Source organism: Paenibacillus sp. sgz302191 (assembly GCF_057749925.1).
In genome coordinates this window covers 56,875-114,031 of the sequence record NZ_JBYLHY010000027.1, presented here as the reverse complement: position 1 = coordinate 114,031, position 57,157 = coordinate 56,875, and the positions used below count along the sequence as shown (strand labels likewise).

The 57,157-nt window shown below is 52.6% G+C and carries 61 protein-coding genes, 1 tRNA gene, 2 riboswitches and 1 other annotated feature (2 of these 65 running past the window's edge); of the genes, 58 read left to right on the top strand and 4 right to left on the bottom strand.

What is annotated here, in order from left to right:
* The 12 genes from lysA to ytfJ form a co-directional block, all read left to right on the top strand.
* Window positions 1–607, top strand: the end of a protein-coding gene (gene lysA / locus AC3G2T_RS29705) for a diaminopimelate decarboxylase (RefSeq protein ID WP_488437806.1). The gene continues 728 nt to the left of window position 1, outside the view; only the last 607 of its 1,335 coding nucleotides appear in the window; the start codon falls outside the window, past its left edge; its stop codon occupies window positions 605–607.
* A 773-nt stretch (window positions 608–1,380) separates the two neighbouring features.
* On the top strand, window positions 1,381–2,175 hold the full coding sequence (locus AC3G2T_RS29700) for a GH12 family glycosyl hydrolase domain-containing protein (RefSeq protein ID WP_474681471.1): 795 nt from the start codon (window positions 1,381–1,383) through the stop codon (window positions 2,173–2,175).
* A 311-nt stretch (window positions 2,176–2,486) separates the two neighbouring features.
* Window positions 2,487–2,571: riboswitch (cyclic di-GMP riboswitch) on the bottom strand.
* Window positions 2,572–2,864: 293 nt separating this feature from the next.
* Window positions 2,865–3,296, top strand: a complete 432-nt coding sequence (locus AC3G2T_RS29695) for a peptidylprolyl isomerase (protein WP_474681470.1) — start codon at window positions 2,865–2,867, stop codon at window positions 3,294–3,296.
* Between the two features lie 201 nt (window positions 3,297–3,497).
* A riboswitch (FMN riboswitch) is annotated at window positions 3,498–3,676 on the top strand.
* 226 nt (window positions 3,677–3,902) lie between these two features.
* Window positions 3,903–5,018, top strand: a complete 1,116-nt coding sequence (ribD, locus tag AC3G2T_RS29690; RefSeq protein WP_488437805.1) for a bifunctional diaminohydroxyphosphoribosylaminopyrimidine deaminase/5-amino-6-(5-phosphoribosylamino)uracil reductase RibD — start codon at window positions 3,903–3,905, stop codon at window positions 5,016–5,018.
* 2 nt (window positions 5,019–5,020) lie between these two features.
* Window positions 5,021–5,686, top strand: a complete 666-nt coding sequence (gene ribE / locus AC3G2T_RS29685; protein WP_488437804.1) for a riboflavin synthase — start codon at window positions 5,021–5,023, stop codon at window positions 5,684–5,686.
* A 91-nt stretch (window positions 5,687–5,777) separates the two neighbouring features.
* A complete protein-coding gene (locus AC3G2T_RS29680; protein WP_488437803.1) occupies window positions 5,778–7,004 on the top strand; it encodes a bifunctional 3,4-dihydroxy-2-butanone-4-phosphate synthase/GTP cyclohydrolase II in 1,227 nt (408 codons plus the stop codon).
* 45 nt (window positions 7,005–7,049) lie between these two features.
* Entirely contained in the window at window positions 7,050–7,520 is a 471-nt protein-coding gene (ribH, locus tag AC3G2T_RS29675; RefSeq protein ID WP_474681466.1) for a 6,7-dimethyl-8-ribityllumazine synthase, read from the top strand.
* The gene (locus tag AC3G2T_RS29670) at window positions 7,520–8,161 is read left to right on the top strand and encodes a site-2 protease family protein (RefSeq protein WP_488437802.1); all 642 of its coding nucleotides are present in this window, start codon (window positions 7,520–7,522) and stop codon (window positions 8,159–8,161) included. Before ribH ends, AC3G2T_RS29670 begins: the two co-directional genes overlap by 1 nt.
* 18 nt (window positions 8,162–8,179) lie before the next feature.
* A complete protein-coding gene (locus AC3G2T_RS29665) occupies window positions 8,180–8,971 on the top strand; it encodes a segregation and condensation protein A (RefSeq protein ID WP_488437801.1) in 792 nt (263 codons plus the stop codon).
* Complete coding sequence (scpB, locus tag AC3G2T_RS29660) at window positions 8,955–9,551, top strand: SMC-Scp complex subunit ScpB (protein ID WP_474681678.1); 597 nt, start codon at window positions 8,955–8,957, stop codon at window positions 9,549–9,551. Before AC3G2T_RS29665 ends, scpB begins: the two co-directional genes overlap by 17 nt.
* A gap of 177 nt (window positions 9,552–9,728) precedes the next feature.
* Window positions 9,729–10,430 carry a DUF2953 domain-containing protein gene (locus AC3G2T_RS29655; RefSeq protein WP_474681463.1) on the top strand — a complete coding sequence of 234 codons (702 nt, stop codon included), beginning with the start codon at window positions 9,729–9,731 and terminating at the stop codon, window positions 10,428–10,430.
* Between the two features lie 150 nt (window positions 10,431–10,580).
* Complete coding sequence (gene ytfJ, locus AC3G2T_RS29650; RefSeq protein ID WP_474681462.1) at window positions 10,581–11,078, top strand: GerW family sporulation protein; 498 nt, start codon at window positions 10,581–10,583, stop codon at window positions 11,076–11,078.
* A 286-nt stretch (window positions 11,079–11,364) separates the two neighbouring features.
* Here the strand turns inward: ytfJ and AC3G2T_RS29645 are convergent, their stop codons facing one another.
* Window positions 11,365–11,781, bottom strand: coding sequence for a hypothetical protein (locus AC3G2T_RS29645; protein WP_488437800.1), 417 nt, complete (start codon window positions 11,779–11,781; stop codon window positions 11,365–11,367).
* Between the two features lie 671 nt (window positions 11,782–12,452).
* On the opposite strand from AC3G2T_RS29645, the gene AC3G2T_RS29640 reads away from it, so the two are divergent.
* The 9 genes from AC3G2T_RS29640 to AC3G2T_RS29600 all read left to right on the top strand — a co-directional run bounded on the left by AC3G2T_RS29640 (window position 12,453) and on the right by AC3G2T_RS29600 (window position 21,862).
* Window positions 12,453–13,649, top strand: coding sequence for a D-alanyl-D-alanine carboxypeptidase family protein (locus tag AC3G2T_RS29640; protein WP_488437799.1), 1,197 nt, complete (start codon window positions 12,453–12,455; stop codon window positions 13,647–13,649).
* A 12-nt stretch (window positions 13,650–13,661) separates the two neighbouring features.
* Window positions 13,662–14,258, top strand: a complete 597-nt coding sequence (locus AC3G2T_RS29635; RefSeq protein WP_474681459.1) for a nucleoside recognition domain-containing protein — start codon at window positions 13,662–13,664, stop codon at window positions 14,256–14,258.
* A 21-nt stretch (window positions 14,259–14,279) separates the two neighbouring features.
* A complete protein-coding gene (locus AC3G2T_RS29630; protein ID WP_474681458.1) occupies window positions 14,280–14,813 on the top strand; it encodes a spore maturation protein in 534 nt (177 codons plus the stop codon).
* A gap of 62 nt (window positions 14,814–14,875) precedes the next feature.
* Window positions 14,876–15,622, top strand: a complete 747-nt coding sequence (locus AC3G2T_RS29625; RefSeq protein WP_474681457.1) for a pseudouridine synthase — start codon at window positions 14,876–14,878, stop codon at window positions 15,620–15,622.
* 81 nt (window positions 15,623–15,703) lie between these two features.
* The gene (locus AC3G2T_RS29620; RefSeq protein ID WP_474681456.1) at window positions 15,704–16,240 is read left to right on the top strand and encodes a redoxin domain-containing protein; all 537 of its coding nucleotides are present in this window, start codon (window positions 15,704–15,706) and stop codon (window positions 16,238–16,240) included.
* A 66-nt stretch (window positions 16,241–16,306) separates the two neighbouring features.
* A complete protein-coding gene (gene resB, locus AC3G2T_RS29615; RefSeq protein WP_488437798.1) occupies window positions 16,307–17,977 on the top strand; it encodes a cytochrome c biogenesis protein ResB in 1,671 nt (556 codons plus the stop codon).
* On the top strand, window positions 17,974–19,233 hold the full coding sequence (gene ccsA / locus AC3G2T_RS29610) for a cytochrome c biogenesis protein CcsA (RefSeq protein ID WP_474681454.1): 1,260 nt from the start codon (window positions 17,974–17,976) through the stop codon (window positions 19,231–19,233). Before resB ends, ccsA begins: the two co-directional genes overlap by 4 nt.
* A 33-nt stretch (window positions 19,234–19,266) precedes the next feature.
* Entirely contained in the window at window positions 19,267–19,980 is a 714-nt protein-coding gene (locus AC3G2T_RS29605) for a response regulator transcription factor (RefSeq protein WP_488437797.1), read from the top strand.
* 1 nt (window position 19,981) lies between these two features.
* Window positions 19,982–21,862, top strand: coding sequence for an ATP-binding protein (locus AC3G2T_RS29600; protein ID WP_488437796.1), 1,881 nt, complete (start codon window positions 19,982–19,984; stop codon window positions 21,860–21,862).
* A gap of 431 nt (window positions 21,863–22,293) precedes the next feature.
* On the opposite strand, the gene serA is transcribed toward AC3G2T_RS29600, so the two are convergent.
* Window positions 22,294–23,874: a phosphoglycerate dehydrogenase gene (serA, locus tag AC3G2T_RS29595; RefSeq protein WP_474681451.1), complete on the bottom strand. Its 1,581-nt coding sequence runs from the start codon at window positions 23,872–23,874 to the stop codon at window positions 22,294–22,296.
* 74 nt (window positions 23,875–23,948) lie between these two features.
* Window positions 23,949–24,182, bottom strand: a binding site (T-box leader).
* Between the two features lie 241 nt (window positions 24,183–24,423).
* Between serA and AC3G2T_RS29590 the strand changes: the two genes are divergently transcribed.
* A complete protein-coding gene (locus AC3G2T_RS29590; protein WP_474681450.1) occupies window positions 24,424–24,747 on the top strand; it encodes a rhodanese-like domain-containing protein in 324 nt (107 codons plus the stop codon).
* Window positions 24,748–24,780: 33 nt separating this feature from the next.
* Here the strand turns inward: AC3G2T_RS29590 and AC3G2T_RS29585 are convergent, their stop codons facing one another.
* Window positions 24,781–25,698 carry a hypothetical protein gene (locus AC3G2T_RS29585; protein WP_488437795.1) on the bottom strand — a complete coding sequence of 306 codons (918 nt, stop codon included), beginning with the start codon at window positions 25,696–25,698 and terminating at the stop codon, window positions 24,781–24,783.
* A gap of 89 nt (window positions 25,699–25,787) precedes the next feature.
* On the opposite strand from AC3G2T_RS29585, the gene AC3G2T_RS29580 reads away from it, so the two are divergent.
* Window positions 25,788–26,396, top strand: a complete 609-nt coding sequence (locus tag AC3G2T_RS29580; protein WP_474681448.1) for a CPBP family intramembrane glutamic endopeptidase — start codon at window positions 25,788–25,790, stop codon at window positions 26,394–26,396.
* 289 nt (window positions 26,397–26,685) lie between these two features.
* Window positions 26,686–28,335 carry a stalk domain-containing protein gene (locus tag AC3G2T_RS29575; RefSeq protein ID WP_488437794.1) on the top strand — a complete coding sequence of 550 codons (1,650 nt, stop codon included), beginning with the start codon at window positions 26,686–26,688 and terminating at the stop codon, window positions 28,333–28,335.
* A gap of 72 nt (window positions 28,336–28,407) precedes the next feature.
* Here the strand turns inward: AC3G2T_RS29575 and AC3G2T_RS29570 are convergent, their stop codons facing one another.
* The gene (locus AC3G2T_RS29570; protein WP_488437793.1) at window positions 28,408–29,250 is read right to left on the bottom strand and encodes a polysaccharide deacetylase family protein; all 843 of its coding nucleotides are present in this window, start codon (window positions 29,248–29,250) and stop codon (window positions 28,408–28,410) included.
* Between the two features lie 156 nt (window positions 29,251–29,406).
* On the opposite strand from AC3G2T_RS29570, the gene AC3G2T_RS29565 reads away from it, so the two are divergent.
* From AC3G2T_RS29565 to AC3G2T_RS29400, 34 genes are all read left to right on the top strand, one after another.
* Window positions 29,407–29,742, top strand: a complete 336-nt coding sequence (locus AC3G2T_RS29565) for a hypothetical protein (protein ID WP_474681444.1) — start codon at window positions 29,407–29,409, stop codon at window positions 29,740–29,742.
* A gap of 287 nt (window positions 29,743–30,029) precedes the next feature.
* A complete protein-coding gene (locus AC3G2T_RS29560) occupies window positions 30,030–30,635 on the top strand; it encodes a genetic competence negative regulator (protein ID WP_474681443.1) in 606 nt (201 codons plus the stop codon).
* Between the two features lie 90 nt (window positions 30,636–30,725).
* A complete protein-coding gene (locus AC3G2T_RS29555; RefSeq protein ID WP_474681442.1) occupies window positions 30,726–32,228 on the top strand; it encodes a DnaB-like helicase C-terminal domain-containing protein in 1,503 nt (500 codons plus the stop codon).
* A 21-nt stretch (window positions 32,229–32,249) separates the two neighbouring features.
* A complete protein-coding gene (locus AC3G2T_RS29550; protein WP_488437792.1) occupies window positions 32,250–33,500 on the top strand; it encodes a Glu/Leu/Phe/Val family dehydrogenase in 1,251 nt (416 codons plus the stop codon).
* A 40-nt stretch (window positions 33,501–33,540) separates the two neighbouring features.
* Window positions 33,541–34,236 carry a glutamic-type intramembrane protease PrsW gene (prsW, locus tag AC3G2T_RS29545; protein ID WP_474681440.1) on the top strand — a complete coding sequence of 232 codons (696 nt, stop codon included), beginning with the start codon at window positions 33,541–33,543 and terminating at the stop codon, window positions 34,234–34,236.
* Between the two features lie 65 nt (window positions 34,237–34,301).
* A complete protein-coding gene (locus tag AC3G2T_RS29540; RefSeq protein WP_474681439.1) occupies window positions 34,302–34,457 on the top strand; it encodes a hypothetical protein in 156 nt (51 codons plus the stop codon).
* Window positions 34,458–34,622: 165 nt separating this feature from the next.
* On the top strand, window positions 34,623–35,993 hold the full coding sequence (gene ypeB / locus AC3G2T_RS29535; RefSeq protein WP_474681438.1) for a germination protein YpeB: 1,371 nt from the start codon (window positions 34,623–34,625) through the stop codon (window positions 35,991–35,993).
* A 1,097-nt stretch (window positions 35,994–37,090) separates the two neighbouring features.
* Window positions 37,091–37,744 carry a flagellar brake protein gene (locus AC3G2T_RS29530; protein WP_474681437.1) on the top strand — a complete coding sequence of 218 codons (654 nt, stop codon included), beginning with the start codon at window positions 37,091–37,093 and terminating at the stop codon, window positions 37,742–37,744.
* A 64-nt stretch (window positions 37,745–37,808) separates the two neighbouring features.
* A complete protein-coding gene (locus AC3G2T_RS29525; protein ID WP_488437791.1) occupies window positions 37,809–38,027 on the top strand; it encodes a hypothetical protein in 219 nt (72 codons plus the stop codon).
* A gap of 101 nt (window positions 38,028–38,128) precedes the next feature.
* Window positions 38,129–38,812: a (d)CMP kinase gene (gene cmk, locus AC3G2T_RS29520; protein ID WP_488437790.1), complete on the top strand. Its 684-nt coding sequence runs from the start codon at window positions 38,129–38,131 to the stop codon at window positions 38,810–38,812.
* A gap of 1 nt (window position 38,813) precedes the next feature.
* Complete coding sequence (locus AC3G2T_RS29515; protein WP_474681434.1) at window positions 38,814–39,395, top strand: lysophospholipid acyltransferase family protein; 582 nt, start codon at window positions 38,814–38,816, stop codon at window positions 39,393–39,395.
* A 145-nt stretch (window positions 39,396–39,540) separates the two neighbouring features.
* Window positions 39,541–40,851: a 30S ribosomal protein S1 gene (gene rpsA / locus AC3G2T_RS29510; RefSeq protein ID WP_474681433.1), complete on the top strand. Its 1,311-nt coding sequence runs from the start codon at window positions 39,541–39,543 to the stop codon at window positions 40,849–40,851.
* Window positions 40,852–40,899: 48 nt separating this feature from the next.
* On the top strand, window positions 40,900–41,958 hold the full coding sequence (fni, locus tag AC3G2T_RS29505) for a type 2 isopentenyl-diphosphate Delta-isomerase (RefSeq protein ID WP_488437789.1): 1,059 nt from the start codon (window positions 40,900–40,902) through the stop codon (window positions 41,956–41,958).
* A gap of 85 nt (window positions 41,959–42,043) precedes the next feature.
* Window positions 42,044–42,658 (top strand): YphA family membrane protein, encoded by a 615-nt coding sequence (locus AC3G2T_RS29500; protein ID WP_488437788.1) that lies wholly within the window; start codon window positions 42,044–42,046, stop codon window positions 42,656–42,658.
* Window positions 42,655–43,563 (top strand): YIEGIA family protein, encoded by a 909-nt coding sequence (locus AC3G2T_RS29495; protein WP_488437787.1) that lies wholly within the window; start codon window positions 42,655–42,657, stop codon window positions 43,561–43,563. The genes AC3G2T_RS29500 and AC3G2T_RS29495 overlap by 4 nt, the downstream gene beginning before the upstream one ends.
* Window positions 43,564–43,568: 5 nt before the next feature.
* Window positions 43,569–43,754, top strand: a complete 186-nt coding sequence (locus tag AC3G2T_RS29490; protein ID WP_488437786.1) for a capping complex subunit for YIEGIA — start codon at window positions 43,569–43,571, stop codon at window positions 43,752–43,754.
* 166 nt (window positions 43,755–43,920) lie between these two features.
* A complete protein-coding gene (gene der / locus AC3G2T_RS29485; RefSeq protein ID WP_488437785.1) occupies window positions 43,921–45,246 on the top strand; it encodes a ribosome biogenesis GTPase Der in 1,326 nt (441 codons plus the stop codon).
* 12 nt (window positions 45,247–45,258) lie between these two features.
* Window positions 45,259–45,855 (top strand): glycerol-3-phosphate 1-O-acyltransferase PlsY, encoded by a 597-nt coding sequence (plsY, locus tag AC3G2T_RS29480; RefSeq protein WP_474681427.1) that lies wholly within the window; start codon window positions 45,259–45,261, stop codon window positions 45,853–45,855.
* A gap of 37 nt (window positions 45,856–45,892) precedes the next feature.
* Entirely contained in the window at window positions 45,893–46,936 is a 1,044-nt protein-coding gene (locus AC3G2T_RS29475) for an NAD(P)H-dependent glycerol-3-phosphate dehydrogenase (protein ID WP_474681426.1), read from the top strand.
* A gap of 76 nt (window positions 46,937–47,012) precedes the next feature.
* Window positions 47,013–47,297 (top strand): stage VI sporulation protein F, encoded by a 285-nt coding sequence (locus AC3G2T_RS29470; RefSeq protein ID WP_474681425.1) that lies wholly within the window; start codon window positions 47,013–47,015, stop codon window positions 47,295–47,297.
* Window positions 47,298–47,472: 175 nt separating this feature from the next.
* Window positions 47,473–47,652 (top strand): DUF2768 family protein, encoded by a 180-nt coding sequence (locus AC3G2T_RS29465; RefSeq protein WP_474681424.1) that lies wholly within the window; start codon window positions 47,473–47,475, stop codon window positions 47,650–47,652.
* Window positions 47,653–47,673: 21 nt separating this feature from the next.
* Window positions 47,674–47,967: a 2Fe-2S iron-sulfur cluster-binding protein gene (locus AC3G2T_RS29460; RefSeq protein WP_474681423.1), complete on the top strand. Its 294-nt coding sequence runs from the start codon at window positions 47,674–47,676 to the stop codon at window positions 47,965–47,967.
* A 35-nt stretch (window positions 47,968–48,002) separates the two neighbouring features.
* The gene (locus AC3G2T_RS29455) at window positions 48,003–48,587 is read left to right on the top strand and encodes a nucleotidyltransferase family protein (RefSeq protein ID WP_488437784.1); all 585 of its coding nucleotides are present in this window, start codon (window positions 48,003–48,005) and stop codon (window positions 48,585–48,587) included.
* Window positions 48,588–48,619: 32 nt separating this feature from the next.
* Complete coding sequence (locus AC3G2T_RS29450) at window positions 48,620–48,967, top strand: 2Fe-2S iron-sulfur cluster-binding protein (protein WP_474681421.1); 348 nt, start codon at window positions 48,620–48,622, stop codon at window positions 48,965–48,967.
* A 16-nt stretch (window positions 48,968–48,983) separates the two neighbouring features.
* A complete protein-coding gene (locus tag AC3G2T_RS29445) occupies window positions 48,984–49,730 on the top strand; it encodes a hypothetical protein (RefSeq protein WP_488437783.1) in 747 nt (248 codons plus the stop codon).
* 1,303 nt (window positions 49,731–51,033) lie between these two features.
* On the top strand, window positions 51,034–52,512 hold the full coding sequence (gene spoIVA / locus AC3G2T_RS29440; RefSeq protein WP_474681419.1) for a stage IV sporulation protein A: 1,479 nt from the start codon (window positions 51,034–51,036) through the stop codon (window positions 52,510–52,512).
* Window positions 52,513–52,781: 269 nt separating this feature from the next.
* Entirely contained in the window at window positions 52,782–53,054 is a 273-nt protein-coding gene (locus tag AC3G2T_RS29435; protein WP_235122749.1) for an HU family DNA-binding protein, read from the top strand.
* Between the two features lie 172 nt (window positions 53,055–53,226).
* Window positions 53,227–53,303, top strand: a tRNA-Pro gene (locus AC3G2T_RS29430).
* Between the two features lie 126 nt (window positions 53,304–53,429).
* The gene (locus tag AC3G2T_RS29425; RefSeq protein WP_474681418.1) at window positions 53,430–54,356 is read left to right on the top strand and encodes a phosphatase PAP2 family protein; all 927 of its coding nucleotides are present in this window, start codon (window positions 53,430–53,432) and stop codon (window positions 54,354–54,356) included.
* An 87-nt stretch (window positions 54,357–54,443) separates the two neighbouring features.
* On the top strand, window positions 54,444–54,668 hold the full coding sequence (mtrB, locus tag AC3G2T_RS29420) for a trp RNA-binding attenuation protein MtrB (RefSeq protein WP_474681417.1): 225 nt from the start codon (window positions 54,444–54,446) through the stop codon (window positions 54,666–54,668).
* 82 nt (window positions 54,669–54,750) lie between these two features.
* The gene (locus AC3G2T_RS29415; RefSeq protein ID WP_488437782.1) at window positions 54,751–55,287 is read left to right on the top strand and encodes a hypothetical protein; all 537 of its coding nucleotides are present in this window, start codon (window positions 54,751–54,753) and stop codon (window positions 55,285–55,287) included.
* 112 nt (window positions 55,288–55,399) lie between these two features.
* Window positions 55,400–55,798 (top strand): IS200/IS605 family transposase, encoded by a 399-nt coding sequence (gene tnpA, locus AC3G2T_RS29410; RefSeq protein WP_474681415.1) that lies wholly within the window; start codon window positions 55,400–55,402, stop codon window positions 55,796–55,798.
* Between the two features lie 4 nt (window positions 55,799–55,802).
* Window positions 55,803–56,882: an RNA-guided endonuclease InsQ/TnpB family protein gene (locus tag AC3G2T_RS29405; RefSeq protein WP_488437781.1), complete on the top strand. Its 1,080-nt coding sequence runs from the start codon at window positions 55,803–55,805 to the stop codon at window positions 56,880–56,882.
* 188 nt (window positions 56,883–57,070) lie between these two features.
* Window positions 57,071–57,157 carry the beginning of a heptaprenyl diphosphate synthase component 1 gene (locus AC3G2T_RS29400; RefSeq protein WP_488437780.1) on the top strand. Its footprint extends 777 nt past the window's final position, so the window shows 87 of its 864 coding nt (coding positions 1–87); it begins with the start codon at window positions 57,071–57,073; its stop codon lies off the right edge, out of view.

Here is a 57,157-nt window from a genome sequence, read left to right as displayed (position 1 = left end):
CAACCTTGGCGGCGGTTTTGGCATCCGCTATGTGGAAGGCGATACACCGCTTCCCGTAGCCGTCTACGTCAAAGCGATCACAGACGCGATCAAAGAGAACTTTGGCGCGAACAACTACCCGCTGCCCGAAATTTGGGCGGAGCCGGGCCGCAGCATAGTAGGCGATGCAGGTACTACGCTATATACCGTGGGATCGACGAAGGACATCCCGGGAGTCCGCAAGTACGTCGCCGTAGACGGCGGAATGACGGATAACCCGCGTCCGGCTTTATACGAGTCCGAGTATGAAGCGATGCTCGCCAACCGCGCAACCGAGCAGGCGGAAGAAGTCGTATCGATCGCCGGCAAATGCTGCGAGAGCGGCGACATGCTGATCTGGGATCTGAACCTGCCGCGAGTCAACTCGGGCGACATTCTGGCCGTGGCCTGCACGGGAGCCTACAACTACGCGATGGCAAGCAACTACAACCGGATCCGCCGTCCGGCTGTCGTTTTCGTCAAGGACGGGCAAAGCGATCTCGTCGTCAAAAGAGAAACCTACGAAAACATCGTAGAGAACGATATGATCCCGGCAAGATTGAAGCAAGTGAGCAAAGCGGTTCAATAAAACCGGGCCGGCCCAAGCAATATGCCGCGGTCGCGCTGCGCTGCAGAAAAGAAAGGGCTGTTCCCAAAGCCCAAGATTCAAGCAAAAGGACTTCAAATTCCACTGCCAAGTGGAGGGTGAAGTCCTTTCTTTAGGTGGAATTCAACAGCCCTTTTTTCAGATGAACATCGGCGGCCCGGCGGGTGGACATGAGGCGGCTTGGCAGGCCGGTCAGGGAAAAAACCTGCGAAAGTGCAGGCTTTTTCCGCAAAAAGGCCCATTTGGACGAAAAGCCTGCGATTGTGCAGGAATTTTCGGTGAAAACGACCCTGAGCCCCTGTTCGTGGCGAAAAGCCTGCACATTTGCAGGAATTTTCGTGGCCAGCGCATCTACCGGGCAAAAAACTGCACTTTTGCAGGCTTTCTCCGCGGAGCCAAGCAGTTAAGAAGCCAAGCAGTTAGGCAGCAGGGCGCTCCCACTCTGCGTGCGAGTTTCTCAACTGCCTGACTTTCGCAGATTTTCCGCGTACTGACGTGCTGACAACGGGCAAGTTTTTAGAAAGTTTCCTCCGAAAATCTCCTCCCGCTGTTCGTGAATGAATTGTTCATGAATGAATTTTGGCATGATTTTCCTTTCGATTTTGGGGGTAGTTTTAATTCATCGGGATGTGTAAGATTTCATTAAGCGCTTAATCCATCGTATCGGAGGGTGATTCGGTCTTTTGTAAACGCTTTACATTCCCGGGGAGAGCGAACGGTAAACAGCAATTTATTTTGAATGGAGGTTCATGATAATGAAAACTCGGTTAGGCAAGAAGAGACTGGCTTCCCTTTTTTTATCCGCAATTTTGTTGGCGCTTCCATTGAGCGCTTCCGCTGCTTCTTCCTCCACTGCGTACGATAAACTTTATTTCAACAATAACAAATACTACCTGTTTAACAACACCTGGGGCAGCGGCAGCGTTAGCGGTTGGTCGGAAACCGTGTACTATAACAGCGGCACCGATCTGGGATACTTATGGAATTGGCCGACTACGGCCGGCGGGGTCAAAGCGTACCCGTCCATCGTAAGCGGATGGCACTGGACGAACGGATATACAAGCGGCAGCGGATTCCCTACACAGCTGTCCGCCAACAAAAACATTAACACAGGCGTCACGTATTCGATCGCTTCCTCGACGAACGGCTCCTATAATAACGCTTACGATATTTGGCTGCACAGCACCGGGAACGCAACGTCCAGCAGCACTCCGACCGAGGAAATTATGATTTGGAACAAATGGACCTCCGACGTCGGCCCGCTCGGTTCTCTCGTATTTTCCAACGTTTCGATCGGCGGGCAAACTTACGACGTGTACAGGGGCGAAAATAAGAACAGCCAGGGCGTGCATCAATGGTGGGTGTATTCGTTCCTGAAAAAGTCCCAGACAAACAGCTTCAGCATTAACGTCAAAAACTTTACCGATTATCTCATTTCCAAAAATTACTTCACGAACAGCCGCTATGTGAGCAGCGTGGAATACGGCACCGAAATTACAAAAGGCAGCGGACAAATCAACTTTTCCAACTGGTATTGCAATGTCCAATAATCAATAGCGGAGTTCCGCCGGCGCGGCGGAAAAAAGAGCGCGGTCGCAGAACGGGATTCCCGCCCTGCGGCCGCGCCAACATTTTTTTGAGGAGTCACTTGCTTGAGGAAGTTGCCAAAGGATATGATTCTTGCGACTTGGAAGCAAAATAGCAAGGATAATTTGAATGTTCGCCAGGCAAGCAGGAGGGCTGCTTTTTCCACGAATCATACTGATCTGAGGAAATGCCTAGCTGCTCTAAGACTTTTTCGCACGGGATAGTTTGCATTTCGGACATCCTCCATTTACTTGAAAATAGAAAAAGGCCATCAAAAATAGACGGCCGGTTGCACTAGTAGCTCAAACGCCCCCAAGTGCCCAGATACAGGAACGTTTTCTTCGCTTTCCACAAATATTTACAATTGTTTACTTGGATAATAATAACAGAACAGGTGGAAACATTCTGTGTCGTATTTCACAAAAGTTCATCGTCAAAGAAAGAAATTTCACAAAGGGCAAAATCAAGGGGGTTCCAGCGGAACGTAAACGATTGAAGTGACAATTTTTCTGTGATATATGCAAAAATACCGCAAAAAATAAATCCGCGACAGCAACGATTCCGCAGCGGCAGCAAATTTTCACAGCGGGTTTGTGAATTGAAAGCTTTCATAGTAAAATAAAGTATTATTGTCTAAAGGAGTGGACCTAACATGGCCAAACAAGCAAAAATCACACTCGCCGGCGGCGGAGAAGTACTGATCGACCTGTTCGAAAAAGACGCTCCGAACACCGTCGCCAACTTTGAAAAACTCGCAAACTCCGGTTTTTATAACGGTCTTGTATTCCATCGCGTCATCCCCGGGTTCGTAGCTCAAGGCGGCTGCCCTACTGGAACGGGCACAGGAGGCCCAGGCTACCAAATCAACTGCGAAATCAACCCGAACAAACACGAGCGCGGAACGCTTGCCATGGCCCATGCCGGCAGAAACACAGGCGGCAGCCAATTCTACATCTGCTACCAACCGCAGCCTCACCTGGACGGACAGCACACCGTTTTCGGCAAAGTAACCAAAGGCATGGAGTATGTGGACGCATTCAAAGGCAGAGACCAAATGGAAAAGGTCGAAATTGTCGAAGTGTAAAAATAAAGCTGTAAAGCTTAAAAAGACCTTCCTTAAGCCGTAAAACCGGCTAGGGATGGTCTTTTTTTAATCCGATTTGTGAACAATGTTTCAGCGGAGAAAAGAAAAAAATGTTGCTTTTTCCATGCTCGAGTGATAAATTCATAACCAAAGAAAACTAATTCTCCCGTTAGTGAGATTAGTTCTTCTTTCATTGTGTGTGCATACCTTCGGGGCGGGGCGAAATTCCCCACCGGCGGTGATACGTTCGGAAGCTGCTGCTCCGGCCGTAAAGTCCGTGACCCGTTTTGAAGCTAAGCGGTACCTGACAACAGCTTCGCTACGGCTGACCCGGTGCAAATCCGGGACCGACAGTATAGTCTGGATGGGAGAAGGAAACGCGAACAACAGGTTCGCTATGCACGTTTGGCCTCTTTTCAATTGAACAAAAATTCGGCAGGTCTGTCTTCTTTCAGGCACCGTGCCGGGTTTGTTTGAATTACCCGAAAACATGGACAAACGCGTATAGATGAAGCATTTTCGTGTCAACTTCAAATCCTTGAGCCCCTATCCTGTGCCGGATCGGGGCTTTTTTGCATTCAAGTTCAAGAGATTGGTGGTGAGCGCATGCAGCTTATCAATGACGAGGCCTACATGAGGCTTGCGCTGCAAATGGCCGAAAGCGCGTCAGGCCAGACGGGGATCAATCCCGTCGTCGGGTGCGTCCTGGTCAAAGACGGACGCATTGTCGGGATGGGCGCGCATCTGAAGCGCGGCCAGGGGCACGCCGAAGTCCTCGCGCTGCAAATGGCGGGCGAGGAAGCCCGGGGCAGCACGGCCTACGTGACGCTGGAGCCGTGCAGCCACTACGGACGGACGCCGCCCTGCAGCGACCGGCTGATCGAAGCCGGCGTCGCGCGCGTCGTCGTCGCCGGTCTCGACCCGAACCCGCAGGTTGCCGGTTCGGGCATCGCCAAGCTGCGAGCAGCCGGGATCGACGTATCCGTCGGGCTGCTCGGGGAGGAAGCCTCGGCGCTTAACGAGGCTTTCAACAAGTACATCGTCACGCGCATGCCGTTCGTGACGCTCAAGACGGCGAGCACGCTCGACGGGAAGATCGCCTCGAAGACCGGCGACAGCAAGTGGATCACCGGCGAGGCGTCGCGCGCTCTGGTCCATGCCCTGCGCCACCGGCACCAGGGCATCATGGTCGGCGTCGGCACGGTCATCGCCGACGACCCGCTGCTCAGCGCGCGCGCCGACATACCGGCTATCCAGCCGGTACGGATCGTCGCCGACTCGCTGCTGCGCATCCCTCCGGACGCCCGCGTGCTGCAGGAGCAGGATCGTCAGCCGACGATCCTGCTCGCGAGCGCACAGGCGCCCGCGGAGCGGCGTGCCGCGCTGGAAGCGCGCGGCATCGAGATCGTGACCTGCGGCGGCGGCCCGCAGGTCGATTTGACGCTCGCCATGCGGCAGCTCGGCGAGCGCGAGATCGGCTCCATCCTCCTTGAGGGTGGAGGCAGGCTCAACGGCGCCATGCTGGAGCGGCGCCTCATCGACAAGCTGGTGCTGTTCTACGCGCCGAAAATAATCGGCGGCGGGGCGGAGGCACCAGCGAACTTCATCTTCGGCGGCTTCGCGAAGATGGCGGACAGCATTACGCTCGACCGCTTGCAGGTCGAGCGGTTCGGTCAAGATGTATGCTTGACCGGGTACCCGGTTTATGAAGGTGGGAACTAGGCATGTTTACCGGTATTATTGAAGAAATCGGCCGCATGCGCCGCGTCCACAGCCAAGGACAGGCGATGGTGCTGACGATCGGCGCATCGAAGGTGCTGGAAGATGTGCGGCTTGGCGACAGCATCGCGGTGAACGGCGTTTGTCTGACGGTGATCGCATTTGACGCAGACTCCTTCTCGGTTGACGTGATGCCGGAAACGTACCGCAAGTCGAACCTGCGCAAGCTGCAGACGGGCACGCCGGTCAATCTGGAGCGCGCCATGGCGGCGAACGGCCGGTTTGGCGGACATATTGTGCAGGGGCATGTCGATTCGACGGCGGTTATCGTTTCCCGCACGCCTGAAGAAAATGCGGTCGTTTACCGGTTCGAACCGGAGAACAAAGACATTTTCAAATACATCATTCCCAGCGGTTCGATTACCGTTGACGGAATCAGCCTGACTGTCGTGCAAGTGACGGAACGCGACGCCTCCGTCTCCATTATCCCGCATACGCTGGCCCAGACGGTGCTTCAAGACAAGAAGCCGGGCGATACGGTCAACATCGAATGTGACGTTTTGGGCAAATATATGGAGCGTCTGCTTCGTTTCGGACAGCAGGAATCCGGCAGCGGCGGCAAACGGGGCGCCTTAACGGAAAGTTTTTTGGCCGAACACGGTTTTATGTGACAGGGGACGCACATGCAAGCTTGCTGCGGCTTTTGGATATAGAAGAAGCTTCCCGTCCGGCAGCGGCGGATTGCTCTTAGGAGGGGTGAAGATGACAGACATACGGTTTGACAAGATTGAAGATGCGATCGAAGATTTGAAGCTTGGCAAAGTCATCATCGTGGTGGACGACGAAGACCGTGAGAATGAAGGGGATTTTATCGCGCTGGCCGATAAGGCGACGCCTGACGTAATTAATTTTATGATCAAGGAAGGACGCGGTCTTGTCTGCGTGCCGATTACCGAGGAGCGGGCCGAGGAGCTGGATTTGCCTCCCATGGTTTCCAGAAATACGGACTACCACGGCACGGCGTTTACGGTTTCGGTAGACCACGTCGAGACGAGCACGGGAATTTCCGCGCACGAGCGCGCCAGAACGGTAGAGGCGCTGATCGATCCGAATACGAGAGCCCACGAGTTCCGCAGGCCCGGTCACATTTTCCCGCTGATCGCCAAAAAAGGCGGCGTCCTGCGCAGAGCGGGGCATACGGAAGCGGCCGTCGACCTGGCCAGGATGTGCGGTTCGTATCCGGCCGCCGTCATTTGCGAGGTCATCAAAGAGGACGGAACGATGGCGCGGGTTCCCGATTTGATGGAATTTGCGGCTAAGCATGAGATCCGCCTCATTACGATTCAGGATTTGATCCGCTACCGCAACCGGGAGGAAAAGCTGGTGGAGCGGGAGGTGGAGATCAAGCTCCCGACGGATTTCGGCACATTCAAAGCGATCGCCTATACGAATCAGTTGGACAACAAAGAGCATGTGGCCCTTATCAAAGGGACGATCGACCCGTCGCAGCCTACGCTTGTGCGCGTTCATTCGGAGTGCCTGACCGGGGACGTGTTTCACTCCCACAGGTGCGATTGCGGCCCTCAGCTCGAAGCGGCGCTAAAACAGATTGAAGAAGAGGGCTCCGGTGTATTATTATATATGCGACAGGAAGGCCGGGGCATCGGACTGATCAACAAATTAAAAGCTTATGCGCTGCAGGAGCAGGGATTGGACACTGTCGAAGCGAATATTAAGCTTGGATTTGCTCCGGATCTTCGCGATTACGGCATTGGCGCGCAAATTTTGAAGGACTTGGGCATCCGCAAGCTCCGTTTGCTGACCAACAATCCGCGCAAAATCCGCGGGCTTGAAGGCTACGGCCTGGAAGTGGTGGAGCGCGTGCCGATTCAGATGGAAAGCAAAGAGCACAATGTGAACTATTTGCACACCAAAAAGCAAAAACTCGGTCATTTGCTGGAATTTCATGACTCCGGCAGCGGCATTTAACGTGCGGCTTGCAGGAATTTTACAATAAGAAAGGGCGAAACGGACATGGCAAAAATTTACGAAGGACATTTGGTCTCGCAAAATTTAAAATACGGTATCGTCGTAGGACGATTCAATGAATTCATTACTTCCCGGCTGCTTGGCGGCGCACAGGACGCTCTGAAGCGCCACGGCGTTCAGGACGACGAAGTGGAGATCGCATGGGTGCCCGGCGCATTTGAAATTCCGCTGATCGCGCAAAAAATGGCGGAAAGCGGCAAATATGATGCGGTCATTACGCTCGGAACGGTAATCCGCGGTTCGACGCCTCATTTTGACTACGTATGCAATGAAGTGGCCAAGGGCGTATCCGCCATCAATTTGAAAACAGGCGTGCCGACCGTATTTGGCGTTCTGACGACGGATTCGATCGAACAAGCCGTTGAGCGGGCCGGCACAAAAGCGGGCAATAAAGGCTGGGAAGCGGCGGTAACCGCAATCGAAATGGCGAATTTGACCAAACAATTCAGCTCCTAATGCTTTCTTATTTTCACCTGGAAACGCTGCTGCCCCGGCTGTTCGCCTTTCTCATAGCAATGACCATTCATGATGCCGCTCACGCTTGCGCGGCGATGTTGCTCGGAGACCGGACGGCCAGGGAGCAGAAACGATTGTCGCTAAACCCCTTGGTGCATATAGACGCCTTGGGGCTTGCGATGGTTGTGTTCGGGCCGTATGGCTGGTCGAAAAAAATGCCGGTTGACATGACTCGAATGAAACGGCGGCCGCGGCTTTCCCATACGCTCGTTTATTTAGCCGGACCGTGCGCCAATCTGGTGCTTGTGTTTTTCTTTTGGTGGCTGTACTTCTTTTTACCTGCCTGGTTTGACGGCAACACCGAGACAATAGCGGTGGAAACGTGGAGAGTTTATGCGCAGTACTGTGTGATTGTGAATGTCATGCTTTTTATTATTCATTTGCTGCCGCTGTACCCGCTTGACGGGTGGCACATTGTGCGGGGGCTGTTTCCCGCCGGCCGGCAGCGCTGGTTTTTGACTAACGAACGTTACGGACTGCTGCTGGTCCTTCTTTTATTGATAACGCCAATCGGCCAATGGGCGCTCGCTCATTTGTATCCCATCGCCGCGCAGCTTGTCATGAATATATTTTCACTTTAGACAAGGGGGACGATACGGATGAAAGTGACTTATAAGCTGGAAGCCTTTGAAGGCCCTCTTGATCTATTGCTGCATCTCATCGATAAGAACGAGCTGGATATTTACAATATTCCGATTAAGGAAATAACCGATCAATACTTGGATTACGTAAATGCCATGCAGGAGCTTGAACTTGAAGTAACGAGCGAATTTCTCGTCATGGCCGCAACGCTGCTGGCCATCAAAAGCAAAATGCTGCTGCCCAAACCGCCGGAAATCGAAATCGAGGATTATTACGACGAATTTGACGATGAGCTGGATCCGCGGGCGGAACTGGTGCAGAAGCTGATTGAGTACCGGAAATACAAGTCGATTGCCGATATGCTGCGCGATAAGGAAGTGGAGCGGAGCTTGGTGTATACGCGCGAACCGGAAGATTTGACCCCTTTCCTGCCTGAAGTGCAGGAGAATCCGGTAGAAGGTCTCGATGTTACCGACCTGCTGATTGCCTTTCAACGAACGCTGCGCAAATTGATCAACCGTAATGTAGTCGCAAAAATTCGCAGAGATGAAATATCTGTAAAAGACCGGATGCGCGAAGTCATCGATTTGCTTAGCCTTAAAGGCGGGAAACTGCTGTTTTCAAAGCTGTTCGATTACGATATGACCCGCGAAGAAGTGGTCGTCACTTTTTTGGCTCTGCTGGAGCTGATGAAAATGAAAAAGGTTACGTGCTTCCAGCACCGGTTGTTTGAAGATATTGTCATCCATGCGAAAGAGGAGGAGGCTGAATTTGACGCTCAATTTTCAGCAGATGAAATCAATTATTGAAGGACTGCTCTTCGCCGCAGGCGACGAAGGTCTGGACGCCAAGCAGCTCGCCGAAGTGATGGAGCTTGACTTGCACCTGGTTAAAGATATGGTTCATGATATGAAGGCTGATTTTAAACGCAAAGGCCGCGGCATTCAAATCGTTGAAGTGGCCGGTTCTTTTCAGCTGACGACGCTTGCCGAGCATGCTCCTTATTTTGAGAAGCTGGCGTATACGCCGTCGCGCTCCTCGCTTTCGCAAGCGGCGCTGGAGACGCTTTCCATCGTTGCATACAAGCAGCCGATTACGAGAGTCGAAATCGAGGAAATTCGCGGAGTCAAATGCGACCGGGCGCTGCAAACGCTGACAGCCAAAGACTTGATCGAAGAGGTCGGGCGCGCGGACGCGGTGGGGAGACCGATTTTGTACGGGACGTCCAAGCAATTTCTTGAATATTTCGGATTGAGCTCCATTCAGGAGCTGCCGGATTCGTCCAAGTTCCAGGCGAGCTTCGATTTGGAGGAAGAGACGCGCATGCTGTTCGACAAGCTGGGCGGGGAGCAGATTACTTTTGAGGATATGAAAAAGGAAGGCTTGTAAAAGTACAGGGAAATCCATCATTTTCGGCATCGTTTTGCAGGCCGGAATGGTGGTTTTTTTGCGTTATGAACGATTCGAAGGCTGTGGTGTGCATTTCATTACCAGCACAAGGCCATACTAACCAGAGGCGCCGTGATGGAAGAGACTTCGTACGGCATGTGTGGATAAGGAGGGCCGATGGCTTTGTGGTGGTTTGGAACGATATGCATCCTGTTGATTATAGCCGCGATCGCATTTTTCATAAGTTTTATCGAAGGGGAGTTTTACTTTTCGCGCGTCAGGGACAACGATCAGCTTGCCGTTGAAATCCGGGCGTTGTACGGGCTCGTCAAATTTCGATACGCCATTCCGGTCATCCAATTCAAAGGATTCGCCGCAGGGATTTTTATTAAAAGAGAAACGCTCAATCAAGCTGTAGCTTTTATGCAGGGGGAAGACAAGGCGCACATTACAAAGGATAAAGTGGTCGATTTTTTTAAGCGCGCCAATCTGGCTCTTGAAAGCACGCGGGACTTTTACGACTGGTTCAAGCAAACGATGTCGCGGGTGGCTTGCAGCAAGTTGACGTGGATAACGCGGGTAGGCATTGGCGATGCTTCCCAAACGGCTGTCACGACCGGGGCTATTTGGGGGATTAAATCTTCTTTGCTTGGTTTCGGTTTTAAATACGTCAACTTGATTGCGAAACCGGAAATTTCGGTCATTCCCCAATACAACGAGCCGCAATTCACGACGGAATTAGTGTGCAAAGGCCGCATTCGCATGTGGCATGCAGTGTGGGCGGGGGTTAGCCTGCTGGTTCGGATCGCCAAAGTAAAAGGCGGTTTCCGGACATGGTATGAAGTTTTGCGAAAACCCCGCGTCAAAACAGCCTCTTGAATGCGTGAATGGCTGATTTTCTATTTTTTAATTATGATGGAATTAATAGGAATATAGAAAGCGGCGGATTGGGATTACATATTTCCTCATGACGTTGGTTAAGCTAAAAATGCTTATTACTAAAGGCTTAAAGACAGGGAGGAACATGTAATGACTGAGCATCCGATACAAGGTCTGATGAAAGTGGCGATGGAAAATATTAAGGAAATGGTAGATGTCAATACTATAGTCGGCGATCCGGTAGAGACGCCTGACGGTAGTGTCATCATGCCGATTTCCAAAGTAGGCTTCGGCTTTGCCGCGGGCGGCAGCGAGTTCATGACCGATTCCGAAATCGAAATCGAAGGCGGCATGGGCAGAACTGAGGCGCTGAGCGCTAAAGTCGCTCTTCCTTTCGGCGGCGGCAGCGGCGGCGGCGTCTCGATCACTCCGATCGCGTTCCTCGTCGTCGGCAAAACCGGCGTGAAGATCGTACCGCTCGACAATCAGACGCATATTTTGGAGCGCCTGATCGATTCCGCCCCGCAAGTGGTGGACAAAATCCAGGCGATGCTCAAAGGAATGGGCACGCGAAGCACTTATTCCACGACCGGAACGGCGGAAGCAAAAAACGCTGCGAACGAAGATCATCAAAATTTTATCGTGTAGAGCAAGCGATATAAAAGCCGAAGAGACCGCCTGGGGCAAGCAAATTTGCTGCTTGGGACGGTCTCTTTTTTTGCTGGCGGCGCCGGGGCCGTTGCGCAGGAGGGAGGGTGAGGCATCACCGGAGCTGCTGCGTAGGATGGAAAAGCATCGCTAGAGTCGCTGCCGGGGGAAAAGCTCCGCTAGAGCCGCTGCGCAGGACGGAGAGGCATCGCTGGAACCGCTGCGCAGGATGGGAAAAGCAGCGCTAGAGCCGCTGTGCATGGTGGAGAGGCAAGCGCTAGAGGCGCTAGTATAGGGTGGGGTTGTTGAGGCCGGTGGCTGGCAAGCTGTTGCCGGCAATGTGTGCAGGCTTCAGGTCAGTGGCTTTATGCCTGGCCTGACAGGCAGCGTGATCTGCCATGCGCGGAAAGCCAGCAGTTTTGCAGGCTGCCGGGGGCAACCACGCGCCAGAATTTCGTACCGCGCGCAGCTCCCGGCGTGCGGTGCTGCGCTGCATGACGACGGCGGTCGGTCGCCGGTCGCACAATCTGCCTGGTTGCGCGTAGAAAACCTGCAAAAGTGCAGTTTTTGCTCGATGGATGCGCTGCCCACGACAAATTCCTGCAATTGTGCAGGCTTTTTGCCGCGAATATGGGCTCAGACTCATTTTCGGGGAAAATTCCTGCACAATCGCAGGCTTTTCGCCAAAACGAGGTACTTTCAAGGAAAAAGCCTGCACTTTTGCAGGTTTTTGGACTGTTAGCCAAGTAGGGGGGCTCGCAATGTTGTCAGGTTAAGCAGCTATAGCCCCCGTCGCTTGTGGGGATGTCTCTCGGGAGGCGCACCAAAACAGGTATTCGTCGTCTCCCAATTGGCGTACCAAACGAGTATTCGCTGTTTCCCCATTGGGTGCATCAATGAGGTATTCGCAATCTCCCATCGAGCACATGTAACCGGGATCACCATCTCCCCAACTGGCACACCAAGCAAGTATTCGTCACTCTCCATTGAGTCGCACCTAGTCGGTAATCGCCGTCTTCCCATTTAACGCATCTAACCGCTATCCGCCGCTTCACTAATTGGAGCACTTAACCGGTAACCGCCCTTTCCTAATAGGCGCACCTAACCGGTATCGCCATCTTCCCATTGGGCGCATCTAACCGGTATCGCCGTCTCCCGAAGGGGGCACCCGGCCGGGAGCATATCGCCTGCGCGAGGCGAATCGATGCGCCGCGGACCCGGTTTTCGCATTCTTTTCGGCAGAGCGAAACCGGCTTTTGCATATCCGTTCGCCTGCCGCATATACTTGTACAAAGTTTTGGCACGGACAACTTGCAGCCGTCCGCTTTGATTGTATGTACAAGCTACAAGCTCTTCCAGGGTAGGAGGATAAGGATGAAAACGAATTGGATGAAAACCGTGCTGTGGCCGGCGATTGTGGCGATGCTTCTGCTGCCGGTGGGCACCGCTCAGGCCGCTCCGCCGCCCCAGATCGATACGAATGCGGTCGGCGCATCCCTTATCGATGTGGAATCCGGACGGATTTTGTACAGCGAAAAGGGAGACGTTCCGATGCGCATAGCCAGCCTGACGAAAATTATGACCGCCATTGTAGCCATTGAAAACGGCAAGCTGTCCGATAAGGTCAAAGTCAGCAAAAACGCTTTCGGCAAGGAAGGTTCGTCGATCTACTTGAAGCTGGGCGAAGAAATGAGCCTGCACAATATGCTCTACGGACTGATGCTGCGGTCCGGCAACGATGCGGCCACGGCGATCGCCGAGCATATAGGGGGCAGCGTCGAAGGCTTCGTCTACATGATGAATGAAAAAGCGAGAATGCTCGGGATGGATCACTCGAATTTCACGAATCCTTCCGGTCTGGATGAGGGGGAAGGACACCGCTCCAGCGCCAACGATATGGCCAAGCTGACGGCTTATGCGCTGAAAAATCCGATTTTCCAGGAAATCGTAAGCACCAAGATGAAAAAAGTTCCGAACCCGAGCGAGAGCTGGGATTACACCTGGCTCAACAAAAACAAAATGCTGAGCATGTTCGAAGGCGCAGACGGCGTAAAAACCGGCTATACCAAGCTCGCCAAACGCTGTCTCGTAAGTTCGGCGTCCCGCGGCGGCCAGCAGCTTGCCGTCGTCACGCTTAACGATCCGAACGATTGGGCGGATCATGCAAGGCTGCTGCAGTACGGATTTCAATATTATCCGCTGCAGCAGCTGGCTTTGAAAGGCGAAGGCATCGAGGGGACGCCTTGGGTCGTCGGCAGGACGACGTCTTATCCTTTGGCGGACGGCGAAAGCGGGACGATCAGCAAAAAACTGGAGCTGGTCGATCCGGCCAGCACGGCATACCGTCTTGGTGATAGAGGCGTGCTCAAACTGTATTTGAACGAGCGGCCGATCACCGCGATCCCGCTGTACGACAAGGGAAGTCCGCGTCTGAAGGAACAGGACCAGTCGGCCTTCAGCTTCAAGCAGGGGCCCGTCTACAAAGAAACGCTCATTTCGCGCTATGAATTTATTTGCAAATTGCTGATTCAAAAGCTGTTCTCAATTTCCGAATCCGCTTCGGACGATTAGGGGGAAAGCGCCGTGGTGAACTGGATCTGGTTGTTTTTTATCGTTGTCGGATTTGTGGTCGCCGCTGTGAACGGCAATGTGGAAGCCGTCACGCAGGCTGCGTTCGACGGGGCCAAAAGCGGGGTCACCGTATGCTTCGGGCTGATCAGCATTCTCGTCTTCTGGCTCGGCATGATGCGGATCGCCGAAGACGCCGGCATTCTCGGCAAGCTGGCCGTGCTGCTGCGTCCGCTCGTCCGCTTCCTGTTTCCCGGCGTACCGAAAAATCACCCGGCGATCGGCTATATTATGTCCAATATGAGCGCGAACATTTTGGGGCTCGGCAATGCGGCGACACCGATGGGCATCAAGGCGATGCAGGAGCTGCAGAAGCTGAACCCGCATAAAGATACGGCGAGCCCGGCCATGTGCACGCTGCTCGCGCTCAACACGTCGAGCATTACGTTAATTCCGACGACTTTAATTGCCATTCGCATGAATTACAATTCGGTGAATCCCGCTGAAATCGTCGGAACGACGTTGATCGCCACGGCGATTTCCACGGCGGCCGCTATCCTTGTCGACCGCTGGTACCGCAGATCGGCTACGCCTCTGCCTCCGTCCAAATAAGCGCCGAAAGGATGATTTGCCATGTACGCCATCGTATCCGTTATTTCCGCATGGGCCATCCCCGTCATGATTGTATTTATTCCGCTGTACGCGGCGTACCGCAAAGTTCCGGTCTACGAATCGTTTGTCGATGGAGCCAAGGACGGCTTCGACACCGCGATCAAAATTATTCCGCACCTCGTGGGCATGATGGTAGCCATCTCCGTATTTCGGGCGTCCGGCGCGATGGATATGCTTATTTCCTGGACGCGGCCGTTTTTCGAAAGCATCGGCATCCCGACCGAAGTTTTGCCGCTGGCCATCCTGCGTCCGATAACGGGGGCAGGATCGCTTGCTTTTACAACGGACTTGATCGAGCAGTTCGGACCGGATTCGATGATCGGGCGGATCGCCTCGACGGTCCAGGGCAGCACCGATACGACACTGTACGTCATCACCGTCTACTTCGGCGCGATCGGTATCCGCAAAGCCGGCTACGCGCTCAAAGTCGGGCTTATTTCCGACCTGGTCGGCTTCGCCGCCTCCATTTTTATTTGCTATCTTGTGTTCGCTTGACCGCTGCGCTCTTGTGATTTGCTTCATAAATCGTTATCATTAGCTTGAGGTGAAAGCGGACAATGGAACGACTGCAAAAAGTATTGGCAGAAGCGGGTATCGCTTCCCGCAGAAAGTGTGAGGACATCATCACGGCGGGAAGAGTGCAAGTGAATGGAGAGGTGGTCACGACGCTCGGCGTGAAGGTGGACCCCAAGCAGGACGAGATTAAAGTGGACGGGCGGACGATTAACCAACAGAAAAAACTGTATCTGCTTTTAAATAAACCGAAGGGTGTCATCACAAGCGCTACCGATCCCGGCGGCCGCAAAGTCGTTACGGACTTCCTGCCCGGCATCAAAGAGCGCGTATACCCGGTCGGTCGGCTCGATTACGATACGGAAGGGCTGCTGCTGCTGACGAACGACGGGGAGTTTGCGCATTTGCTGACGCACCCGAAACATCACGTGCCGAGAACGTACCAGGCAACGGTCAAAGGAGTGCCGCACGGCTCGCTGCTGGACAAGCTGAGAAACGGCGTGCAGCTTGAAGACGGCATGACGTCTCCGGCCGAAGTCGAATATGCCGACGTCAATCCCGAGAGAAATGAGACGGTCGTCGAAATTACGATTTACGAAGGCAGAAACCGTCAGGTGCGCCGGATGTTCGATTCCATTTCGTTTCCGGTGATCAAGCTGAGACGCATCAAATTCGGCCCGCTCTTTTTAACGGGAGTGCCCCGCGGCAAGTACCGCCATTTGACGCCGAACGAGATCAAGGAACTCGTGGATGCCGCAAACCAGACACATAATATTCAAAAAGGCCAATAGGATTTGGTCTTCTTTTCGTTATAATTGAACATAGGTACGTCTGTAAAATGGCTAAAAATGTGAACAAAAGGTGATGATGGCGTGGGAGCAAATAAAAAATGGGTACAGATCGCGATATTCGCTGTCGTGCTTATTATTGGCGTGTTTACCATTATTACGAATTTGTCAGCTACGGAAAACAAGAAATACCCGCAGGAAGGAGACAAAGCGCTCGATTTCTCGCTGGTCGGGCTGGACGGCATCACGCACAAATTGTCGGACTACAAAGGGAAACCGGTGCTGATCAACTTCTGGGGCACCTTCTGCCCGCCATGTAAAGAGGAGATGCCGGCGCTGCAGAAGCAGTATGAAAAATGGAGCCAGCAGGGCGTCGTATTCCTGGAAGTTAACGTGGACAAAAACAAGGTGACGGTACAAAGCTTTATGGATCAGTACAAGCTGAGCCTGCCTGTCCTGCTCGACGCGCAGGAAGAAGTCCGCAAAATGTACGGGGTTATGGACTACCCGACTACCTTTTTCATAGGTGCGGACGGCAAAGTCGCCGTGAAAAGAATCGGTCAAATGAACGAATCGTACATTGACCAGACGATAGCCTCGATTGCCGGCAAAAAAGAATAGAGGCCGAAGCTCAGGCTGAGTTAACTAAGCAAGTTTTCCTCGCAGAAAACTTCGAGGAGGTTCATCATGTTTACCAACACCAAATGCGAGTGCGGCCATCAGAACCATATCGGCACGACGCTTTGCGAATCCTGCGGCAAGCCTCTGGAAGACGATGACGGCAGCGGCGTTCTGGAAATGCGTTACGACGGGATGGCCCGCCGCTCGCAAAAAGCAAACCCTTCCGCGCTCGACCGGGTTTGGAACTTTTTTTCCTCGGTTAAAATTGCGGTGTACATCATTATCGCCACCTTGCTCGCTTCCGCCGTCGGCACGATCTATCCGCAGGAAAACACGTTTCTCGATATGGATCCGGCGCAATATTACGCGCAAAATTACGGGACGCTAGGCACGATCTATTACAAGCTAGGGCTGTCGCACACATTCAACTCGTGGTGGTTCATCACCCTGCTGTTTATGATCGGCACCTCGCTGGTCGTGTGCAGCCTGGATCGCGTGCTCCCGCTCTACAAAGCGTTATCAAAGCAGCAAATCCGCAAACACATCAGCTTTTTGACGAGGCAAAAGGTGACCTATACGGCAGAGCTGCCGCCCGGAACCGATCCGGCCGAATGGACAAGCCAAATCGGCGCTCTGCTTCGCAAACGCAATTACCGCATACATAAGGAAGCGGACGGGTCCGCGCTGCTTGCCGAGAAGTACCGGTTCAGCCGGTGGGGGCCTTATATTAACCATATCGGTCTGATCATTTTTTTGCTCGGCGTCTTGATGAGAAGCATTCCGGGCTGGCACATGGATCAGTATATGGGAATTATGGAAGGCGAAACCAAGCGCATCCCGAACACTTCTTTTTACTTGAAAAATGAAAAGTTTACGCTTGCATTTTATGATGAAAGCGCTCTGCCGAAGAGCATTAAGGACAAGGGGCAGGTCGTGCCCAAAACGTACGAAACGCAGGCGGTGCTTTATCACTGCACGGCCGATTGCGGCAACCCGGCGAAAGAGCCTGTGCTCGTAGAAGTCCAAAGGTCGAACATTTTGGTGAACGAGCCTATGGATTATAAAGGGCTTAAGGCGTACCAGTTCGATTATAAGCAGACGCTTATGCTGATTTCCGTGAAACCGAACCTGAGTAATCCGCAGACCGGCGAAGTGTACGGGACGATCGATCTTCCGATGAACAATCCGAAGGACGAATACCAGGCCGGACCTTACAAGCTGAAGCTGAAAGGCTATTTCCCGGAATTCGGCATCGATGAAAAAGGCCAGCCGATCAGCAAATCGAACGAACCGAAAGCGCCTGCGTTCATATTCAGCATCACGGGGCCCGGTCTTGCCGAAGGGGGAGAGCCCTACATGTACTTCCCGCGGCAGGTTGATAAAGAAGCGTTCAGCCAGGATGCGATTAACGGCGCAATCAGCAAGAAGCTGAACTTGTCCGTCAAATCTATGGATGGCGTGCAATTCGCGGAATACACCTCGTATTTGAATATCCGGGTCGATAAAGCGATGCCCTACATTTGGGTCGGGGCGGCGATTTTTATGATCGGCGTCATTATGGGCTTTTACTGGCAGCATCGGCGGGTATGGCTGCGCATCGATAACGGCCGGCTTACGCTGGGCGCGCACACGAACAAAAACTGGTTCGGCTTGCGCAACGAAGTGGCTGCCGCACTCAGCAAAAACAACATTCCTGTCTTGCCTAAAACATTGGAAAGGGGAGAGAAGCAAGAGTGAATGTAAGCTCGGTCAGCAGCACGTTTTTATTCATCGCTTTTTTCGTATATATAGCGGCTTTTCTGCTTTTTGTCCTTTCGATCACCGGAAAAACGTGGAGCAACAGGAACCCGGAAGAGCATACGAAGCGGTGGGGCTTCGCCGCATTCGTCGTTTCCGTTGCCGGATTCGTCTGTCAGGCGACTTTCTTCTTTACGAGATGGTATGAGGGAGGCCATATTCCGACCTCCAACATGTACGAATTCATGACTTTTTTGGGCATGATGATCATGTTGGCCTTCCTGATCGTATATTTGATATACCGCACACCGGTGCTTGGCGTGTTTGCGCTGCCGATCGGCTTTATCATGATCGCTTATGCATCCGTATTTCCCAGCGAAGTGCAGCCGCTCATTCCGGCGCTGCAAAGCTATTGGCTGAAAATACACGTGACGACTGCGGCGGCAGGCGAAGCTTTCTTCGCGGTAGGCTTTGCCGGCGGCTTGATGTATTTGCTCCGCACGGTCAACTACAAGGGAACTTCGGCGGGTGAAAAGCGGGAGCAGCGCGGCGTTGAATTCACCTTGTTTTTTATCCTTATACTCATTGCTTTTATCGGTTCCATATTTTCTTTCAATGCAGCAGGATATAAAGCGGTGTTCACCAAAGAAGTTACGGCAACGGACGTTTCCGGCGCTTCCGTGACGAACGCCCAGAGCGAAACGTACGTGCTGCCGCCTATCGTTAAGCCGCACGGCACGGCGGTAGCCGAAATGACGCCGTTCCTCGGCATGCAGCAGCCGCTTTTCGAAGCTCCTTCATGGATGGAGGGGGCCAGTGCGGGACGGAAATTGAACACGGTCATTTGGTCGGTTTTGCTCGGATTGGTGCTTTACGGTCTGGCCCGTCTTGTGACGCGGAAGCCGCTCGGAGCGGCAATAAGTCCGATTCTTAACAGCATGGATCCCGAGGACCTCGATGAAATCAGCTACAGGGCCATCGCGATCGGGTACCCGGTGTTCACGCTCGGAGCGCTTATTTTTGCGATGATCTGGGCGCAGGAAGCATGGGGCCGATTTTGGGGCTGGGACCCGAAAGAAGTATGGGCTTTAATCACATGGCTGTTCTATGCCGTTGTTTTGCACCTGCGGCTGTCGCGCGGCTGGCAGGGCAAACGGTCGGCGTGGCTGTGCGTCATCGGTTTTTTGGTCGTGATGTTTACTTTGGTCGGAGTGAATCTGGTCATTGCCGGTCTCCACTCGTACGCCGGGGTTTAAAAGACAACTTAATTGGAAATGGATGTGAGACTGGTGGAAATAAAAGCTAGCATATTGGTTGTTGACGATGAAGAACGCATTCGCAGACTGCTGCGGATGTATTTGGAAAAGGAAGGCTACTTGATCGAGGAAGCCGAAGACGGCGAGACGGCGCTGCGCATGGCGGTCGACTCCGATTTCGACTTGATATTGCTCGACGTCATGCTGCCTGGAATCGACGGAATTGAAGTTTGCGCCAGACTGCGCCAGGTGAAATCCACACCGGTCATTATGCTGACGGCCAAAGGCGAAGAGACGAACCGCGTAAGCGGCTTTGAGGTGGGTGCCGACGATTACGTGGTCAAGCCGTTCAGTCCGCGAGAGGTCATCTACCGGGTCAAGGCGATTTTGCGCCGTTCGTCGGCGACCGCTTATTTGTCCAAAGATGCCGGTTCCAGCAATAACATCGTATTCCCGAATCTGGTCATCGAACACGATGCGCATCGCGTGTCGGCAGGCGGGCAGGAAGTCGCTCTGACGCCGAAAGAATACGAGCTGCTGCATTATTTGGCGGTATCGCCGGATAAAGTGTTTTCGCGCGAAGAGCTGCTCAAGGACGTTTGGAATTACGAATTTTTTGGCGATTTGCGCACAGTGGACACTCACGTCAAACGTCTGCGCGAAAAACTGAACAAAGTTTCCACTGATGCGGCGGCGATGATTACGACCGTATGGGGAGTAGGGTATAAGTTAGAGGTGCCTAAATAACGTGTTTATTTTCAGAAGCGTCGTAGGAAAATTATGGTTGACGATTATTGGCCTGGTTGCGGTTGTACTGCTCATACTGGGCTTTTTTCTTGTCAATTATATGCAAAATTATTTTGCGCAGGCGAACGACCAGAGAGCCAATATGGAAAAGCTGGCCGAGCAGTTTTCCAATGAAGCTTCGCGGCATTTGTATGACGAGCAGTTTTATAAGCTGAGCAATGAATTGCTCAGTTTTCAGGATGCGAGGATGCTCGTCGTTTCCAGGGAGTTGAAAGAAACCCCTATGCCGGAAGTGGAAGGAAGCAAGCTTGCCGACTTTCACACCGCGGATTTTTTCTCCGTGAGCGAGCTCGAACAAGTGCTGGCGGGCCAAGTGCTGAACAAGCAGATCGGCAAGGACGGCGGCGGGAAATTATTTTCCGGGGCCGAATATTTGGCGGTAGCCGTCCCGCTGCGCAACACGCAGTCCAGCATCGTCGGGGCCACGGTGCTGTATCAATCTTTGCAGTCGTTTGAAGCTACGCAGCAGTACATGCTGAAGCTGTTCATCTACGTGTCGATCGTAGGGTTTCTGATGACGACGTTTTTCGCCTTTTTCCTGTTTTCGCGAATTACGCGTCCCCTGCAGCAGCTGAAAAAAGCGGCCGATTTAATTACGTTGGGCGAATACGGCACGCGCGTTCCGATTATGAGCAAGGACGAGATCGGAGAGCTTGCCAAGACGTTCAACCATATGGGCACGAAGCTGCGGGAGAGCATCGAGGCGCTCAGCGAGGAAAAAGAACATTTGTCCAGTGTCTTGAGAAGTATGACCGATGCCGTCATTACGCTCGATGCGGACGGTTCGGTCATTTTGACGAATCCGAAGGGCGGGAAGATCGTTCAGGAATGGAACTTGATCGAGTGGTCCGAGGAGGACAGGAAGCGTCCGCCGAAGCAGGACACCGCGCTGGGCGATTGGGGGCTGACCAGCTTCAGCTTTCCTTCCGAAGAGCCGATACCTGTCCCGCTCATTCCGCTCTTTGAAGCCGTCGTCGCCGAGTCGTCGGAAGCGTCGTCCAAGCTTTACGTGCAAAGCGGCGTATGGTCGGTGGCGATGACGCCGCTGTATTCGCGCGACCAGGTGCGCGGCGCGGTAGCCGTGCTGCGCGACGTCACGGAGGAGGAGCGCCTCGACAAGCTGCGCAAAGACTTCGTCGCGAACGTGTCGCACGAGCTGCGCACGCCGCTGTCGATGCTGCAGGGCTACAGCGAGGCGCTGCTCGACGACATCGCGGGCACGCCCGAGGAGCGCAAAGAGCTGGCGCAGGTCATCCACGACGAGTCGCTCCGCATGGGGCGTCTCGTGCGCGACCTGCTCGATCTGGCGAGGATGGAGGCCGGCCATCTCGAGCTTTACTTCAGGGAGGTCGAAGTCGACTCCCTGGTGCGCCGCATGCACCGCAAATTCGCGGTGCTGGCCAAAGAGCGCGGCATCGCGCTGAGCGCCGAGCTGCCGGAGCAGCCCCTCATCCTCGCCAGCGCGGATGAGGACAGGCTCGAGCAGGTGCTGACGAACCTGCTCGACAATGCGTTCCGGCATACCGCCGGCGGGGCGCGTATTGCCGTGAAGGCTGAGCCGGCGGTCTATAAGGACCAGCCGGCGATCCGCATCGAAGTCAGCGATGCGGGAAAGGGCATCCCGGCCGACGACCTGCCGTACATTTTCGAGCGCTTTTACAAGGCCGACAAAGCGCGTACGCGCGGCTCCTCCGGCGGCACAGGCCTCGGACTCGCCATCGTGAAAAACATAGTCGACGCGCACCACGGCAGCGTATCCGTGCAAAGCACGTTAGGGCAGGGCACGACGTTCACCATTTTGCTGCCGTGCAACCCGAGGTAAAGAGAGCCTGTCCGACGGAGTTACTTTTGTGCATGCCGGGGAATATGACTGCATACATTGCCGCTTACGCAGCATAATTACTGTCATTTTGCATTCATATACCTTCAACGTGGTTCATCGGACAGACTCCTAAGAGCCTGTCCCGATACCGGATACGAAAGCTCTCATGCTTCGTGCCACACCTAAGCGACTATTCGACACTAAAAAGGCGTTTGCTGAAGTTCTTCCAGCAAACGCCTCTTTTTTTGTAGAATATTCAAAATTAATCTTGTTGTTCGTGAAACAATGCGGTTATTTTCAATTAGGAGTCTGTCCGACGGAGTTACTTTTGTGCATACCCACTGAATAATGACTGCATATCTTGCCGCTCACGCTCCATAATTACTGTCATTTTATATATATACCTTCTACGTGGTTCATCGGACAGACTCCTAGATCGCAAGCGCGCGGACGTTTACGATTTCGGCTTGCTTGCCGAGCTCTTCCAATACTTCGGCTGGAGCCGGCTTGTCGATGGTCAACACCATGATCGCGGAGCCGCCGATCACTTTACGGCCCACTTGCATGGTCGCAATGTTCACGTCGTTGCTGCCGAGAAGCGTACCGACGCGGCCGATAATGCCCGGCTTATCGTTGTGCGAAATGAGCAGCAGGTTGCCTTCCGCGGAAAAGTCGACCGGATACTGATCGATGCGGACGATCCGTTCCCCGAAGCCCGCCAGCAGCGTGCCTGCCAACGTTTTTTCTTCCTGCTTCGTTTTTACGGTTACGGTAACGAGGTTCGTAAAGCTGCTCGAAGCGTTCGATTGCTGGACGATGATATTGACGCCGCGCGTTTTGGCCATATGCATGGCGTTAACGATGTTGATCGATTCGAGCTGTTTTTCAAACAAGCCTTTTACGATATAACGGGTAAGCGGGCTCGTATCGACATCGGTCAAATCGCCTGCGTAGTTCACGATAATTTCGTTTACCGCGCCATGAGTAACTTGTCCGAGAATGCTGCCGATTTTTTCGCCGAGATTAAAGTACGGCTGCAGCTTGTTGAGCACGTTGGCAGGAACGGGAGGCATGTTCACCGCGTTTTTAAACGGCTCGTCGCGCAAAATGTGCAGCACTTCTTCGGATACGTCGATCGCTACATTCTCTTGAGCTTCAACAGTGGAAGCGCCGAGATGCGGCGTTACGATAATTTTAGGATTGTTCAGGAACGGATGATCCTTTTGCGGAGGTTCCACTTCGAATACGTCGAAAGCGGCTCCGGCTACGATGCCTTGATCGATCGCTTCGACCAGTGCCAATTCGTCAATGATACCGCCGCGCGCGCAGTTGATGATGCGAACGCCTTTTTTCATCAGCTCGAATTGCGGTTTGCCGATCAAGTGGCGGGTCTCGGGCGTCAATGGCGTATGAACGGTAATGAAATCGGCCTGAGCGGCAATTTCATTGACAGTGCCCAGCTTGACTCCCAGTTTCTCGGCGCGCTCTTCGGTCAGGAACGGATCGTAGCCGATGACTTCCATGCCGAATACTTTTGCACGTTTGGCTACCTCACTGCCGATGCGGCCCATGCCGAGAATACCGAGCGTTTTGCCGCGCAGCTCGACGCCGATAAATTTGCGGTCCCACTCGCCGCCGACAGTTTTTTTGTACGCTTGCGGAATGGAGCGGGCAACCGACATCATCATGGCGAAAGTCAGCTCGCAAGTAGCAATCGTGTTGCCGTCCGGAGCGTTAATGACGACGATCCCGCGTTTGGTGGCGGCTTCCAGGTCAATGTTGTCGACACCGACGCCGGCGCGGCCGATTACTTTCAGCTTGGGAGCCGCGTTCATAATTTTTTCGGTAACTTTCGTCTGGCTGCGTACAAGCAGTGCATCGTACTCGCCGATAATGGCGACGAGCTCGTCCTCGGACAGTCCCGGTTGTTTGACAACCTCAACGTCGCTTGCATCATAAAGCATCTGAATACCCATGTCGCTGATCGGATCTGATACTAACACTTTGAACATAATTGTTTCCTCCTCCAAATTTTTCGCATAAAAAAACTCCCAGCCCTTCGGTACAGACAAATATATCTGTATCCAGAAGGGACGAGAGCTAGCTTTCGTGGTACCACCCTAATTCGCTGGCCGCTTGCACGGACAGCCTCACTGGTCTTGCGACCTGGAACTGTAACGGGTTCCCATTCCGATTGCATCTACTGGGTTTTCAATGCAACAACTCTGGAGTGCTCCGCAACATGTTCACTGCCGATTCGCACCTGCCATCGGCTCTCTGAAAGCTACTACTGTTTGCTTGGCTCCGTCAACGCTTCACTGCGATATAAAATTTTCATTAGAGTAACATGCGGCTCAAGGGAGTGTCAATAGGTGTCGATTCAAATTTCACATGTACGCCATATAATGCTCGTTTGTTTCAAAAACTATCGCTTTCGATCTCATTCTATATTAAAAACAGGACAAAAAGCAAGGTATTTTGCTTGATCTTGCGTACAAATTTCGCTATTCTTCATAAAGAAACAAATATTACCGATATGCATGCTGAAAGGAAGGATACACGTGGAGATTGCAAGCATTCATCCGGCGAAGTTTCTTGAGCTGCTTGACAGCGGCAAGCTGAAGGAAAGCTTGGTCGTCGATGTGAGAGAACCTCACGAATGGGAGTATTACCATTTGGATGACGCGGTTCTTATTCCTATGCGGGATATTCCCGGGCGTCTGGGCGAGCTGCCCGGCGATCAGGACGTTTACGTCGTATGCGCGCATGGCGTGCGAAGTTATCATGTATGCGGATTTTTGGCCGAAAACGGATACGGCCGCGTCATCAACGTTGAAGGCGGTATGGCGGCCGTCGGCGAGCTTCGCGGCTTTCAATACGACTAAAAAACCGGGCCTGCTGGCCCGGTTCGGAATCGGTCAATTCGCGTCGAAAAAGAAGGGGAGCTGAGGGAGCGGCTCGTTGTTGTACCATTTGGCCTTTCCTTTTACGAAATCCCCGGAGCGCACGGCGTTCGTGCTGAGCAGCAGATCCATCGTCTGGTTCACATCGGCGGTGTTCAATTTTTTAGCTTGTCCGGAAGCGATGAAATCGTCGATGCGAATCGTCAAATCCTGCGGATAGAACGGCGTGAACGATTTGTTGTTCAGCAGCTTGGCCGTGATGTAAAGGTTTTTCACGTTGACGTTCATTTGCCGCCATTGATCGAGATTGGCATTTTTGTTCGAATCGAAAGGCTCCAGCTCCGAATTGATCGTCTCGTTCCAAGCCACGATGGAAGCGAAATAATTTTTTTGGGCGGTGAGCGCCTGCGTGATCGCCTCCAGGTAGTAGGGATCTTTTTTAATGGCGTCGATCAGCTCTGCGCCGTGCATTCCGTTGGCTTTGGATTGATAGTTTTTGAGCGTATCCGAGAACAGCTTCAAGCTTTTCAAGTATCCCTCGTGCGACTGCTGCAGCAGCGGTGAGGAAGCCGGCATGCTTTTGCCTTGCAGGGCGTTGTATTTTTCGTCGGCTAGCTTGGATAGCTCTTTCATGACTGCGGAGGAATCGACCGTCGAGCTGCCGAGCTCGATTTGATTGAGCTGTTCGAACCATTTGTTCTGAAATTCCCTAAACGGCAAAAAGATGGTATGGTAATAGGAAACCAGTACTTGCTGGTCGTACGCTCCGGGTTCCTGGACCGCTTCATTGCCGTGCAATATTTTTTCATACTTTTGGTCTGATTTTTGCTGGCCGACCTTGAGGCCGTAAAAAAAAGCGCCCATAATGCATACGAGCATAAAGATGAACATCAGTGCAAATAAATAATCTGTGCGGGTCAGGCGCTTATCCATAATCAGGCTCCTTATTCTCTCTTTTTCTTTTAACTCAGTATAGGAGAAATATGTGGAAAAGGGAATATGCGAGGGAAAGAGGCAGCTTCATGAAAAAATTCGATTTTAAAAATATCCGCTTCGGCAAAGTTGATTTACACGAGTTAAATGACCGGACGCTGCTGCTCAATCTGTACATAACCCAGCTTCTAACTATTATTATCGGATTGATCATTATATTTTTTCAGAGCAATCATCAATTCTTTTCCATGTTTCATTTTCAATCCGGCTGGGCCATTCCGCTTTGGGGCGTTTTGTTCGCTCTGGCGGTGCTCGGCGGCGACCTGCTCATATCCAGATGGGTTCCCAAGGAAGTGACCGACGACGGCGGAATTAACCAGATGCTTTTCGGCAATCGGCCGCTTTGGCATATCGCACTCATTTCGATCATTGTCGCAATTTGCGAGGAAATATTGTTCCGCGGAGCGATTCAATACGCCTGGGGACCATATTGGACAAGCATTTTGTTCGCCGCCATCCATATCCGTTACTTGCAGCACTGGCTGATGACGGGGATGGTGTTCAGCATCAGCTACGGGCTGGGCTGGATTTATGAGCAGACGGGCAGCTTATGGACGCCGATTATCGCACATTTCGTCATTGATTTCGTGATGGGCTGCATACTGCGATACAGCAAGGAGGATGACGAGAGCGAATGAACGCCCGCAATCGAACCCCGATGCCGGCAGCTGACGCTGACCGCGCACAGGAAGACGATGATACATACTTACCGCCTAGAAAAGCGGTCCACCCCTCGGAGAGGGGGAAATGGACGCGAATCTTTTATCTCACTTTGTTGTGGCTGTTCGTTATGCTGGTTATCGGTTTGACCGTCTGGGGAATTCGTTATTCCTGAAACTTCCAAACCCGCAAAGTTTGTATGATGATACGGAAGAAGCTATGATAGATTCATAGTTTCTTTTTTTGTTACCAGAAAGGAGCAGTCCAATGAGGAAAGCAAGGAGCATCGGCTGGCTCGTAAAAATGAGTCTGATCGTCTGTCTGGCAGTTTCGGGCCTGTTAGCCACCGCCAAAACTTCATACGCCTTGTCTTACGAATATGGGACTTTTCCCAAGGGAAATGTCGGGCTGGCGCGCCCTGATATCGGAGCGGAAGTCAAGCTGGGCGAAAGCAAGAAAGCGGACAGCTATCATTTTTACTTGAACGGTCAGGAAAAAAGCGTTACCTTCGATCCGGACGCTGATACGTATACGTATCGTCCGGATGCGGATCTGGCGCCGGGGAATTATTCCGCGAGATTCGTATTTTCATTGTCCGGCTATCAACCGGCCACCCTTGATTGGAGTTTTACGATCATGCCTAATGCGACGGTTCTTTCAAGCACAACTACCGCGGAGCAGCAGCAAGGCTTGAAAGCGATCAACGATTATCGGGCCAAGCTCGGCCTGACTACGGTCAAATTCAGCAGTGCGCTCAATATGGCCGCCCAAAAGCATGCGGAATATTTGGATCAAAACAAAGTCGATGCCGTACGCACGTCCGTTTCGCTGCATGACGAGGACCCGTCGCTTCCCGGCTATTTCGGGCAAAAGCTGGCGGACCGGCTGCAGTATGTCGGATATGCGACCTCCGGCGGCGAGGATGTATCCTACAACCGGGTGACGTTGGTGCAAGCGGTCGACAGCTTATTCGATGCGCCTTACCACCGATCGCCGTTCATGGTTCCCGGCCTCAAAGAGATCGGGATATACAAGAAGGGGGACTACCAGGTCATCGAATTCGGCTATACAGACGGCGGACTGCCCGAACTGGCCGTATCGCCGGCGGGCAACGACGTATACGTTCCGACTTCGTTCGGCGGCCACGAGGTGCCGGACCCGCTTCGAGGCCATCCGCAGACGGATTATCCGGTCGGATATCCGATCATGGCGACGGTCAACGGATCGAACGTTAAAAAAGTAAGCCTGGTCGATTCCCAGCTTAAGGATGAGAACGGCAAAACCGTCAATCTGCTGGTGAATACCCCGGATAATGACGATCATTTGGACACGGGAGTTATTTTGCTTCCGTCCAAGCCGCTGCAGCTCGATACGAGCTACACGGCCAAGATCAAGCTGAATGCCGAGCTGGATGACGGCACGACCAAGACGTTCGAGAAGGAATGGACGTTTAGAACCGAGCCGCTTGACGGCCTGGGAGTGCTCAAGCTTCATCAGGATGCCGTCGCCTATACGTCGCAAATGGCCAATTTCGGCCTGAACCGCACGCATACGGTCACTTTCGGGCTTAACGACAGCGCCTATAAGCTTGACATGGTTTCATTCCCGATGAAGCAGCGGCCTTATATCGAGGACGGAACATCTTACTTGTATATCAGGGATCTTGCCGCGGCGCTGGGAGCGGAAGTAACGTGGGACGATCAGCAGAAAGCGGCGATTTACAAAAAGAAAGATAAGACGATCGTTTTTTATACGACGCGCGGCGCCTATTCGCTGAACGGAACGGAGCACGAGACCGATTCGCCGGCGCAGCTTGTTCAGAATACGACAATGATTCCCGTCAGGCTGCTGTCCGAGACGCTCGGGGCCAAAGTCAGCTACGTCGACAGCACACGCACCGTAGCTATCAATTATTAAACGCCGAAGGGGCCGGCCCGCTAGTCATCGATCATGACTGCGGGCCGGCCCCTTCGCTATGCGCACGGCGGTCTATCTCATCTCGAGCTCGATGGCCCGAGGGTCTACGAAAGAATACCCTTTTTCCTCCAGTTTCGTCAGGAGCGAATCGAGAACCGAGACGGTCCAGGGAAGCTCATGCATCAAAATGTTGCTGCCGGGATGCAGCTGTTTCAAAACATTGTCGACCACTTTGTCCGGATCGTTTTTCTTCGTCGTCATTTCCCAGTCCAGCGAGCCGTTGGACCAAGTCATGTAGAGGATGCCGGCATTTTTGATTTTGTTTTTGAGATAATCGTTGCCAAGGCCGAAGGGAGGTCTGAAAAAGTGCGGGGCCTCGCCGGTAAGCTCCTTGACGATATTTTGAACGTCATCGATCTGCTGATCGATTTTGGCATCCGTTTGTTTGTTCAATTCGATGTGATCCCAGGAATGATTGCCGATAATCTGCCCGCTGTCATGCACCAGCTTCACAAGCTCCGGTTTTTGCTTGATGCGGTAGCCGTTCATGAAGAAGATCGCTTTGGCGTTATGCTTCTTTAGCGTATTAATGAGACCTTCGTTCATTTCTTTCTCTTTCGGGCCGTCGTCGAACGTTAAAAGCACGACTTTTTTGTTGCCGTTCGGATCGTTGGGGACGATATCATAGTTTTTGTTCATATGATACTCTTTTTTTACCTGCTGATCGGGAGGCTCTGTCGCTGCCGCAGGCGTGGGGCTCGGAGTCGGTGACGGCGTCGCGCTCGGCGAAGCTGTCGGTGCGGCCGTCGCCGCGGCAACGTTGCTGCTGCTGGCAGGGGCCGGCCCGGCATTTTGCGGACCGCATCCGCCAAGCAGCAGGCAGGCGCTGATGCAAACTAGACTTAATGGTTTCATGCTTATAATCTCCCTCGATCCTGATTGATGTCCAACTCTATATTATCACATTTTCCGGCTGCAATCGCCTTTGATTTCCTGCCCGCAGCGCGTATGCCCGCCTTCCGATTCGAACAAGCTATTTATGATTCATACTACTTTTTCGGAGGGATTATAATGAGATTGAGATTGGGTACATTCCTGCTCGGCGGCATTGCGGGCGCGGCGGCCGTCATGTATTTGAGCCGCAGAAACAAATCGATGCTGTTCTCCGCATTCAGCTCTTCCGGCGAAACGATGGGCAAGGCGATGGGGAAAGCAAAAAATACTTTGGCGAACAAAACGTTTAAAAAATCGGCTGCCAATATGGGTGCCAATATGGCAGCTATGGGCGGCGGCGCTGCGGACGGACTGCATCAGGTCGGAAAAATTGTCAATGAAGATTCGTCGTTGAAAGCTACGGTCAATCAAATATTGGAACAAAATAAGGAAAATACGGCGGCCGTTCAATAAAACATACATCCTGCGCACAGTTAGGGAACCCACGGGGCCGGCTGTGCTTTTTCATTTATACTTATCTTTCGCGTGCATTTCTCATCAAAAAATGTTAACATGGAAATTGAAAACGTTAAGGGCCGCATGTCCAATTTAACGTTTCGCACTCACCTTTTTTTATTTTCGCTCATATTCTGTTTTAACGAGAGCAGACCACACGCTTGCGATGGCGGCTTTTTTTCAAAAAAACGATATCGCTGACGATGCTGGCTTTCCAGTCGGAAAGCTCCGAGGAGGATCCTATCATGAAAATTGAACGCTTAAGTCAGGATAAGATACGGATTTTCCTAACATTCGATGACTTAACTGAACGCGGGATTCAAAAAGACGATATGTGGAGGGAAATTCCAAAAGTACATGAGCTTTTTAGCGAAATGATGGATCAGGCTTATTCCGAGCTGGGATTCGATCCGTCCGGTCCGCTTGCAGTCGAGGTGTTTGCGCTTCCTGCACAAGGAATGGTAGTCATCGTGACTAGAGGCAAGCTTGACTTGTACGCGAACTCGGATTCCTATGAGGATCATGAGGCTGACGAAGTGTATGAAATGGAAGTGACGCTCGAACAGAGCGATCTGATCTCGTACGCATTTCGCGATTTCGAAGACTTGCTGCGCGTTGCGAAGATTATCAATCCGCTTCTGATGGAAGGCGGAAGCTTGTATGCATATAAAGAAAGATACATTTTGCAATTGGAGCCTGTAGAGCTGGAAGATTCCAAATATCAAGCTTTGATTGCCGTACTTTCCGAATTTGGGGAAGCAGCGTCGGTAACGCAGGCTATTTTGGAGGAATATGGAAAAGTAATTATCGCTGACGACGCCGTGAAAGTGCTGTGTCACCATTTCCGGTAACATTTTTTCGAATCGTTATGAAACAAGCATCTTCAAAAACATTCGTTTTTGCAAGGTGCTTTTTATGTTGAACAACTGGGGGCGCTGCAGATGGCTGGATCGGAACGAAAACAAATTGCGCCTACTCCTGCTGCCGTTGATTTGGATAAGCTGTTATCCTATTATCAAAAGCAATTGCGGGAAGAAGCGTATTTTTATTTGCAAAAAAGAGGGATTTCAGAGGAAACTGTCGGGCAGTTCGGCATCGGTTTTGAAATCGGGAAAATCGGCTTCTATGTGGATCAAAATCAATTGGCCGGCTATTTCGAGAACCGCGTTATCGTGCCGATTCGCAATTATGACGGTGAGGTCGTCGACTTGATCGGACGCTCGATCGACCACAGGGAGCCGAAGTACAAGCCTTTGTACGGTGTGGATCAGTTTCTGTTTAACTATGAAGTGCTTCGGGAATCGGACGAAGTCGTGCTTTGCAACGGCATTTTCGACGTGATGATGCTGACTCAAGCGCGGCTGCCGGCCGTATGCGTGCCCGATTTCGCCGTGTTCAAAGACTATCACGTTCAACTCTTTGCGAATAAAAGGGTTTACATTTGCATGGGGAACGACGAGACGGGGAGAAGGGAGTCCACCCGCATAGAATCTTTGTTAAGCGAACATGCTAAGGAAACATATATTGTTAATTTGCCGGAAACGATCCGGGATATTAACGATTTGTTCGTGCGGGCGCAAAATCCTGCGGAAGCGTTCGTCAAGCTGGTGAACGAGGCCGTGGAAGAAACGATGCTGGCGCCCGTCGCGCCCGATATCAAAAACAGCACCGTTTATTTGGAAGAGTATATGAAGCGCTTCCGGGGCCAAGTTTCGGGCATCAGTTCCGGGTTTGCCAAGCTGGACACGATTTTGTTCGGCGGCTTCGGAGCCGGTCTCTACTTGCTGGCCGGCACCGGGGCGATCGGCAAAAGCATGCTGCTGAAGCAAATGGCGGACCATATCGCACTGCAGCAAACGCCGGTTATTTTTGTTTCCTGGGATATGACCAATTTTGAGCTGTGGGCCCGCAGCATCGCGAGAATTATCGGGATCGCCCCGCAGAAAGTGCTGGGAGGCAAAGCGGACCCGGATCAAGTCGCCGAAGCCAACAAGCAGTACGGCAAAATCAGCAGGACGCTCTGGACGCTGGAATGCACGATGGACACGAGCCTTGATCAGGTGGCGGCTTCGATCGAACGGATTGCCGTCATCGCCGGCAAAGAGCCGGTCGTCTTCATCGATCATCTGCAGCGCATACCTGTAGGCAAGCAATTGGCCGGATTGACTTGGCAGCAGCAGCAGGCGGCTATCGCCTACACGCTTAAGCAGTGGTCTCGCGAGTGGAACAGTCCGATCATCGCCGCATCCGCGCTGGAATCCGGGCAAGAACATGTGCCTGAAGGCGTGCAGGCTTCCGCCGATGTCGTCATGATTTTGAAGCAAAAAGGTTTGAAAGAAAATCACGTGCAGCCGCTGTCTCTCGAACTGACGAAAAACAGAAACGGCACGCTTGGCTTCCTGCCTGTATTTTTCCATAACGATCAGGCATTGTTTACCGAATAACTCGACCATGAGGGGGTCCCTATGGCTCATACCGAAAATTTAAATGTGCTGGAATCGACGCAAACCGTCATTCATGAAGCGCTCAGACGTCTGGGCTACTCCGACGAAATGTATGAACTGCTCAAAGAACCTTTGCGCGTGTTGACCGTGCGGATTCCGATTCGCATGGATGACGGCAAGGTGGAGGTGTTCACAGGCTACAGGGCGCAGCATAATGATGCTGTCGGCCCGACGAAGGGCGGCGTGCGCTTTCACCCGGATGTGACGGAAGACGAGGTAAAGGCGCTCTCGATCTGGATGAGCCTGAAATGCGGCATTTCGGACCTCCCGTACGGCGGGGGTAAAGGCGGCATCATTTGCGACCCGCGGGATATGTCTTTTCGCGAGCTGGAGCGGCTCAGCCGGGGGTATGTCAGAGCGATCAGCCAGTTGGTCGGGCCGTCCAAAGACATTCCGGCGCCCGATGTGATGACGAATTCGCAGATCATGGCCTGGATGATGGATGAATACAGCCGGATCCGGGAGTTCGACGCTCCAGGGTTCATAACGGGCAAGCCGCTGGTGCTGGGGGGCTCCCACGGGCGGGAAACGGCCACCGCCAAAGGCGTTACGATCATGATCGACAAGGCCTTGCAGAAAAAAAATATCGCGCTGCAGGGCGCCCGGGTCATCATTCAAGGCTTCGGCAACGCCGGCAGCTATTTGGCCAAATTCATGCACGAGGCGGGAGCCAAAGTTATCGGCATCTCCGATGTGCACGGGGCTTTGTATGACCCGAACGGTCTCGATATCGAATATTTGCTTGACCGCCGGGATTCGTTCGGCACGGTGACCAAGCTGTTCAAAAATACGCTCACGAACCGGGAAATTTTGGAGCAGGATTGCGACATCCTCGTTCCCGCGGCGATCGAGAACCAGTTGACGAGCGACAATGCGGACCGCATCAAGGCAAGCATCGTGGTGGAAGCGGCGAACGGGCCGACGACCCTGGAAGCGACGCAAATATTGACGGACAAAGGCGTGCTGATCGTCCCTGACGTTTTGGCCAGCAGCGGAGGCGTCATCGTTTCTTATTTCGAATGGGTGCAAAATAATCAGGGATATTACTGGACGGAAGATGAAGTTCATGCCAGGCTGCAAAATGTCATGGAAAAGTCCTTTGAAAATGTCTATAATGTTCATAGCACGCGCGGTGTCGACATGCGGCTGGCCGCCTATATGGTAGGCGTCCGCAAAATGGCCGAAGCCTCCCGGTTCAGAGGGTGGGTCTAAGCAGCGGCCGCGCAAAAACGAAGCAGAAGGGGAGTTATACATGCAAGTACTGTCTATTTTGTTGGCAGCTATCGCACCGGGTCTCTCCCTGCTTGCCTATTTTTATCTTAAAGACCGCTACGAAACTGAGCCGATTCATTTGGTCGTCCGCATGTTTATTTTCGGCGTGCTACTTGTGTATCCGACTATGGTGCTGCAGCGAGCGTTTATTGAAGAGATCGGGAATGGCAACATTACGACCGCTTTCTTTTTGTCCGGCGGCATTGAAGAGTTCTTGAAATGGTTCGTTTTGTATCATTTGATTTACCGCCATGCCTCGTTCGACGAACCGTATGACGGCATCGTGTATGCGGTGGCCGTCAGCTTGGGGTATGCGACGCTGGAGAACATTATATACGCGTTCCTGAACGCGTCGTCGTTCAGCGCGTTGATGGTTCGCGCTTTGCTTCCTGTGTCCGGGCATGCGCTATTCGGAGTGATGATGGGCTATTACTTGGGCAAAGCGAAGTTTACGCCGCACAAAACGCAAACGTATATGTGGTACTCGCTGCTTTTTCCGATTTTATGGCACGGCGTGTTCGATTACATTTTGCTTGTGGCCAAAACGTACTGGGTTTGGATCATGATCCCGGTGATGACGTACCTGTGGATACGCACGCTGTGGCGCGTGAATAAAGCGAACGCCCATTCTCCGATGAGGATCGCTTCCCGCGACGAAAAGATTAAAATGCACTGAATTTGGCCATAATGGACATAAACAGACGTATGGTTGAATGTTCCGCCATTGCCGGGAGGGTGCACATGTCCGAAACGAGAGTCAAAGTGACGATCCGCTGCAAACAGTGCGGCGAAAGATTCGTTTTGAAAGGCAAAAAAGAAAAGGGCAAGATCGAAACGGGATTCCGTCAATGCATTTGCAGCAATGAGCACGATTTCGACGTGGAGACCGACGATTAGGAGAGGCGATTCTTATGGAATCGGCCTCTTTTTTCATTTTCGGGCAGGTCCCGCTTAGCGTCTCGAAACCATTCTCCGTAAAGTAATTTCGGATGTATAAACCTTCATTTCCGGGCAGAAACTAACGGCAAGTTTGGCGGAAATGAAAGGAGAATGGAAGCGGTTATGTACAAAAGATTAAGTATGGTTTTGTTCCCGTTCCTCTTGCTTGCATTAATCGGTGCCGGAGTCTGGGGCTACTTGGAGCATCAGGAGAAAAACACGATTTTGATCAAAGCGGAAAATCAGTACCAGCGCGCGTTTCACGATCTTTCCTTCCATGTGGACAAGCTGCATACCGAGCTTGGAAACACGCTGGCGGTCAATTCTACCTCCGAACCGTCCTACAGGAAAGGTCTTGTCAATGTATGGAGATTGACCAGCCAGGCGCAAAGCGATATCAACCAGCTGCCGCTCTCGCTGCTGCCGTTTAACAAAACGGGGGATTTCCTGGCGAATATGGCCAACTTCTCCTATCGGATGTCTGTCCGCGATATGACGAAGCAGCCTTTGACGGAAGATGAGATGAAGACGCTGAACACTTTGTACGACCATTCGAACGAAATTACGAAGGAACTGCGGGGCGTGCAGGATAAAGTGATGACCAAAAATTTGCGCTGGATGGACGTGGAAACCGCCCTGATCTCGCAAAAAGAGGTTCGCGACAACGCCATCATCGACGGCTTTACTACCGTGGACAAAAAAGTGGGAGCTTATCCGGAGCTTAACTGGGGACCCGGCAGCTTGAACATTTTGCAAAAAAACGACGTCAACACGCTCTCCGGCAAACAGATGACCGCCGAGGAGATCAAGCAGAAAGCCGCGCAGTATTTGGGCCACAAGGATACCTCCAAAATTCAGGTGGTCGAAAACGGCGGCAGCGCTCCCGAATATCAAAGCTTCAGCGTCATCGTGCCCGGCGGAGACGGCCGGGAAAACGATATTCACCTGGACTACACGAAAAAGGGCGGCCATCTCGTGTACTTCATGAAGCCGCGGACTGTGAATGAAAGGAAGTACGATTTGCGGCAAGCGCGCGACGCGGCAAACGAGTTCCTGGATCAGCACGACTATAAGGATATGAGCGCAGTCAGCTACGATCAATACCAGAATCATGCGAACATCATATTCGCCAAGCGTCAGGACGACGTGCTGATCTATCCGGAGCAAGTGAGCGTCACTGTTGCGCTCGACAATCTGGAAGTGACGGGCGTTCATGCGACCGATTACCTTTTCGGACACAAACAGCGCATGATCGGCAAGCCGAAAGTGACCGAGGAAGAAGCGCGCAAAACGTTGAGCCCGCACATGCAAATGTCCGGCCACTCGCTGGCCGTCATCAAGAATGAGCTCGACCAGGAAGTGCTGTGCCATGAATTTATCGGCAAAATGAGAGGCAACACGTACCGCGTCTACGTCAACGGAGATACCGGAACCGAGGAAAAAATCGAGACGATCCGGCCGGAGCAGACGGTCGCGGCGGCCAAATCAATATAAGCGTTCAAGGAAAGCGGGGGCTATTCCCGCTTTCTTTTTTGCATATATAGATTTTATATATGCTCGGATTTTGGCAAGCGGAAGATTTGATGAACATCGTGCGGCTCGGCGTTATGAAAGAGGTATCGCGCGATTTTCTAACGTCTATCGGGGCAGTTTTTTGCACGACATGTTCTTTTGCCATCCCGAAACGGTGGTGGTGGCGTTGTGCTTCCTAATACGCACCACTCCCGAAGGGGAACCAGTGGGGCCATTTCTTAATGTACGCCTCTTTCGGCGCGGGTTGCAGATGCTGCACGGAAGGGGGCATGAGGCGGCTTGGCAAGCCTATTTAGGATGAAACCTAGCGAAAGTCAGATCACCCTGGAAAGTCGCGACACCTTGTTAAGGCTAGGGGAAGCGGTAGGGTCGTTTCCCAACGTATGCCTCCCGGCATAGGTCGTGGAAGTGTGCAACCGGGCAGGAAGCAGGATGGTAGGGTGAAAACCTGCGAAAGTGCAGTTTTTTTCTGCGGAATTGGCTTATAAAGGCGAAAATCCTGTAAAAGTACAGGAATTTTGCTAAAAATGAATCTGAGTCCATGTATTCGGTAAAAAGCCTGCACTTTTGCAGGAATTGTTCGTAGCCAGTAATTGAGGACGCAAATTCATGTATTTTTGCAGGTTTTCTTCGTGCAGCCAGGCGTATTGAGGTTATCGCCTCTGACGCGTGGGTTATGGGGAGCCTGACTTTAGCAGGCTTTCTTCGCACAGCCAGGCAGATTGCGGCTATCACCTCCGACGCGGGGGATGTAGGCAGCCAGGCCATCTGGCTTTGCGGGCGGGTTCCAGCAACTGCCTGATTTTTGCAGATTTTACGCGCATTACTGAGGTCCTTTTTTTGCATGTTGTCTGCGAATGGCAGGTGCCGGTGGTCATTCACAGCTTTTTCTCACCATGCCGGAGATGCCGGTCGTTCATTTTCCGACGGATGTATTCGTTTGTCACCCGCAGGGTGATTTTTTTTATTTGCTTTCTAAAATCGGTTGTCATGTTATAATCAGAGATGTAGTGCTTAAGAAGCAGATTTTGACATAAAATGCGTTGGAGGTGCAGGCTTTGTTTCCTAAGGTTAACCAAATTTTACATATGCAGATCAATTCTATTGACGAAGAGGAATCCAAGATCGAATACAAGTCGAGAATTGCCGACATTTCGGATACGACTATTGTTATCGAAGTTCCGCTGAACGAGACGACCGGCAGATTCAAAAAATTGTACACAGGCGATGAACTGAGCACTTATTTTCTGGGCAGCGACGGCGTGAAAAACTATTTCACCACTACCGTTACAGGTTCCAGCGAAGATGTCATCCGCTTGGTCGAGCTGAAAAAGCCGGAGCCGGAGGCGATCACCCAAGTTCAGCGGCGCAGCTTTCTGCGCGTGCTTGCAGAGCTGGAAGTGGCCGTCCGGATATCCGAGCAAATCCAGTTTACCGCGCTGACCGACGATGTGAGCGGAGGCGGCATTTCCTTTATTTGCGACGCTCACGTACCGATCGGGGTCAATATGCAGATCTCCTGTTGGGTGCTGGTGCCGTTCAAAAACGGAAGCATCGAGCACATTCCGCTCAAGGGCGAAATCGTCCGCATCAAAGAGCTGGAAAGCGGCCGGCAGCTCGCCATGGTAAGATTTGTCGAAATCGTCGACCGCGACCGGCAAAAGCTGATCCGGTTCTGCTTTGAAAGACAGATGGAATTCCGCAAAAGATAATGCATAGAATCGCCGCGCCTGGGCATACTACGATGCAAAATGCCAATAACAAGCGGGTGATTCCATGAAATCGGATCAAGAAGATCCGGATTACGAGCGGCTGTTCATCGTCTTTTCCGCCAAGGTGGAGAAGGCGTTGATCCGGCTGACGCTCGTTTTTTTCGTTCTGCTGCTGTGCGCGCAATCGCTGCTTCACATTCCGTACGTACGCAAGCATTTTACGAGAGTCGATCCTTTGGAAGGCAAACCGTATCCGATAGGCCGGCAAACCGGCGGCGAGTGATTCTAGTTTTGCATATGGTTTTTGGGTGTGGTATAATTTTCATCATTAGCAGGCAGTGCCTGCTTTTTTGTTCGTAAGGTATTGTTAGGAGGAGCCGCAGCTTGGAAAAGTTCAATATTGCCATAGATGGCCCCGCCGGAGCCGGTAAAAGCACCATCGCACGGCTTGTCGCAGGCGTGCTTGGTTTTGTTTACGTGGATACCGGGGCCATGTATCGGGCAGTAACGTGGAAGGTACAGCAGGAAGGGCTGCTTCCTCACCAAGAAAAGGAAGTCATTGCTTTGGCGAATCGCATGAACATCGTGCTGGTGCCCGGTTCCGACGGACAACAGGTGCTAGTGGACGGCACGGACGTGACCCGCGAGATCCGCAGGACTTCCATTACGGATCATGTTTCCCAGATCGCCAGTATCGGCGCCGTCCGGGAACTGCTTGTAGCCATGCAGAAGCAAATGGCGGTATCCAAAGGCGTTGTCATGGACGGCAGAGATATCGGCACCCATGTCATACCGGACGCTGAACTCAAAATATTCCTTACGGCCAGCGTCAAAGAGCGGGCGGAGCGGCGTTTCAAAGAAATGCAGGACAGCGGTTCCGGTACGCTGACGCTCGAGCAATTGGAGCAGGATATTGCGCGCCGCGACCAACTGGATCAGGAAAGAGCGATTTCGCCGCTTAAACGGGCTCCCGACGCTATTCTTATGGATAGTACATCGATGACGATAGATGAAGTCGTTGACGGGATTTTGGGGCTTTGCAAAGACAAAGTCGGAGGTGGCAAATAAGATGCTTTACCGCATCGGCAGAGCGATGTTTCGAGTCATATTCGGCCTGCTTTTCCGCCTTCGCGCGATTGGAACGGACAACGTCCCTGCCCAGGGCGCGGTTGTCCTGTGCGCCAACCATACCAGCTTGTGGGACCCGCCATTACTCGGGTCGCCGCTAAAGCGCATGGTGTACTTTATGGCGAAAGCCGAGCTCTTCGATATTCCGGTATTAGGCACGGCCATCAGCAAAGTGGGAGCTTTTCCCGTGAAACGGGGCGGCGTCAGCAAAGAATCGATTCGCCTGGCGATCCAATTGCTGAAGGACGGCGGCGTCATGGGGATTTTCCCGGAAGGCAGCCGCAGCAACGCCGGAGGAATGGGCAAGAAAGGCGCAGCCAGCCTTGCGTTGAAATCGGGCGCAGCCGTAGTGCCGGTAGCGATCATCGGCGAATACAAGCCGTTTCGCGCCATGAAGATCGTCTACGGGAAACCGGTCGATCTGAGCCCTTTTGCGGCAGCGAGCTCCGATGATCTGGAACAAGCTACCGAATTGATCATGAAAGAAATTCGCGCCCTGCACGCGTCGCACAATAAAGGCTGAGCGCGATGTATGGAATTGAAAGCTTGGAATTATACTATTCTTAAGCGAATGGAATTTTTTGTTTGATACAGAGCAGAAGCTCGCTTGCCGATGCTTTGTGACTTATAAACTATTATTGTAAGTGTTGAATGAGGAGGACTAACCAATGTCAGAAGAAGTAAAAGTGCAAGATCAATCCCAGGAGGTACAAGAAGTTCAAGAGGTGGAGGAAACAGCCGTATCCCAGGCTGAAGCCGAACAAGCGCTGAACAACGTAGCCGTTCTGAAAAAAGGCGCTACGGTTAAAGGTAAAATCGTGAAAGTGGATGCGGACCAAGCGTTCGTTGATATCGGTTATAAATACGACGGCGTTATTCCTGTGCGCGAGCTTTCTTCCGTAACCGTTGAAGACGCAAGCCAAGCGGTACAAATCGGTCAGGAAGTCGAACTGAGAATCGTATCGATCAACGATGCGAAAGAAACGCTTGTTCTTTCCAAACGCGCCATCGATAGCGAAAAAGCGTGGGAAACGCTGCAAGGCCAGCTGGAAAAAGGCGAAATTATCGAAGCTGCCGTAGCCGAAGTGGTAAAAGGCGGACTCGTAGTCAACGTCGGCGTTCGCGGCTTCGTACCGGCTTCCATGGTTGAGCGTCATTTCGTTGAAGATTTCAGCGACTACAAAGGACGTACGCTTCGCCTTCGCGTGAAAGAGATCGACCGCGAGAAAAACAAAGTGATTCTGTCCCAGAAAGATGTTCTGGACGAAGAATTCGAAGCGAACAAAAAGAAAATCATCGAAGGGCTCCAAGTGGGACAAGTGCTGGACGGCACGGTTCAACGCTTGACGCAGTTCGGCGCATTTATCGATATCGGCGGCATCGACGGACTTGTACATATTTCCGAGATGGCTTGGCACCATGTCGAGCAAGCTTCGGACGTTGTCAAAGAAGGCGATAAAGTCAAAGTTCAAGTGCTCAAACTCGATCCGGCCAACGAAAAAATCAGCCTCAGCATCAAAGCGACGCAAGAAGGGCCTTGGTCCAAAGTGGAGCGCGAATTCAAAGCGGGAGACATCGTTTCCGGCACTGTAAAACGCCTTGCATCTTTCGGCGCGTTCGTTGAGGTTGCTCCGGGCGTAGAAGGTTTGGTGCACATTTCCCAAATTGCTCACCGTCACATCGGCACTCCTCACGAAGTATTGAAAGAGGGCCAGGAAGTTCAAGTGAAAATTCTTGAAATCAACGCCGCTGAAAAGCGCGTAAGCTTAAGCATCAAAGAGACCGAAGAAGCTCCTGAAGCTCCTGCGGCATCCGCGAAACCGGAAAGAGAAAGACAGCCTCGCGCCGACCGCGACCGCGGCAACAGCGCAAGCCATCAAAAAGAGATTGCCGGCAACGAGAACGTTTCGCTCAGCAATCAAGGTCTTTCCCTGACGCTCGGCGAGCGTTTCGGCGACAAGCTTTCCAAGTTCAAATAAGCGATTCGATGAAAGCTTTCCGGCAGAAAGCACTTAGGAGGACTCAACATGCGTGTTTCACGCAAAATGGAGCATGTCCATTATGCGCTGGAGCTCGGCCAATCCGGCAAGCAGGGCTTGTCGGACGTTAAGCTCGTGCACAATTGTCTGCCTGAGACTTCGACGGATCAAATTGCATTAACGACTCAAATCGGCGAACTCAATCTGAGCTCGCCGATTTTAATTAATGCGATGACCGGCGGTGCTAAGGAGACGGAAATCATTAACCGCGAGCTGTCGATCGTCGCCCGGGAGAAGGGGCTGGCGATGGCCGTAGGCTCGCAAATGTCCGCGATTAAGGATAGCGGGATGGCATCCAGCTATCAGGTGGTGCGCCGCGAAAACCCGGCCGGCGTCATTTTCGCCAATTTAGGCAGCGAAGCGACCGTGGAGCAAGCGCTGCGCGCCGTGCACATGATCGAAGCGGATGCGCTGCAAATTCATTTGAACGTCATGCAGGAGCTGATCATGCCTGAAGGCGACCGCAGCTTTACCGGCATGCTGCGCCGCATTGAAGCGATTGTCCGGCAGGCCGGAGTGCCGGTGATCGTCAAGGAGGTCGGCTTCGGCATCCTGGGGGAGAACGCCAGGGAGCTGCATAACATCGGCGTGCGCATCCTCGATGTCGGCGGGACCGGCGGCACGAATTTTGCCGCGATCGAGAATGCACGGCGTTCATCGGCGCTGGATTGGCTGAACGATTGGGGAAGCCCGACGAGCGTCGCGCTGCTCGAAGCTCTGCAAGTGTATCCCCGCGGCTCGGTCATCGCCTCGGGGGGCATTACGAACGCTTTGCAAGCGGTCAAAGCGCTCGTTCTCGGCGCCTCCGCCGTCGGGATGGCCGGCGCCTTCCTGAAGGTGCTGCGCACCGAAGGAGCGGATGCGCTGCACCGTTTTGCCGGCGAGCTGCACGATGGGCTCGTCCTGATCATGACGGCGCTCGGCGCCCGCACGGTCAGGGAGCTGTGGGACCGCCCAGCCGTCATAACCGGCGAAACGGCCGAGTGGTGCAGGGCGCGCGGCATTTCAACAACCGAATATGCAGAAAGAGGAACCCGGAGTAAATAATTTGTTTTTTGCCATACTAAGGTTCAGACGGAGCTTCCGGACCGATGCGTCCGGAGGCCCGAAGTTCCGCAGGGTGGGTAACGACATGAATTCCGGCTATCTTTCGCTCATTCTCCTCTGCATTGCGCTGATTTTGGTTGTCAGCGGCTGGAAGGAGATTTTTTTAAGAAGTATATCGTACAAGGGAATACTTCTTTTTTTTATGGCTTGGCTCGTTGGCTCGCGAATCGTCATTACATGGGGCCATGTGCAAATGTATGCGGTGTATGCGGGAATCGCTTTGGTCAGCATAGGCATCCTTTTTGCGACTCGGGGCTTCATCCAGAAGCTGCACCTGCTTTCCATCGGACTGCTGCTGGGTTCCTTTCACTTCCTGATCCAGCAGCTGCTGGTGATGGACCCGATACTCATTGTCGGCAATCCCGGGTGGGATACGGCTTTGTTTCTGGCTTTCGCGGTCGCGGTCATTCAGCGCAGCGAACTGCAGCAAATTGCGGGGCTTTCCATCGGCTGCCTGCTGGGAGAGCTGTATCAGACAAGCATTCATACGTGGAATGGCATTCACCGGATCGGCGGCACCGGTTTTCAGGATCAATGGTGGCTCGCGGTTTTTGCGGCGCGTGTATTGACCGTTGTGGTGCAGCAAGTTTACAGCGGGTTTCAGGCTGTCTTGGAACGAAAAGGAGGATGGAAAAAGTGATCGAGTGGATCCATGCGAACCGCTACACGACAGGTGTCGTCATAGGTGTCATCTTCGGCATTTTATCCCGGATGAACATGCTGCGCACCGATTATCGGCAGTATCCGACTTACCCGCACGGAAAAATCATTCACATCTCGCTCGGCGTGATCGCGGCGGCTCTGGGGGCGGTCGCGGTTCCGGCGCTGCTGGAAAAAAACTATACGGCCGTTACGTTTTTGTCGCTTGCGGCGCAGCAGTTTCGCGATGTCCGCAACATGGAGAGGCAAAGCTTGTCCAAAATCGACGAGCTGGAGCTCGTTCCCAGAGGAGTATCCTATATCGAAGGAATCGCCATGGTGTTTGAGGGCAGGAACTATCTCGTCATTTTTTCCGCTTTTGCCGCCTCGCTGTTCAGCATTATATTTGACTGGTACTGGGGGGCATTGGCAGGGATCGTTACCATATGGCTGTCGAACTATTTGAAATCCGGCAAAAATTTGTCATCGATCGCTCATATCGAGCAGGCGCCGGTTCGCCTGGATGGGCCGGACCTGTTCGTCGGCTCCATTTACATGATGAACGTCGGCCTTGAAAGCAGCCGCAAGCTGATTCAGGAACACGCGCTCGGTTATCACCTGAAGCCGAAAAACCGCAACAGCCGCGTTACGCTGGCGAATTTGGGGCAGCGGCAAGCTATTTTGCACGACATCTCCACGCTGTTCGGCGTATACCGCGACGATGGCGAGCCTTCTCTGGTTCCGATGGCGAAGCTGAATATCAATGACGGTACGCTGGCGCTCCTGCTGCTGCCGCAAGAGAAGGATGCGGACAAATTGCTGACCGCCCTGAATCGCGTTCCTGTGCTGGAAAGCGCGGTGCGCAAGCCTTCCGAAGCCGGCGTCAATCAACGGAAGGAGGCTTGAGAAGGATGTCGATGTCGCAAATACTTGCGGTTGTCAGCATGGAGCATGATCGGGTGGGGGGCGGCGCGCCGATTTTTATCGTGGACAGCCCCGAAGAACAGGAAAAAGTTTCATTTTTATTGGAAAAAATATTGAACGCAACGGCTCACGATTTGAAAAACGGCACGATGATCTTGGTAAGGCACTTCTGAGTCATGCGGAAGAAAAGCCTGCCCGAATGAGCGCATCTCATTTGGTATTAGCCAAGCCGTGTCTTTTTTGTTATGATGTAAGTTGTGAATTTTTCCAAAAGCAAAATGAAGTTGACGCTTGCGAAGCCAGTTTTTGTGGCGAACAACACTAGGGAGTGAACAATAAGTGGCCAGACCTGTTATTGCGATTGTAGGACGTCCCAACGTCGGCAAATCGACAATTTTTAATCGTATTGTCGGAGACCGGCTTGCGATTGTGGAAGATAAACCGGGGGTTACGCGTGACCGTTTGTATGGAGTCGGCGAATGGCAGAATCAGCCGTTCAGCGTCATCGATACGGGAGGTATCGAAATCGACGGCGATGACGCCATTTTGAAATCGGTCCGCGTGCAGGCGGAGCTGGCGATTGAGGAAGCCGACGTCATTATTTTCATGGTGGACGCCAAAGCCGGCGTCACTCCGTCCGACGAGGAAGTCGCCCAGCTTTTGTTCCGTTCGAAGAAGCCGATCGTGCTTGCCGTTAATAAAGTGGATAATTTGCAGCGGCAGGACGAAATTTACGAGTTTTACAGCCTGGGCTTCGGCGATCCCATCGGCATTTCCGGCTCCCACGGAATCGGAATCGGCGACTTGCTGGAAGCGGCGTGCTCCCATTTCCCGCTGGCGGCGGAAGAGGAGTATGGCGAAGAAGTGATCAAGTTTGCGCTTATCGGGCGCCCGAACGTCGGCAAATCGTCGCTCACCAACGCTATTCTCGGCGAAGAGCGGGTTATCGTCAGCGATGTGGCCGGAACGACGCGCGACGCGATCGATTCGCCTTTTGAGCGGGACGGGCAAAAGTACGTCATCATCGATACGGCGGGCATGCGCAAGCGCGGCAAAGTTTACGAAAACACGGAAAAGTACAGCGTGATGCGGGCCATGAAGGCGATTGAGCGCGCGGATGTCGTCCTCGTCGTCATCGACGGTCAGGAGGGCATTATCGAGCAGGACAAACATATCGCCGGTTATGCGCACGAAGCCGGCAAAGCGGCCATTTTCGTCGTGAACAAATGGGATATCGTGGAAAAAGACGACAAAACGATGCACCAGTTCACGCAAAAGATTCGCGATCATTTCCTGTTCATGACGTACGCGCCTGTCGTATTCGTCTCTGCCAAAACGACGCAAAGGCTGCACAAGCTGCTGCCGGTCGTCGTGCAGGTAGCGGAGAATCATGCGCTTCGCGTGCAGACGCACGTCTTGAACGATGTCGTCTCCGATGCGGTAGCCTACAACCCGCCGCCGACCGACAAAGGCAAGCGCCTGCGCATCAATTACGCGACACAGGTTGCGGTGAAGCCTCCTGTTTTCGTGCTTTTCGTGAACGAGCCCGAGCTGATGCATTTCTCGTACGAGCGTTATCTGGACAACAAGATACGGGCGGCTTTCGGCTTCGAGGGAACTCCGATTCGCATATTGAGCCGCAGAAAATCGTCGGATGACGAGTAGGGGGAATTGAGCTTGTATTCGATCATAGCTATAGTTGCGGGATATTTGTTAGGGTCTGTCAGTTTCAGCTATTTGTTTGGAAAATGGTTCAAGGGCATCGATATCCGCAAGCACGGCAGCGGCAACGCGGGCGCGACGAACACGCTGCGCGTGCTCGGCAAAGGCCCGGCCATCATGGTCCTGCTGCTGGATGGGCTCAAAGGCGTCGCGGCTGTCATGTTCGGCATTTGGGCGGCGCCGGACGAAATATGGATTCGCGTGCTGTGCGGGCTTGCCGCCATCGTCGGCCATAACTGGCCGGTCTACTTCGGATTTCGCGGCGGCAAGGGCATCGCGACCACGATCGGCGTGATGGCTACGCTGTGCTTCATCCCTACCTTGATCGCCGGAATTACCGCTATCGTCATCATTGCCATAACAAGATTTGTCTCGCTCGGTTCCCTTATTCTTACAGCACTTTTACCATTTTTAATTTGGGGGATGGACCGGCCGCTGCCGATCTTGTGGATCAGCATTTTGCTTTGCGTATTTGCCTTTATTCGCCATCGCACGAATATCGTCAAGCTGATTCAAGGCAAGGAGAACAAATTGGGCTCGAAGCGGGCCTGACCGATACTGAATTTAGCCGGTTAAGGAGGCATCCATATTGTCGAATAAAGTTTCGGTACTCGTCGCCGGAAGCTGGGGGACGGCTCTCGCTTCCGTGCTGGCGGATAACGGGAAGCAGGTGCTGCTGTGGTCGCGCAGCGAGCAGCAGGTCCGCGAAATCAATGAAGAGCACCGCAACAGCCGCTTTCTGAATGATATCGAATTGTCGCCGCTTATCGTTGCGACGAATTCGCTACAGGAGGCCGTTCAGGATGCCGACGCCATCGTGATGGTCGTGCCTTCGTCCGGCATGCGGGAGGTAGCCTCGCGCATTCGCCCGTATTTGAAAAGCGATGCGCTGCTCCTCCATGCGACCAAAGGATTCGAAGCAGGCACGCTCAAGCGGATGACGGAGGTCATCGCCGATGAGCTGCCTGATTTCGACGCCAATCGGCTCGTCGTTTTGTCCGGGCCGAGCCATGCCGAAGAGGTCATCTGCAAATGTCCGACGACCGTCGTCGTTGCGGCCCGCGAGGTGGCGGCGGCGGAAGCGGCCCAGGATTTGCTGATGAACGCGTATTTCCGCGTATATACGAATCCTGACGTCGAAGGCGTCGAAGTCGGCGGCGCATTGAAAAATATTATCGCGCTGGGCGCCGGTCTTACCGACGGCCTCGGCTTCGGCGATAACGCCAAGGCGGCGCTGCTTACGCGGGGCCTCGCAGAAATTGCCCGGCTCGGCACAGCGATGGGGGCGAATCCGCAGACGTTCGCCGGGCTTGCGGGCATCGGCGATCTGATCGTCACCTGCACGAGCAAGCACAGCCGCAACTGGCGGGCCGGATACAAGCTCGCGCAGGGCGCGCCGCTGGATGAAGTGCTCGCAGAAATGGGCATGGTCGTTGAGGGTGTGAAGACGACCAAGGCGGCCTACGAGCTGTCCCGCCGCTACCGGGTGACGATGCCGATTACGGATGAGCTGCATCACGTTTTGTTCGAAGGGAAGTCGCCCAAATTGGCGGCGCAAGATTTGATGGGGCGCGTCAAAACGCATGAAATCGAAGAAATCGCCAGCTCCTCGGCGACAAAATGGTTGGGGTAGCCTACACCATACATAGCCTGCTTTCATACTATACCTTAGATAGTTTAATGATCTCAGGAATAGGGAGGCGGCAATTGTGACGAATCGAGATCTGTCCAAAGACGTTTTGAACGTGGTCAAGAAAAGAACGGGTAAATCCGTTACTCCTAAAGATATCCAAAAAATAGCAAGCGGCGTAAAACCTTCGACGATGACTAGCGAAGCCCAGCTTCGCCAGCTGATCAAACAGATTTCCGGACTGGTCAACGTCAAAGTTTCGGAAGAGACGATGAAGGAAATTATCCAGGCCGTAAAAAGCAGCAAGCTGGACACGAACAACATGCAGGAATTGATGCAAATGATGCTTGGGAAAAATAAGTGATAGAGGCGCTTCCCCTGCGGCTGATTTCATATCGAAGAGCAGGCGGATGATTTTGCAAAAACAGATGGCTTGCAGCGTAAAACCTTGAGCGGCTCTGACCGTCAAGGTTTATTTTTTTTCGGCTTATGCTATAATTAGTGCTGAATTTGCAAATTTAACATTAGGAGCAATGGGAATGTCAGGTTTGGATAAAATGTGGGCGTCGTTTGTCGCCATCGGACTTATGGTCTTTGCTTCCTTATTGATTTCGTTTGCAAGAACGCGTACGAAGGGCGCTGTCCGCGCCATTTTGTCGATCATCGCTTTTTTGCTTTTTATTCCGATTATGGTGTACATGCTGCTTTCAATGCTGTAGACTGCGTGGAGGGTTGAAAGGATGCTGGAGCTTAAAACTCGCAAAGGCCAAACCAAAGTTGAAACCGATACCGGAATGACGATTCTGGATCTTGCTTTGAAACATCAAGTGGACTGGGGCTTCTCGTGCACGCGGGGGACATGCGCCAGATGCCGGTGCTACGTCGCAGCGGGAAGGGAACTGCTGGCCCCGCCGACCGAAGCGGAGGAACTGCGCCTGGAGCCTGAAGAACTGGAGCAAGGCTTCCGGTTGGCCTGTCAATGCGCGATTCGACAAAATGGGGATATTTCCGTCACGCACAAACCATATTTTTAACATCATAGCATACATACGGAAAGGTGTGGGGCCCCTTGTTTTTATCAGAGCCGCTCTGCAGCGGTTTAAATACGATTTACCGGCGGCTGGAGCCGCAGGCTGCGAAATGGCTCGTCGGAGGCAGCTGCGGGCTGCTTATGCACGGCATTAAGCTGGAGAGAGATCCGAGGGATCTGGATCTGTATATCGATCAGGAAGAGGTGGACCGGGTGCACGAAGCTTTGCGCATCTATGCTACGGACCAGCCGTTATACAGCGAAACTCCGATCTATGCTTCTATTCTTAGTCACTATCAAATTGAAGACAATGCGGTCGAATTGGTAGGTTCCTTCCGCGTTCACGCGCTGGATTCGTCCTATCGGATCGAAGCGGCTTATTTTTGGGATCGCCACAGCACGGAGGTATGCATCGGCGAGAGTACGGTCAAAGTCATGCCGCTCGCCCATGAGCTGCTGTTCAATGTGCTGCGCGACCGTCCCGACCGCTACGAGCGCATTGCCGAGGCTATGCAGCAGAAGCCCGGCGAGCATTTTCCGGCGCTTCAGGATTTGCTGGCCCGCAACAACTGGGGCATTCCGATGCTGCGCCGGCTGGAAATGCTGCTGGACTGCCAATTATAATCCGATTTTCGGTCAAAAAGAAGGGAATAGCGATGGCGCTTTGCGAAGTGCATTTTTGGCCTGACGACAAAAAAATCGGGGTGCGCCCCGGCACAACTTTGCTGGATGCAGGCCGCAGGGCCCGCGTCAACATCCGTACGCGCTGCGGGGCCAAAGCCGCCTGTCTGATGTGCAAAGTAAAAGTGGCCGATGCGGGCGGCCTGGCCCCGATGAATCAGAACGAGCGGCTGAAGCTCGGCGCCCAGGCCGACGAAGGATTCCGGCTTGCCTGCCAGGCGCGCGTAACCGGCCCCGTGCAGGTCATCGTTCCGGAAGATCCGCTGAAGGCGGCGATTCGCGCACAGCTTGCCAGGCAGCGGGAGGAAGAAGATTTATTTTAAAAAGGATGATTCCGCGTTGAAAACTTATCTCATACCCCGGCAGCTGAAATTGTACGTTCTATGCCTCTGCCTGCTCGTCCTGTTAAGCGGCTGCGCTTATCCGAAAGAGCTGCGTCAGGAAAATAAAATCAATCCCGGCGAATTCATTACGGTCGTTCAGCAGGCAATTGACAAGTTCCATGAGAAGACGGGCGTTCTGCCGATCAAAAACAGCGATATGAGCACGCCGCTTTATGAGAAATATGTCGTCGATTTCGGCAAGCTGCAAAAAATGAACTATTTGAGCAGCGTCCCGGCCAACGCCTTTGAAAAGGGCGGCATTTTTATGTATGTGCTCGTCAATGCGGAAACGAAGCCGGAAGTGAAGCTGATCGATCTATCTGCGTTTCAAAGCGTAGCCGACGTGCAGACCAAAGTGGACGCCTATAAAGTAAAGCATAACGGACAGCTGCCCGCCGGCATCGCCATCGATGAAGCGTTCGATTATGTCGATTTTGAGAAGCTGGGCATGAAATCTCCGGAAATCAAATCGGCGTTTAATAGACAAAGTTATGTCAACTACATGCTGGATAAAGTTTCCGGTACGGTAGCGATCGACTATGCGCCGGACATCATGAAGCTGATCCAGGACAAGGCGATGCAAAACTCGCTTGCGCCCGAGCAGGATTTGCGCGATTTGCTCGTAGCCGGCTCCTATTTTGTACCCGCTAAAAGCTATCCTTACTATTGGGAAGACAACCAGCCGCTTCCATCCGATAATTAGCTTTGCCCGCAGGCTGATCCGTAAGCAGCTTTCGGGCTGCTTGCGTAGCCGAGTAGGCGCAGCGCGGGGTCGCGCAAGAGTGCGGCGGAGCTAGGGCAGGCTCAGCGTGGAGTCGCGCAAGGAGTGCGGCGGAGCTGGCAGGTGCAGCGTGGGGGCGGTCAAGGAGTGCGGCGGAGCTGAGTAGACGGAGCGTGGAGTCGCGCAAGGAGTGCGGCGGAGCTAGGGCAGGCGCAGCGTGGGGGCGCGCAAGGAGTGCGGCGGAGCTGAGCAGGTGCAGCGTGGAGTTATTGCGAGACAGTACTCCGCTAGAGCATCGAGGCAGTGCTCAGCAAGCCTGTGAAAAAACGAGTCCGCGGAGCTGTCATCTCACGAGCAAATAGAAATTACGCAGAAAGCCTGCAAAAGTACAGTTTTTTTCTCGCAGATACGCTTACGGGGAAATATTCCTGCAAAAGTACAGTTTTTTCGCTGCGAATCGGGTTTGGACTCCATTTTGGCCGATAATTCCTGCACTTTCGCAGGCTTTTCCCGAAAACGAGCCACTTCTGCAGAAAATTCCTGTACTTTTGCAGGCTTTTCGATTCAGGCAGCTGAGTTAGGCTTTCGAACCGGGCTTCGCGGCCCGGCAATCGGGCTAAGCCATCGAACCGGGCTTCGCGGCCCGGCAATCGGGCTAAGCCATCGAACCGGGCTTCGCGGCCCGGCAATCGGGCTAAGCCATCGAACCGGGCTTCGCGGCCCGGCAATCGAGCTAAGCAATCGAACCGGGCTTATGGCCCTGGCAATCGCGCTAAGCCATCGAACCGGGCTTCGCGGTCCAGGCTCAGGCTGTCGATCCGCTTGCCGAAACGGGCAAATCGCCGTCTCTGCTGTTAGCCCGCTCACCCCCTCCCTTATTACGGGGACGGCCCTTTCGTCATTCTAATGCCCTGGGTTAGGTGTCTTTCCGACAAACTTACTTTTAATAATGACGGACTTTATGCCGCTTAAGCTGCACAAGGTCTGTCATTTTGCATAAGTATGCCTTCTACTGAGTCCATCGGACAGACTCCCATGGATGGTCCTTAATTTTTTTCAGAATATCAAAGAGCTGTCTCTCATATATTCATTCAGAGGTTCTTTAGCATGGCAGGGAAAGCATGATGTGCTTTTCGGAAATAGGCGCCCGCAAAAAAAGATAGCGGACATCTATCATATTTCTATCGAAAGTACATATATTTCTTACTAGTCCAAATGAATGTACGAGTAGTCAATGGTTACTGCCGAGTAGTCAGTTGACGACCAAACTGTAGGAGGGATTCTCTTGGAGAAAGTGGATATCTTTAAGGACATTGCAGAACGGACGGGAGGGGATATTTACCTGGGGGTTGTCGGCGCAGTCCGAACAGGAAAATCAACCTTTATCAAACGTTTTGTGGAATCTGTAGTGCTCCCCAACATTCAAAGCGAAGCGGACAGGATCCGGGCTACCGATGAACTCCCGCAGAGCGCTGCCGGCCGCACGATTATGACAACGGAGCCGAAATTCGTACCGAATACAGCGGTTCAAATCTCGGTTGCGGAAGGGCTGAACGTTAACGTTCGGCTGGTTGATTGTGTCGGCTATGCAGTCGATGGCGCCAAAGGCTACGAGGATGAAAACGGACCGCGGATGATCAATACGCCATGGTTCGACGAACCGATTCCGTTTCAGGAAGCGGCTGAAATCGGAACGCGCAAAGTCATTCAGGAACATTCGACGCTCGGCGTGGTCGTCACGACCGACGGCACGATTTCCGATATTCCCCGGTCTTCTTACGTACTGGCCGAAGAGAGAGTCATCAACGAGCTGAAAGAAGTCGGCAAGCCGTTCATCGTCATTATCAACTCGCAAAAGCCTACGGGCGAGCCTGCGCTGGAGCTGCGGAGCGAGCTGCAAAGCCGCTATGACGTGCCTGTCGTCACGATGAGCGTGGCGAATGCGGGGGAAGAGGAAATGGTCTCGGTGCTCCGCGAGGTGCTCTACGAGTTCCCTGTGCATGAAGTAAACGTCAACCTGCCGAGCTGGGTCATGGTTCTGGGCGAAAATCACTGGCTGCGCGGCCGCTTCGAGAACTCCGTACGCGATACGGTGCAGGACATCCGACGCCTGCGCGACGTGGATCGGGTGGTCAGCCAGTTCGCCGAATATGACTTTATCGAAAAGGCCGCTTTGGCCGATATGAACATGGGCCAGGGCGTGGCCGAAATCGACCTCCAAGCGCCGGATGAGCTGTATGACCGCATCTTGCAGGAGGTCGTCGGCGTGGAAATCCGCGGCAAGGATCACCTGCTCCAACTGATGCAGGATTTCACGCATGCCAAGCGCGAGTACGACCAATTCGCCGAAGCGCTGGAAATGGTCAAAACGACCGGCTACGGCATTGCGCCGCCGACGCTGGCGGAAATGGCGCTCGACGAGCCCGAACTGATTCGTCAAGGCTCCAGGTTCGGCGTCCGTCTGAAAGCGACCGCGCCATCCATTCATATGATTCGCGTGGATGTCGAATCCGAATTTTCGCCGATCATCGGGACGGAGAAGCAGAGCGAGGAGCTTGTCCGCTATCTGATGCAGGACTTTGAGGATAACCCGCTCAAAATATGGGAATCCGACATTTTCGGCCGATCGCTTCACTCCATCGTGCGCGAAGGCATTCAGGGCAAGCTCGCCATGATGCCGGATAATGCGCGCTACAAGCTGCAGGAGACGCTCGGACGGATCATTAACGAAGGGTCCGGCGGTCTCATCGCGATCATTTTGTAAAATTTTCGCAGGAATGTGAAATCATACACCAAAAAACACTCGAAAGAGTGTTTTTTGTCGATTTTTATCGTAATCCAACGCCCGTCAAGCAAAACGGCACTTGAAATTGCCGCCCCGGTGTATTACTATAAATTTATTCGTCTGCTAGGGGGAATTCGTTTTCCCTAATAAAATCAACGATTTTTCGTACGATCATGTATATTTTCTGACGAAACGGTGAAAACAGGAAGTAAATGGAAGTGAGTATTTTTGGGGGGGAGGTGAATGGCATGAATAAATCTGAATTGATTAACAAGGTTGCTGAAACCTCCGAGCTTTCCAAGAAAGATGCGACTAAAGCGGTTGACGCTGTTTTTGACGCAATTTCCGAAGCGCTGCAAAGCGGGGATAAAGTTCAACTTGTAGGATTCGGCAATTTCGAAGTTCGTGAACGTTCCGCTCGTAAGGGACGCAACCCGCAGACTGGTGATGAAATTGAAATCCCTGCTAGCAAAATTCCAGCTTTCAAACCTGGCAAAGCGCTTAGAGACGGGATTCAATAATTGCAAGTCTTACATATGATTTTTCATCATATCAAGCACGAAGCCGTAGCCGCATATTGCTGGCTATCGGCTTTATTTATTTTTACCTGTTTTGCATTAAAATAACCTTTACATTTTTGAACAGTCCAACTATAATTACAAAAGAAAATAAATAAGCAGCTATTTTCGCTTTCGGGGTATGGCGCAGCCTGGTAGCGCGCACCCTTGGGGTGGGTGAGGTCGCACGTTCGAATCGTGTTACTCCGACCATGGGAAAGACATCGTCATGCCGATGTCTTTTTCTTTTTTGACTCAGGGGGTCCCCGTACAACAAGCGGACTGCGCTTCGCAAGGTTCTGTCACGGTTTGTGGGGAAAATAGACAGGGGGAGCAGCATTGAACAAGCTTCGATTAAATGAGCTGGCAAAGGCTCAGGATTGGACGATGTACGGCATTATTTTATCGATCTTTTTGATCTGGCGGATCGGAACCGTTGGGAACTGGAGCACGGAATGCTGGATTTTGCTGTTCATCTGTCTGCTCGGCGTCCGCAAGGACCAGATCGATGTGGATTGGAAAAAGTTTTTCGTTTTCGGCATTCCGCTGCTCGGCGTTTTTTATTACTTTTACGGTTCGGGCAACAGCTTTTGGTGGAGAATAGCGAATTGGATGTTTGAAAACAACCGTCATCCGTGGCATTGGGACGCATATATGAATGCGATTCCATTGAATACCGGCGGATGGGCCAGATGGATCGCCAATCCGTTTCTGGATAAGGCCATGGTGTGGATTTATAACTACGGCTTTGTGCTGTCGCTCTGGATTTGCATCGTTCGCAGCTTTTGGACGCGGAGCATCAAAAAAATGATTTCTTATGCGCTCTCCGGGCACATGCTGCAGTTTCCGCTCATATTGCCTTTTTATAACCTGATTTTGCTCCATGAGGTTTGGTATGTGAACGGGCAGCCTGATTTGCTTCACAGAACTTTTGTAGACAACAACGAGCTGCTGGTCGCGGTGATGAACTGCTTTCCGAGCATGCACACGTCGATCTCGTTCGCGATGCTGCTGCTGGCACTGCGCGAGAAAGACCGTATTTTCAAAACGATGATGGTCGCGTATTGCAGCTCGATTATTTTTTCGACGTTGTATTTGCAAATTCATTGGCTGATCGACGTTATAGCCGGCATGCTGTTCGCATACGGCACTGTCAAACTGGCCGATTTGCTCATTGCTACGGTTTCCAACAAGGTGATTCCGGCCAAATTCAAGCTGTTTTACGGGAAGAAAGCCGCCGCCGTTTCCCAAAACGCTTCGGCGTAATGCGGCGATCGAGTTGACTTCCGGAAGCTTTTTTTGCATCATAGGAACAAGATGAACACGCATGACATGGAACGGAGGGGAATGCAGATGGAAGCAAATAACGGAAACGATTTTTTTATCGTCAAAGCCAAAGACAACGGGGTTCATGTAATCGGATTGACCCGCGGACACGAAACCCGGTTTGGCCATACGGAGAAGCTGGACAAAGGCGAAGTGATGATCGCCCAATTTACGGAGCACACTTCGGCGGTTAAGATAAGAGGGAAAGCGATCATTATGACCAAATTCGGCGTCGTCGATACCGAGGAGTGAATAATTTGCTGCGGCAGGCATAGCCTGCTTTTTTTCATTGTACAATGGTGTATAAGCTCTATTGCCTGGGGGTGCCTTGTACATGAAATGGACGGCTCGTATTTTGATCACTGCGGGGATTTCGGGCGCTGTGGCGTTAGGCCTGTCCCTGCTGCCGCAGCTGGACCCGTCGGCAGGCGTCCGCACATCCGACGCGTGGTCGTCCGGCCATCGCGCCGGACAGCTGACCGACCGCAATCTGGTCGATCTGCTCGTTCAGGTTCCGCTGCAGCTGCGGATCCGCAAAGTGGAATTGAGCGATTCGAACCTGTTCATCGATCTGAGCCTTCCCAAAAACGCGGACGCCGCCGCAGTGTACCGCGACTTGTATACGATCGCGCAGACGATGAACGCCAGAACGAAAAATGTGAATCAAGTATGGGTACGGGTTATGGACTATTCGGGGGCGGCGGAAAGCTCGTCGGCGCAGCTCGTTCTGGCTATGGTCGCGGACCGCGAACACGGAAAAGACATGAAGGAGAAGGCGAGCGAGTTAAGCCAGGTACAGCTCGAACAGCAGCTGTCGAACCGTTTTCGCATCACATACACCCCGAAATGGCAGCAGCGCTACCCTTTATAGGATGCGACGTAAAACCCCTTGCTTTAGCTATGAGGATGTAAGTTGCCTTCATTTTAATAGATATCTAGGAGTTATCTATTGTTTGTGGTATACTTTTCTTGAGGTGAAAAGTATGTCAAGAGACATAGACAGCAACAATAACGTCGTTTTTGATTGCAAATATCACGTTGTATTCTGTCCGAAGTATCGCCGCAAAGTTCTTGTCTCGCCTATCGACGAGCGGCTTAAAGAGCTATTCCGCGAAAAGTCTCAGGAACTTAGCGTCGGGCTGCTGGAAATGGAAGTAATGCCCGATCATGTACACCTGCTCATTAAATGCGATCCGCAATTCGGCATTCATCGCGCCGTAAAGCATCTGAAAGGCTATACGTCACGCATTTTACGCATGGAGTACAAGCACCTATCTTCTCGACTTCCTTCTCTGTGGACGAATTCCTATTTCGTCGCCACGGTCGGAAGCGTGTCGCTCGAAACGGTTAAGAAGTACATCGAAGAGCAGAAGGAACGGTGACCATATGCTCATAGCGTACAAATACCGACTGTATCCAAACCGAGAGCAGCGCAAGGCGATTGACTTCACTTTAGAACGTTGTCGTCTGCTGTACAATCGATTACTTGAGGAACGTATCCACGCTTACAAGAGCGAAGGCAAGAGCTTAAATTACTACGATCAGGCGAATACGTTGGGTGAGCGTAAGCGACATATCCCTGCGCTTAAGCAAGTGCATAGTCAAGTATTGCAGGACGTTGCGGGACGCCTAGACAAAGCGTTCCAAGCCTTCTTCCGTCGTGTGAAGCAAGGGGAAACGCCGGGATTCCCGCGCTTCAAACCTGCGACACAATACGATTCTTTCACCTATCCGCAAGGCGGTTACGCTTTGAATGGCAACAAGCTTAAGCTTTCCAAGATCGGAGACGTTAAGATCAAGCTTCACCGCCCCATCGAAGGCAGGATCAAGACTTGCACCGTCATTCAGAAGAATGGCAAGTATTACGTTTGCTTAAGTTGCGAAGTCGAGACGGTTCCGCTACCACAAAATGAGAGCCAAGTAGGAATTGATCTTGGACTGAAACACCTTGCCATCACATCAGATGACGAGACGTTCGACGCTCCGAAATGCTTGCGTAATAGGCAGAGACAGCTTAAGCGTATGCAACGTGCAGTAAGCCTCAAGAAGAAAGGCTCAAACCGCCGTAAGAAGGCTGTGCGCGTTCTGTCGCGTCTGCATGAGCATGTCGCCAATCAGCGCAAGGATTACGCCCACAAGCTTTCTCGAAGCCTTGTGAACCGTTACGGGTTGATCGCTTTCGAGGATTTGAATACGCTCGGCATGGTCAAGAATCACAGGCTGGCAAAAAGCATTACAGACGCAGGGTGGAATCAGCTTGTCCGATTCACGACATACAAGGCTGAAAGTGCCGGTAGAATCGTGAAGCAAGTAGACCCCCGCAATACGTCACAGCTTTGCTCTCATTGCGGCGAAGTAGTTAAAAAAGAGTTGAAAGAGCGCGTCCACCAATGTCCATACTGCGGATACGTGGCAGACCGAGACGTGAACGCGGCAATTAACATCTTGCAACGAGCGACCGCCTAAACATGAACTGGGCTCGGATGGAGCCTTCGGGGAGAGGAACGGGTTGCCATCCTCGATGAACCGAGAAGCCCTTGTCTTTAGGCATGGGGAGTCATCACAATTAATTGTGCTTCTCATAGCGGGTTATGATATAATTACTTGGATGAGAGCATAGAGACACAACTGCATACGGTTACGGAGGCTTTTGAATGAATTCTTTTCGGATCCCAGAGATCGCCAAACAATATACGGAATATGACATGATCCAGATTCACACCGATTTGCCGGATTTTCCG

Coding starts and splice junctions, on each gene's coding strand:
- AC3G2T_RS29700 (WP_474681471.1), top strand. CDS start 1,381: ATGAAAACTCGGTTAGGCAAGAAGAGACTGGCTTCCCTTTTTTTATCC.
- AC3G2T_RS29695 (WP_474681470.1), top strand. CDS start 2,865: ATGGCCAAACAAGCAAAAATCACACTCGCCGGCGGCGGAGAAGTACTG.
- ribD (WP_488437805.1), top strand. CDS start 3,903: ATGCAGCTTATCAATGACGAGGCCTACATGAGGCTTGCGCTGCAAATG.
- ribE (WP_488437804.1), top strand. CDS start 5,021: ATGTTTACCGGTATTATTGAAGAAATCGGCCGCATGCGCCGCGTCCAC.
- AC3G2T_RS29680 (WP_488437803.1), top strand. CDS start 5,778: ATGACAGACATACGGTTTGACAAGATTGAAGATGCGATCGAAGATTTG.
- ribH (WP_474681466.1), top strand. CDS start 7,050: ATGGCAAAAATTTACGAAGGACATTTGGTCTCGCAAAATTTAAAATAC.
- AC3G2T_RS29670 (WP_488437802.1), top strand. CDS start 7,520: ATGCTTTCTTATTTTCACCTGGAAACGCTGCTGCCCCGGCTGTTCGCC.
- AC3G2T_RS29665 (WP_488437801.1), top strand. CDS start 8,180: ATGAAAGTGACTTATAAGCTGGAAGCCTTTGAAGGCCCTCTTGATCTA.
- scpB (WP_474681678.1), top strand. CDS start 8,955: ATGAAATCAATTATTGAAGGACTGCTCTTCGCCGCAGGCGACGAAGGT.
- AC3G2T_RS29655 (WP_474681463.1), top strand. CDS start 9,729: ATGGCTTTGTGGTGGTTTGGAACGATATGCATCCTGTTGATTATAGCC.
- ytfJ (WP_474681462.1), top strand. CDS start 10,581: ATGACTGAGCATCCGATACAAGGTCTGATGAAAGTGGCGATGGAAAAT.
- AC3G2T_RS29640 (WP_488437799.1), top strand. CDS start 12,453: ATGAAAACGAATTGGATGAAAACCGTGCTGTGGCCGGCGATTGTGGCG.
- AC3G2T_RS29630 (WP_474681458.1), top strand. CDS start 14,280: ATGTACGCCATCGTATCCGTTATTTCCGCATGGGCCATCCCCGTCATG.
- AC3G2T_RS29625 (WP_474681457.1), top strand. CDS start 14,876: ATGGAACGACTGCAAAAAGTATTGGCAGAAGCGGGTATCGCTTCCCGC.
- resB (WP_488437798.1), top strand. CDS start 16,307: ATGTTTACCAACACCAAATGCGAGTGCGGCCATCAGAACCATATCGGC.
- serA (WP_474681451.1), bottom strand. CDS start 23,874: ATGTTCAAAGTGTTAGTATCAGATCCGATCAGCGACATGGGTATTCAG.
- AC3G2T_RS29585 (WP_488437795.1), bottom strand. CDS start 25,698: ATGGATAAGCGCCTGACCCGCACAGATTATTTATTTGCACTGATGTTC.
- AC3G2T_RS29580 (WP_474681448.1), top strand. CDS start 25,788: ATGAAAAAATTCGATTTTAAAAATATCCGCTTCGGCAAAGTTGATTTA.
- AC3G2T_RS29575 (WP_488437794.1), top strand. CDS start 26,686: ATGAGGAAAGCAAGGAGCATCGGCTGGCTCGTAAAAATGAGTCTGATC.
- AC3G2T_RS29570 (WP_488437793.1), bottom strand. CDS start 29,250: ATGAAACCATTAAGTCTAGTTTGCATCAGCGCCTGCCTGCTGCTTGGC.
- AC3G2T_RS29565 (WP_474681444.1), top strand. CDS start 29,407: ATGAGATTGAGATTGGGTACATTCCTGCTCGGCGGCATTGCGGGCGCG.
- AC3G2T_RS29560 (WP_474681443.1), top strand. CDS start 30,030: ATGAAAATTGAACGCTTAAGTCAGGATAAGATACGGATTTTCCTAACA.
- AC3G2T_RS29555 (WP_474681442.1), top strand. CDS start 30,726: ATGGCTGGATCGGAACGAAAACAAATTGCGCCTACTCCTGCTGCCGTT.
- AC3G2T_RS29550 (WP_488437792.1), top strand. CDS start 32,250: ATGGCTCATACCGAAAATTTAAATGTGCTGGAATCGACGCAAACCGTC.
- prsW (WP_474681440.1), top strand. CDS start 33,541: ATGCAAGTACTGTCTATTTTGTTGGCAGCTATCGCACCGGGTCTCTCC.
- AC3G2T_RS29540 (WP_474681439.1), top strand. CDS start 34,302: ATGTCCGAAACGAGAGTCAAAGTGACGATCCGCTGCAAACAGTGCGGC.
- ypeB (WP_474681438.1), top strand. CDS start 34,623: ATGTACAAAAGATTAAGTATGGTTTTGTTCCCGTTCCTCTTGCTTGCA.
- AC3G2T_RS29525 (WP_488437791.1), top strand. CDS start 37,809: ATGAAATCGGATCAAGAAGATCCGGATTACGAGCGGCTGTTCATCGTC.
- AC3G2T_RS29515 (WP_474681434.1), top strand. CDS start 38,814: ATGCTTTACCGCATCGGCAGAGCGATGTTTCGAGTCATATTCGGCCTG.
- rpsA (WP_474681433.1), top strand. CDS start 39,541: ATGTCAGAAGAAGTAAAAGTGCAAGATCAATCCCAGGAGGTACAAGAA.
- fni (WP_488437789.1), top strand. CDS start 40,900: ATGCGTGTTTCACGCAAAATGGAGCATGTCCATTATGCGCTGGAGCTC.
- AC3G2T_RS29500 (WP_488437788.1), top strand. CDS start 42,044: ATGAATTCCGGCTATCTTTCGCTCATTCTCCTCTGCATTGCGCTGATT.
- AC3G2T_RS29490 (WP_488437786.1), top strand. CDS start 43,569: ATGTCGATGTCGCAAATACTTGCGGTTGTCAGCATGGAGCATGATCGG.
- AC3G2T_RS29465 (WP_474681424.1), top strand. CDS start 47,473: ATGTCAGGTTTGGATAAAATGTGGGCGTCGTTTGTCGCCATCGGACTT.
- AC3G2T_RS29460 (WP_474681423.1), top strand. CDS start 47,674: ATGCTGGAGCTTAAAACTCGCAAAGGCCAAACCAAAGTTGAAACCGAT.
- AC3G2T_RS29450 (WP_474681421.1), top strand. CDS start 48,620: ATGGCGCTTTGCGAAGTGCATTTTTGGCCTGACGACAAAAAAATCGGG.
- AC3G2T_RS29435 (WP_235122749.1), top strand. CDS start 52,782: ATGAATAAATCTGAATTGATTAACAAGGTTGCTGAAACCTCCGAGCTT.
- mtrB (WP_474681417.1), top strand. CDS start 54,444: ATGGAAGCAAATAACGGAAACGATTTTTTTATCGTCAAAGCCAAAGAC.
- AC3G2T_RS29415 (WP_488437782.1), top strand. CDS start 54,751: ATGAAATGGACGGCTCGTATTTTGATCACTGCGGGGATTTCGGGCGCT.
- tnpA (WP_474681415.1), top strand. CDS start 55,400: ATGTCAAGAGACATAGACAGCAACAATAACGTCGTTTTTGATTGCAAA.
- AC3G2T_RS29405 (WP_488437781.1), top strand. CDS start 55,803: ATGCTCATAGCGTACAAATACCGACTGTATCCAAACCGAGAGCAGCGC.